Source organism: Streptomyces sp. AB3(2024) (assembly GCF_041862025.1).
Classification (GTDB): Bacteria; Actinomycetota; Actinomycetes; order Streptomycetales; family Streptomycetaceae; genus Streptomyces.
The window spans coordinates 1-57,227 of record NZ_JBGWAB010000036.1; the positions used below are offsets into that span (position 1 = coordinate 1).

Annotated in this window: 52 protein-coding genes, 1 tRNA gene and 1 pseudogene (1 of these 54 running past the window's edge); 39 read left to right on the forward strand and 15 right to left on the reverse strand. The window is 71.7% G+C overall.

Annotation, left to right across the window (positions count from 1 at the left end):
- Window positions 1–480 (reverse strand): annotated as a pseudogene (locus ACEPPI_RS16760) (hypothetical protein); the annotation flags it as partial.
- A gap of 129 nt (window positions 481–609) precedes the next feature.
- On the opposite strand from ACEPPI_RS16760, the gene ACEPPI_RS16765 reads away from it, so the two are divergent.
- Together ACEPPI_RS16765 and ACEPPI_RS16770 are read left to right on the forward strand one after the other, a co-directional pair.
- Window positions 610–1,080 (forward strand): SRPBCC family protein, encoded by a 471-nt coding sequence (locus tag ACEPPI_RS16765; RefSeq protein WP_373916022.1) that lies wholly within the window; start codon window positions 610–612, stop codon window positions 1,078–1,080.
- A gap of 38 nt (window positions 1,081–1,118) precedes the next feature.
- Window positions 1,119–1,190 (forward strand) — tRNA-Val (locus ACEPPI_RS16770).
- Window positions 1,191–1,251: 61 nt separating this feature from the next.
- On the opposite strand, the gene ACEPPI_RS16775 is transcribed toward ACEPPI_RS16770, so the two are convergent.
- The gene (locus ACEPPI_RS16775) at window positions 1,252–1,977 is read right to left on the reverse strand and encodes a 3'-5' exonuclease (RefSeq protein ID WP_030233855.1); all 726 of its coding nucleotides are present in this window, start codon (window positions 1,975–1,977) and stop codon (window positions 1,252–1,254) included.
- Window positions 1,978–2,196: 219 nt separating this feature from the next.
- On the opposite strand from ACEPPI_RS16775, the gene ACEPPI_RS16780 reads away from it, so the two are divergent.
- Both ACEPPI_RS16780 and ACEPPI_RS16785 read left to right on the forward strand, forming a co-directional pair.
- Window positions 2,197–2,763 (forward strand): DUF4365 domain-containing protein, encoded by a 567-nt coding sequence (locus ACEPPI_RS16780; RefSeq protein ID WP_373916023.1) that lies wholly within the window; start codon window positions 2,197–2,199, stop codon window positions 2,761–2,763.
- Window positions 2,763–3,968: a hypothetical protein gene (locus ACEPPI_RS16785; RefSeq protein ID WP_373916024.1), complete on the forward strand. Its 1,206-nt coding sequence runs from the start codon at window positions 2,763–2,765 to the stop codon at window positions 3,966–3,968. The genes ACEPPI_RS16780 and ACEPPI_RS16785 overlap by 1 nt, the downstream gene beginning before the upstream one ends.
- Before the next feature lie 6 nt (window positions 3,969–3,974).
- Here ACEPPI_RS16785 and ACEPPI_RS16790 read toward each other — a convergent pair whose 3' ends face one another.
- Complete coding sequence (locus ACEPPI_RS16790; RefSeq protein WP_373916025.1) at window positions 3,975–4,472, reverse strand: GNAT family N-acetyltransferase; 498 nt, start codon at window positions 4,470–4,472, stop codon at window positions 3,975–3,977.
- Window positions 4,473–4,626: 154 nt separating this feature from the next.
- On the opposite strand from ACEPPI_RS16790, the gene thrS reads away from it, so the two are divergent.
- Window positions 4,627–6,603: a threonine--tRNA ligase gene (thrS, locus tag ACEPPI_RS16795; RefSeq protein ID WP_373916026.1), complete on the forward strand. Its 1,977-nt coding sequence runs from the start codon at window positions 4,627–4,629 to the stop codon at window positions 6,601–6,603.
- Between the two features lie 82 nt (window positions 6,604–6,685).
- Entirely contained in the window at window positions 6,686–7,246 is a 561-nt protein-coding gene (locus ACEPPI_RS16800; RefSeq protein ID WP_373916027.1) for an HIT domain-containing protein, read from the forward strand.
- 31 nt (window positions 7,247–7,277) lie between these two features.
- On the opposite strand, the gene ACEPPI_RS16805 is transcribed toward ACEPPI_RS16800, so the two are convergent.
- From ACEPPI_RS16805 to ACEPPI_RS16815, 3 genes are all read right to left on the reverse strand, one after another.
- On the reverse strand, window positions 7,278–7,679 hold the full coding sequence (locus ACEPPI_RS16805) for a DUF1992 domain-containing protein (RefSeq protein WP_373916028.1): 402 nt from the start codon (window positions 7,677–7,679) through the stop codon (window positions 7,278–7,280).
- Window positions 7,680–7,720: 41 nt separating this feature from the next.
- Window positions 7,721–9,412, reverse strand: a complete 1,692-nt coding sequence (locus ACEPPI_RS16810) for a hypothetical protein (protein WP_373916029.1) — start codon at window positions 9,410–9,412, stop codon at window positions 7,721–7,723.
- 158 nt (window positions 9,413–9,570) lie between these two features.
- Window positions 9,571–11,775 carry an elongation factor G-like protein EF-G2 gene (locus ACEPPI_RS16815; RefSeq protein ID WP_373916030.1) on the reverse strand — a complete coding sequence of 735 codons (2,205 nt, stop codon included), beginning with the start codon at window positions 11,773–11,775 and terminating at the stop codon, window positions 9,571–9,573.
- 242 nt (window positions 11,776–12,017) lie between these two features.
- Here ACEPPI_RS16815 and pgsA point away from each other — a divergent pair, with 242 nt between their 5' ends.
- The 18 genes from pgsA (at window position 12,018) to ACEPPI_RS16905 (ending at window position 31,678) form a co-directional block, all read left to right on the forward strand.
- Window positions 12,018–12,686, forward strand: coding sequence for a phosphatidylinositol phosphate synthase (gene pgsA, locus ACEPPI_RS16820; protein WP_373916031.1), 669 nt, complete (start codon window positions 12,018–12,020; stop codon window positions 12,684–12,686).
- A complete protein-coding gene (locus ACEPPI_RS16825) occupies window positions 12,686–13,588 on the forward strand; it encodes a phosphatidylinositol mannoside acyltransferase (RefSeq protein WP_373916032.1) in 903 nt (300 codons plus the stop codon). The genes pgsA and ACEPPI_RS16825 overlap by 1 nt, the downstream gene beginning before the upstream one ends.
- Window positions 13,588–14,748: a glycosyltransferase family 4 protein gene (locus ACEPPI_RS16830; protein WP_373916033.1), complete on the forward strand. Its 1,161-nt coding sequence runs from the start codon at window positions 13,588–13,590 to the stop codon at window positions 14,746–14,748. The genes ACEPPI_RS16825 and ACEPPI_RS16830 overlap by 1 nt, the downstream gene beginning before the upstream one ends.
- An 80-nt stretch (window positions 14,749–14,828) precedes the next feature.
- Window positions 14,829–17,327 carry a hypothetical protein gene (locus tag ACEPPI_RS16835; RefSeq protein ID WP_373916034.1) on the forward strand — a complete coding sequence of 833 codons (2,499 nt, stop codon included), beginning with the start codon at window positions 14,829–14,831 and terminating at the stop codon, window positions 17,325–17,327.
- Window positions 17,327–18,319 carry a phosphotransferase family protein gene (locus ACEPPI_RS16840; protein WP_373916035.1) on the forward strand — a complete coding sequence of 331 codons (993 nt, stop codon included), beginning with the start codon at window positions 17,327–17,329 and terminating at the stop codon, window positions 18,317–18,319. Before ACEPPI_RS16835 ends, ACEPPI_RS16840 begins: the two co-directional genes overlap by 1 nt.
- Before the next feature lie 2 nt (window positions 18,320–18,321).
- Window positions 18,322–19,323, forward strand: a complete 1,002-nt coding sequence (locus ACEPPI_RS16845) for an aminoglycoside phosphotransferase family protein (RefSeq protein ID WP_373916036.1) — start codon at window positions 18,322–18,324, stop codon at window positions 19,321–19,323.
- A 48-nt stretch (window positions 19,324–19,371) separates the two neighbouring features.
- A complete protein-coding gene (locus tag ACEPPI_RS16850; RefSeq protein WP_373916037.1) occupies window positions 19,372–19,914 on the forward strand; it encodes a hypothetical protein in 543 nt (180 codons plus the stop codon).
- 136 nt (window positions 19,915–20,050) lie between these two features.
- Entirely contained in the window at window positions 20,051–20,968 is a 918-nt protein-coding gene (gene pdxS, locus ACEPPI_RS16855; protein ID WP_373916038.1) for a pyridoxal 5'-phosphate synthase lyase subunit PdxS, read from the forward strand.
- Window positions 20,969–20,974: 6 nt separating this feature from the next.
- Window positions 20,975–21,565 (forward strand): pyridoxal 5'-phosphate synthase glutaminase subunit PdxT, encoded by a 591-nt coding sequence (gene pdxT, locus ACEPPI_RS16860; RefSeq protein WP_373916040.1) that lies wholly within the window; start codon window positions 20,975–20,977, stop codon window positions 21,563–21,565.
- 57 nt (window positions 21,566–21,622) lie between these two features.
- Window positions 21,623–22,375, forward strand: a complete 753-nt coding sequence (locus ACEPPI_RS16865) for a YebC/PmpR family DNA-binding transcriptional regulator (RefSeq protein ID WP_373916041.1) — start codon at window positions 21,623–21,625, stop codon at window positions 22,373–22,375.
- A gap of 114 nt (window positions 22,376–22,489) precedes the next feature.
- Complete coding sequence (gene ruvC / locus ACEPPI_RS16870) at window positions 22,490–23,023, forward strand: crossover junction endodeoxyribonuclease RuvC (protein ID WP_373916042.1); 534 nt, start codon at window positions 22,490–22,492, stop codon at window positions 23,021–23,023.
- Complete coding sequence (ruvA, locus tag ACEPPI_RS16875) at window positions 23,020–23,652, forward strand: Holliday junction branch migration protein RuvA (protein ID WP_373916043.1); 633 nt, start codon at window positions 23,020–23,022, stop codon at window positions 23,650–23,652. The genes ruvC and ruvA overlap by 4 nt, the downstream gene beginning before the upstream one ends.
- A gap of 71 nt (window positions 23,653–23,723) precedes the next feature.
- The gene (ruvB, locus tag ACEPPI_RS16880; protein WP_373916044.1) at window positions 23,724–24,797 is read left to right on the forward strand and encodes a Holliday junction branch migration DNA helicase RuvB; all 1,074 of its coding nucleotides are present in this window, start codon (window positions 23,724–23,726) and stop codon (window positions 24,795–24,797) included.
- Window positions 24,798–24,961: 164 nt separating this feature from the next.
- The gene (gene yajC / locus ACEPPI_RS16885) at window positions 24,962–25,456 is read left to right on the forward strand and encodes a preprotein translocase subunit YajC (protein WP_373916045.1); all 495 of its coding nucleotides are present in this window, start codon (window positions 24,962–24,964) and stop codon (window positions 25,454–25,456) included.
- A 149-nt stretch (window positions 25,457–25,605) separates the two neighbouring features.
- Window positions 25,606–27,402: a protein translocase subunit SecD gene (secD, locus tag ACEPPI_RS16890; RefSeq protein WP_373916046.1), complete on the forward strand. Its 1,797-nt coding sequence runs from the start codon at window positions 25,606–25,608 to the stop codon at window positions 27,400–27,402.
- A gap of 3 nt (window positions 27,403–27,405) precedes the next feature.
- Window positions 27,406–28,467: a protein translocase subunit SecF gene (secF, locus tag ACEPPI_RS16895; RefSeq protein ID WP_373916047.1), complete on the forward strand. Its 1,062-nt coding sequence runs from the start codon at window positions 27,406–27,408 to the stop codon at window positions 28,465–28,467.
- Window positions 28,464–29,021, forward strand: coding sequence for an adenine phosphoribosyltransferase (locus tag ACEPPI_RS16900; protein WP_373916048.1), 558 nt, complete (start codon window positions 28,464–28,466; stop codon window positions 29,019–29,021). The genes secF and ACEPPI_RS16900 overlap by 4 nt, the downstream gene beginning before the upstream one ends.
- 218 nt (window positions 29,022–29,239) lie before the next feature.
- Window positions 29,240–31,678 (forward strand): bifunctional (p)ppGpp synthetase/guanosine-3',5'-bis(diphosphate) 3'-pyrophosphohydrolase, encoded by a 2,439-nt coding sequence (locus tag ACEPPI_RS16905; protein ID WP_280914928.1) that lies wholly within the window; start codon window positions 29,240–29,242, stop codon window positions 31,676–31,678.
- A gap of 96 nt (window positions 31,679–31,774) precedes the next feature.
- Here the strand turns inward: ACEPPI_RS16905 and ACEPPI_RS16910 are convergent, their stop codons facing one another.
- From ACEPPI_RS16910 to ACEPPI_RS16920, 3 genes are all read right to left on the reverse strand, one after another.
- Window positions 31,775–33,025, reverse strand: coding sequence for a hypothetical protein (locus ACEPPI_RS16910; protein ID WP_373916049.1), 1,251 nt, complete (start codon window positions 33,023–33,025; stop codon window positions 31,775–31,777).
- Window positions 33,026–33,206: 181 nt separating this feature from the next.
- Complete coding sequence (locus ACEPPI_RS16915) at window positions 33,207–34,436, reverse strand: DUF349 domain-containing protein (RefSeq protein ID WP_373916050.1); 1,230 nt, start codon at window positions 34,434–34,436, stop codon at window positions 33,207–33,209.
- Window positions 34,437–34,625: 189 nt separating this feature from the next.
- Window positions 34,626–35,408 carry a peptidylprolyl isomerase gene (locus ACEPPI_RS16920; RefSeq protein ID WP_373916051.1) on the reverse strand — a complete coding sequence of 261 codons (783 nt, stop codon included), beginning with the start codon at window positions 35,406–35,408 and terminating at the stop codon, window positions 34,626–34,628.
- A gap of 153 nt (window positions 35,409–35,561) precedes the next feature.
- Between ACEPPI_RS16920 and ACEPPI_RS16925 the strand changes: the two genes are divergently transcribed.
- A complete protein-coding gene (locus ACEPPI_RS16925; RefSeq protein WP_266837951.1) occupies window positions 35,562–36,272 on the forward strand; it encodes an MBL fold metallo-hydrolase in 711 nt (236 codons plus the stop codon).
- Window positions 36,273–36,282: 10 nt separating this feature from the next.
- Complete coding sequence (hisS, locus tag ACEPPI_RS16930; protein WP_373916052.1) at window positions 36,283–37,542, forward strand: histidine--tRNA ligase; 1,260 nt, start codon at window positions 36,283–36,285, stop codon at window positions 37,540–37,542.
- 69 nt (window positions 37,543–37,611) lie between these two features.
- Here hisS and ACEPPI_RS16935 read toward each other — a convergent pair whose 3' ends face one another.
- From ACEPPI_RS16935 to ACEPPI_RS16950, 4 genes are read right to left on the reverse strand one after another with little or no spacing between them, the layout of a single operon-like run.
- Window positions 37,612–38,238, reverse strand: a complete 627-nt coding sequence (locus ACEPPI_RS16935; RefSeq protein WP_373916053.1) for a response regulator — start codon at window positions 38,236–38,238, stop codon at window positions 37,612–37,614.
- 13 nt (window positions 38,239–38,251) lie between these two features.
- A complete protein-coding gene (locus ACEPPI_RS16940) occupies window positions 38,252–39,490 on the reverse strand; it encodes a sensor histidine kinase (protein WP_373916054.1) in 1,239 nt (412 codons plus the stop codon).
- Window positions 39,448–40,302: an ABC transporter permease gene (locus ACEPPI_RS16945; protein WP_373916055.1), complete on the reverse strand. Its 855-nt coding sequence runs from the start codon at window positions 40,300–40,302 to the stop codon at window positions 39,448–39,450. Before ACEPPI_RS16945 ends, ACEPPI_RS16940 begins: the two co-directional genes overlap by 43 nt.
- Window positions 40,299–41,180 (reverse strand): ABC transporter ATP-binding protein, encoded by an 882-nt coding sequence (locus tag ACEPPI_RS16950; protein ID WP_373916056.1) that lies wholly within the window; start codon window positions 41,178–41,180, stop codon window positions 40,299–40,301. The genes ACEPPI_RS16945 and ACEPPI_RS16950 overlap by 4 nt, the downstream gene beginning before the upstream one ends.
- 137 nt (window positions 41,181–41,317) lie before the next feature.
- Here ACEPPI_RS16950 and ACEPPI_RS16955 point away from each other — a divergent pair, with 137 nt between their 5' ends.
- A complete protein-coding gene (locus ACEPPI_RS16955) occupies window positions 41,318–41,935 on the forward strand; it encodes a vitamin K epoxide reductase family protein (RefSeq protein WP_356221283.1) in 618 nt (205 codons plus the stop codon).
- Between the two features lie 43 nt (window positions 41,936–41,978).
- A complete protein-coding gene (locus ACEPPI_RS16960; RefSeq protein WP_373916057.1) occupies window positions 41,979–43,331 on the forward strand; it encodes a replication-associated recombination protein A in 1,353 nt (450 codons plus the stop codon).
- Window positions 43,332–43,352: 21 nt separating this feature from the next.
- Here ACEPPI_RS16960 and ACEPPI_RS16965 read toward each other — a convergent pair whose 3' ends face one another.
- Window positions 43,353–44,282, reverse strand: a complete 930-nt coding sequence (locus ACEPPI_RS16965) for a DUF2470 domain-containing protein (protein WP_373916058.1) — start codon at window positions 44,280–44,282, stop codon at window positions 43,353–43,355.
- Window positions 44,283–44,337: 55 nt separating this feature from the next.
- Between ACEPPI_RS16965 and rpsD the strand changes: the two genes are divergently transcribed.
- Complete coding sequence (rpsD, locus tag ACEPPI_RS16970) at window positions 44,338–44,949, forward strand: 30S ribosomal protein S4 (RefSeq protein WP_266837932.1); 612 nt, start codon at window positions 44,338–44,340, stop codon at window positions 44,947–44,949.
- Between the two features lie 27 nt (window positions 44,950–44,976).
- On the opposite strand, the gene ACEPPI_RS16975 is transcribed toward rpsD, so the two are convergent.
- Window positions 44,977–47,238, reverse strand: coding sequence for an AAA family ATPase (locus ACEPPI_RS16975; RefSeq protein WP_373916059.1), 2,262 nt, complete (start codon window positions 47,236–47,238; stop codon window positions 44,977–44,979).
- Window positions 47,239–47,386: 148 nt separating this feature from the next.
- Here ACEPPI_RS16975 and ACEPPI_RS16980 point away from each other — a divergent pair, with 148 nt between their 5' ends.
- The 10 genes from ACEPPI_RS16980 to aroB form a co-directional block, all read left to right on the forward strand.
- On the forward strand, window positions 47,387–47,839 hold the full coding sequence (locus tag ACEPPI_RS16980) for a DUF948 domain-containing protein (protein WP_373916060.1): 453 nt from the start codon (window positions 47,387–47,389) through the stop codon (window positions 47,837–47,839).
- Window positions 47,840–47,847: 8 nt separating this feature from the next.
- Entirely contained in the window at window positions 47,848–48,210 is a 363-nt protein-coding gene (locus tag ACEPPI_RS16985) for a DUF6167 family protein (protein WP_373916061.1), read from the forward strand.
- Complete coding sequence (alaS, locus tag ACEPPI_RS16990) at window positions 48,210–50,879, forward strand: alanine--tRNA ligase (protein WP_373916062.1); 2,670 nt, start codon at window positions 48,210–48,212, stop codon at window positions 50,877–50,879. Before ACEPPI_RS16985 ends, alaS begins: the two co-directional genes overlap by 1 nt.
- A gap of 2 nt (window positions 50,880–50,881) precedes the next feature.
- Window positions 50,882–51,352 (forward strand): Holliday junction resolvase RuvX, encoded by a 471-nt coding sequence (ruvX, locus tag ACEPPI_RS16995; RefSeq protein WP_030028999.1) that lies wholly within the window; start codon window positions 50,882–50,884, stop codon window positions 51,350–51,352.
- A 126-nt stretch (window positions 51,353–51,478) separates the two neighbouring features.
- Window positions 51,479–53,257 carry an endolytic transglycosylase MltG gene (gene mltG / locus ACEPPI_RS17000; RefSeq protein ID WP_373916063.1) on the forward strand — a complete coding sequence of 593 codons (1,779 nt, stop codon included), beginning with the start codon at window positions 51,479–51,481 and terminating at the stop codon, window positions 53,255–53,257.
- A gap of 6 nt (window positions 53,258–53,263) precedes the next feature.
- The gene (locus ACEPPI_RS17005) at window positions 53,264–54,088 is read left to right on the forward strand and encodes a shikimate dehydrogenase (protein ID WP_373916064.1); all 825 of its coding nucleotides are present in this window, start codon (window positions 53,264–53,266) and stop codon (window positions 54,086–54,088) included.
- Window positions 54,089–54,124: 36 nt separating this feature from the next.
- Window positions 54,125–54,322, forward strand: coding sequence for a hypothetical protein (locus ACEPPI_RS17010; RefSeq protein WP_373916065.1), 198 nt, complete (start codon window positions 54,125–54,127; stop codon window positions 54,320–54,322).
- A gap of 155 nt (window positions 54,323–54,477) precedes the next feature.
- Window positions 54,478–55,662, forward strand: coding sequence for a chorismate synthase (gene aroC, locus ACEPPI_RS17015; RefSeq protein WP_373916066.1), 1,185 nt, complete (start codon window positions 54,478–54,480; stop codon window positions 55,660–55,662).
- 35 nt (window positions 55,663–55,697) lie between these two features.
- Window positions 55,698–56,180 carry a shikimate kinase gene (locus ACEPPI_RS17020; protein ID WP_373916071.1) on the forward strand — a complete coding sequence of 161 codons (483 nt, stop codon included), beginning with the start codon at window positions 55,698–55,700 and terminating at the stop codon, window positions 56,178–56,180.
- A protein-coding gene (aroB, locus tag ACEPPI_RS17025; RefSeq protein WP_266837917.1) for a 3-dehydroquinate synthase crosses the window boundary here: on the forward strand, window positions 56,177–57,227 show its 5' portion. It continues 41 nt past the right edge of the window; the window shows 1,051 of its 1,092 coding nt (coding positions 1–1,051); its start codon is at window positions 56,177–56,179; its stop codon lies beyond the right edge, outside the window. The genes ACEPPI_RS17020 and aroB overlap by 4 nt, the downstream gene beginning before the upstream one ends.

Genomic DNA, 57,227 nt, shown 5'->3' on the forward strand with positions numbered 1-57,227 from the left:
GGCCGCCCCCGCCGCGTACGCCCCGCCGTCGGTGCCCGCAAGCCCCGCGGCGTGCAGGGCGTAGGCGTCCAGCACCGTCAGCGGCAGCGCGACGCCCGCCACCGACTCGGCCGTCGAGCGCAGCCCGCGCCGCAGCAGCGCGGCGGGCGCGGCGAGCGCCGCCGCCGTCAGCAGGGCCAGCACCGCGCAGCGGCCCCCGATGCCCAGCGAGCCCCAGCTGACCAGGGTGAAGGCGAGCGCGGCCACGGCGAGCAGCACCGCGCCCAGGGTCAGCAGCACGTTCTGCGCGCTCGGGCCGGCCGGTGGCGGCGCACCGTGGACCACCGGAGGGAAGGGCGGCGCCGCGGCCGGTGCCTGCTGCCACAGCAGACGCACCAGCCACTCCCGACGGGTCAACAAATACAGCCGCCGGGCGTCCAGTCGGGCCAGCTCGTGGTCGATCAGCGCCAGCTCCTCGGCGGGCGGCAGGGGCGTGTCCATAGCCGGAGTGTGGTGCCCGTCACTCCCTCAGGACATGGGCGTGCGTACTCAGATCGGCGCTGAGTACCCCCGGGCACCAAAACCCGCGACGGCCGGACGCGGACCCCGCCACCGGGCCAGACTGGGGCCATGCCGCGCTGGACGCACTACCGCTTCCGCGACGTGTGGGACCTCGACGCCCCGCCCGCCCTCGTGTTCGCGCGGCTGGAGGACCCCGCGCACTACCCCCGGTGGTGGCCCCAGGTCCGCCGGGTCCGGGCGGTCGACGAGCACACCGGCACCGCCGTGATCCGCTCCGTCCTCCCGTACGCGATCCACGTCACCCTCACCGGCCTGCTCCGCGATCCCGAGCGGGGCGTCCTGGAGGTGGCCGTGCGCGGGGACCTCGAAGGCTGGGCGCGGTGGACCGTACGCCCGCGCGCCGCCGGCCCCGCGACCACACGGGCCGTCTACGAGCAGGAGGTCGAGCTGCGGGCGGCCCCGCTGCGGCCGTTCGCGCTCGCCGGGCGTCCGGTCCTGCGGCTCAACCACACCCTGATGATGCGGGCCGGGCGGCGCGGTCTCGCGGCCCTGCTGGACGCCGAGCGGGAAGCGGTTTGAACAGACCCCGAGGCTCTTGTATTGTTCAGTCCGTTCCCGGGCGATTAGCTCAGCGGTAGAGCACTTCGTTCACACCGAAGGGGTCACTGGTTCGAACCCAGTATCGCCCACCGGGACAGGCCGGTCCGTCACTGACGGACCGGCCTTCCGCATGTAGGGGACGTGCGGGCCCTACGCGGCCTGTGACACCTCCGGACGCAGCGGCCAGTGCGGATCCACCGACTCCGGGGTGCCCTGCCGGGTGAACCACGCCTGGAGCCCGCGCGCCTGTGCCGCGTGCCACACGGCCTGCAGTGCGTGCAGTTCCGCCGGCGTCAGCCGCTCCAGCCGCCCCGCGAAGCGCCGCCCGACCGCCCGGACCAGCTCCAGCGAGGCCATCGCGTCCGCCGTCGCGTCGTGCGCGCCCTCCAGCTCTATCCCGTAGTGCGCGCACAGGTCCGTCAGCGTCCGGCGGCCCTTGCGGTAGCGGTCCAGGTGCTTGTCCAGCACCCGCGGGTCCAGCACCGTCAGTGGCCGGTCGTCCAGGTACCGGGCCAGCGTCGAGGCCCGGTGCCGGCGCAACTCCCGGTCCAGCAGGGTCAGGTCGAACGGCGCGTTCATCACCACCACCGGGCGGCCCGCCACCTGCTGCTCACCGAGCGCGCGGGCTATCTCCTCCACCACCGGCGCCGGCCAACGGCCGTGACGCTGGAGGTGCTCGTCGGTCAGGCCGTGCACTTCCGTGGCACCCGGCGGCACCGGGATGCCGGGATTGACCAGCCACCGGGTGGAGCGGACCCGGCCGCCCGCACACTCCTGCACGACGAGCGCGGCGGACACGATCCGGTCCTGCTCGACGTCCACCCCGGTGGTCTCCGTGTCGAATGCGGCCAGCGGGCCCTCGTACCAGCGTGTCATGGCGAACTCCTCGTCCCCGATCGGCAGATGGGGTGCCCCCGGGCGCAACCGCCACGGAACGTGCCACCTTGCCGAAGCGGTGATACCCGGGCCGTTTGCCCCGTACGCCGTTTGCGGGCACCCGGGTGCGGAGACAACTTCCCCGGGGGGTCGTACGCATGACCGGTCGTCACCCCGTTCCCGCTCACGGCAGAGCCCGGAAGGCATGGGGGGCCGGCCATGGCGCTCGCACAGCCCGAACCGGGCGGGCTGCCGCACGGACCGACGGGACCGCTGCGCGGCACGCTCGCCACCACCGCCTGCATGGAGACCCTCCAGGTGGGATACCTGCACGCCGTCGCGGCCGCGGCCGGCTGCTCGCTCTCCCAGCCCTTCCCCGACAACGGCATCGACTGGCACGTCAGCCACGGCGCCCCCGAGCACGTCGTCGACGACGAGGTGACCATCAAGGTGCAGCTCAAGGCGACGTACCAGATACCGCCCCGGCCGGCCGGGGCCACCTTCGGCTTCACCCTCGACAACGAGCACCTGGTGAAGCTGGCGCGGTCGCCGGTCGCCGTCCACAAGATCCTCGTCGTGATGCTCGTACCGCGGGAGCGGGACCAGTGGATCGGCGCCGGGCACGACCGGCTCGACCTGCGGCACTGCTGCTACTGGACCAACCTCGCCGGGCACCCCGTGACCGGCCGGCGCCGGACCACCGTACGGATCCCGACCACGCGGATCTTCGACGACCGGGCGCTGTGCGAGATCATGACCCGGGTCGGGTCGGGAGGGACACCCTGATGCACCGGCACCCGCCGCACCTCGAACCGCTGCCGCCCCCGGAGCTCTCCCCGGGCACCCCCGATCCCGCCCAGGTCGACCCGCAGGTGCTCGGCGCGCTGCTGCACCGGCACGGATGGCTGCGGCGCGGCGGCGCGGCGGGCCGGTACGGGCGCTGGACCCCGCCCGGCCGTGCCGGGACCAGCCTGCTCGTCCCCGAGAGCCGTACCTTCCCCGACTGCGCGGACCTGCTGGAGGAGGCGCTCACCGCGCTCTCGCGCAGCGGGCTCGCCTCGGCGCGGGAGGTGCTGTTCGGGCTGAGCGTGCCCAGCGACGAGATCCGCTGGGAGCGCGAGATACCCGTCGGGCCCTACGGCTACCAGGGCGAGGCAGCCTGGACCGTCCAGGAACAGCTGCGCTCGGCGGCCCGCCGGCTGCTGGTGGCCGGCGCCCTCGCCGACCGCGCCCGAGCCGGGTACTACGGCGCCCGCCACCGCGCCCAGGCCGAACGCGTCCTGGACGGGGTGCTGGTCGGGCCCTCGCCGGGCGGGCGCCGGCTCACCGCGTACGTGCCCGTCGACGGGGGCCGGGGCGTGGTGGCCCGGCTGCACCAGGCCCTCCACGCGGCCCGGGAGGCGGTGGACTACCGGCGGGCCACCGGCGGGATGGACGCCTTCGACGCCGCCGTGGCCGCGGGGGTCAGCCGGGAACTCGCCGACGCCCTGATCGCCCTCGTACGGGGTTCCGAAGGAGCCCGGATCGCGCTGGCCTGGGCGCCGGCGGCCGGGGTCCCCGCCGGCTGCGCGGCACGGCCCGAGCCGGTGGAGTTCTCGCCCGGTGACCTGCCGGTGCTGCGGGAGGCCGCCGCCCGCTACACCCGCGAGGAACCCGCGGTCCCCGTACGGCTCGCGGGGGCGGTGGTCCGGATGCGGCGGGCCGCGGCGGGCGGCGGCGGGACCGTCCGGCTGCGGGTGCTGGCGGGCGCGGAGGTCCCGTACGTACGGGCCGCGCTCGACGAGGAGGCGTACCGGATCGCGGGCCACGCCCACCTGGTGGGCCTGCCGGTCCGGGTGAGCGGCCGGCTCCAGCGCCGGGGCGGCTTCCGCCGGCTGACGGACGCCACGGACGTGACACCCGTTCCCCTGGACGAGGTCGAACGGGACCGCCTGATGAAGTCGCTGGACGACGGCTTCGAGCCCGCGGACGTCCTGCCGTCGGACGACTGACCGGCACTAGCGGGCCTGCGGAGCCCCCGCCGCCGCGCCCGCGCGGGTGAAGGAGGCCATGGTCAGCCCCGGGACCGGGGAGAAGTCCGCGCCGCGGGCGAAGCCCAGGCGTTCGTACAGGGTCACCGCGGGGGTGTTGTCCGCGCCCGTGGTGACCTCGACGGTCCGGTCCGGGAAGAGTTCCGTCAGGGCGTGCCGCAGCAGCAGCGAGGCGATGCCGCGGCGGAACCACGCCGGGTCCACGCACAGCCGGTCCAGCGCGACGGCCCCCTCGGGCGCCGCCTCCCAGGCCAGGAACCCGGCGACCGCGCCGTCCCCGGACACGGCCCCCAGCCAGCAGAGCGGCCGCGCCCGCAGCTGCGCGAGGCTCTCGCCGAGGGCGGGGATGCCGTCGAAGCCGATCAGCTCCGCCTCCACCGCGTAGGCGGCACGGCCGATCCGGTGCACGGCCCCGGCGGTCCGGTCGTCGGTCAGGTCCAGCGGGCGCAGGAGCGGGCTCGGCACGGGGCGGATTCCTCCGGTCGGCGGCGGGCGGACGCGGCCCAGGGTAGCCAGCGCCCGCGGGCGGGCCGTAACCGTTTAGCGGCGCGGCCTCTCGGCTCGGTACGATTCAGGCGCGCAGTGTTCGCTCGCGCATCCCTTGAGTCAGGAGTGACCGGTGTCAGACGTCCGTGTGATCATCCAACGCGATTCCGAGCGGGACGAGCGCGTGGTGGCCACGGGCACTACGGCGGCGGAGCTCTTCGCCGGCGAGCGCACCATCGTGGCCGCCCGCGTCGCCGGTGAGCTGAAGGACCTCTCCTACGAGGTGCGCGACGGCGAGACCGTCGAGCCGGTGGAGATCTCCTCCGAGGACGGCCTTAACATCCTGCGCCACTCGACCGCGCACGTCATGGCGCAGGCCGTGCAGGAGCTCTTCCCCGAGGCCAAGCTGGGCATCGGCCCGCCGGTCCGGGACGGCTTCTACTACGACTTCGACGTCGCCAAGCCCTTCACCCCCGATGACCTCAAGGCCATCGAGAAGAAGATGCAGGAGATCCAGAAGCGCGGCCAGCGCTTCGCCCGCCGCGTGGTCACCGACGAGGCCGCCCGCGAGGAGCTCGCCGACGAGCCGTACAAGCTGGAGCTCATCGGGATCAAGGGTTCGGCCTCGACCGACGACGGCGCGAACGTCGAGGTGGGCGGCGGCGAGCTCACCATCTACGACAACCTCGACGCGAAGACCGGCGAGCTGTGCTGGAAGGACCTCTGCCGCGGTCCCCACCTGCCCACCACCCGCAACATCCCGGCCTTCAAGCTGATGCGCAACGCGGCCGCCTACTGGCGGGGCAGTGAGAAGAACCCGATGCTGCAGCGCATCTACGGCACCGCCTGGCCGTCGAAGGACGAGCTGAAGGCGCACCTCGACTTCCTCGCCGAGGCCGAGAAGCGCGACCACCGGCGCCTGGGCACCGAGCTCGACCTGTTCTCCGTACAGGACGAGATCGGCTCCGGCCTGGCCGTCTTCCACCCGCGCGGCGGCGTGATCCGCCGCACCATGGAGGACTACTCGCGCAAGCGGCACGAGGAAGAGGGCTACGAGTTCGTCTACACCCCGCACGCCACCAAGGGCGCCCTCTTCGAGAAGAGCGGCCACCTGGACTGGTACGCGGAGGGCATGTACCCCCCCATGCAGCTCGACGGTGGTACCGACTACTACCTCAAGCCCATGAACTGCCCGATGCACAACCTGATCTTCGACGCCCGCGGGCGCTCCTACCGCGAGCTGCCGCTGCGCCTCTTCGAGTTCGGCACCGTGTACCGGTACGAGAAGTCCGGCGTCGTGCACGGCCTGACCCGCTCGCGCGGCTTCACCCAGGACGACGCGCACATCTACTGCACCAAGGAGCAGATGGCGGAGGAGCTCGACCGCACGCTGACCTTCGTGCTGAACCTGCTCCGCGACTACGGTCTGACCGACTTCTACCTGGAGCTGTCGACCAAGGACCCGGAGAAGTTCGTCGGCTCCGACGAGGCCTGGGAGGAGGCCACCGCGGTCCTCCAGTCGGTCGCCGAGAAGCAGGGCCTCCCGCTGGTCCCGGACCCGGGCGGCGCCGCGTTCTACGGCCCGAAGATCTCGGTCCAGTGCCGTGACGCCATCGGCCGCACCTGGCAGATGTCGACCGTGCAGCTCGACTTCAACCTGCCGGAGCGCTTCAACCTGGAGTACACCGGCCCGGACGGATCGCGCCAGCGCCCCGTCATGATCCACCGCGCGCTGTTCGGCTCGATCGAGCGCTTCTTCGCGGTGCTGCTGGAGCACTACGCGGGCGCCATGCCGCCGTGGCTGGCCCCGGTCCAGGCCGTCGGCATCCCGATCGGCGACGGGCACGTGGAGTACCTCCAGGAGTTCGCCGCCGAGGCGAAGAAGCAGGGGCTGCGGGTCGAGGTGGACGCCTCCTCCGACCGCATGCAGAAGAAGATCCGCAACCACCAGAAGCTCAAGGTCCCCTTCATGATCATCGTCGGTGACGAGGACATGGCCGCGGGCACCGTCTCCTTCCGCTACCGCGACGGTTCGCAGGAGAACGGCATCGCCAAGGACGAGGCCCTGGCCAAGCTGGCGAAGGTCGTCGCCGACCGCGTCCAGGTCTGATCCACGGCCGCACGGCAGTCGGCGGGCCCCCGGAAAGCGATCACTTTCCGGGGGCCTTCCTCGTCCGCCGGGACGAGGTCATATGCTGCGTCCTATGACGATTGAGCCGGAGCAGCAGATCGGTGTGGGCACGCAGGACGCGTTCCAGCGTCTGTGGACGCCCCACCGGATGGCCTACATCCAGGGGGAGAACAAGCCGACCGGCCCGGAGGCCGGGGACGGCTGTCCCTTCTGCGGGATTCCGGAGATGTCCGACCAGGACGGCCTGATCGTGGCGCGGGGCGAGCACGTCTACGCCGTGCTGAACCTCTACCCGTACAACGGCGGCCACCTGATGGTCGTCCCGTACCGGCACGTCGCCGACTACACCGAGCTCGACGGCCCCGAGACCGCCGAGCTCGCGGACCTCACCAAGCGGGCCATGGTCGCGCTGCGCAAGGCGTCCGGTGCGCACGGGTTCAACATCGGCATGAACCAGGGCGCGGCCGCGGGCGCCGGCATCGCCGCGCACCTGCACCAGCACATCGTGCCGCGCTGGGGCGGGGACACGAACTTCATGCCGGTGGTCGGCCACACCAAGGTCCTGCCGCAGCTCCTGGCCGACACCCGCCAGATGCTCGCGGACGCCTGGCCCGTCGACTAGTCGACCGGCTCGGGGACCCCCCGCACCGGGACTACGCCCCGCGGTCCGCGCGCCAGTCGGCGACCACGGCCTCGACGTCGAACTCGGTGAGGTTCAGGAGGGGGCCCGGCGGGGGCCTGAGCAGGGCCGCGCGGATCTTCTCGTTGACCTCCGTGAGGACGTCCCGTACCCGGCGTTCGGTACGGGCCTCCCGGACCTTCTCCAGGGCGTCCTCGGCCTCCTTGCGCAGCGCGAGGGACGGGGGCAGCGGGGAGAAGCCCTCACGGTGCAGCTTCCCCTTGACCCACCAGAGTTCGTCGTAGGGCGCGTCCAGCGAGGCCATCGGCTTGCCCCAGCCCGGCAGCTTCTCGAACTCGCCGCGGTCGGCCGCTTCCCGGATCTGCCGGTCCACGAAGGACTCGAAGCTGACACCGGGCGGCTTGCGCTCGGTCATGGTGGTTCCTCCCCGGGTCGGATCCGTCCTCTTCAGCGTACCTAGGCGTCGTAGACATCGGCCCTGCGCGGGGCGGGCTCCTGGATCAGGCCGCTCATGATCGAGGAACGGTTCGTGAAGCGGTCCGTGTCGACGCCGTTCTCCTCCAGCACCTTGAACGCCGCGGCGTGCACGGAGCGCAGGACCGGGGCCACCGTGCGCAGCGCGTCGTCCGCCATGAAGCGGTGGCGCCACATGGTGCCGGCCCAGACGTGCCGCAGGCCGAAGGGCTCGGGCAGGACCAGCTTGCCGCCGAAGTACTCCAGGAGCGGCGGGTACCAGGTCAGCGGGGCCCGCACGGCCAGCCGTACGACCTCGCTCGCGTCCACCAGCGGCAGCGGGCGTTCCACCGTCTCCCAGAAGCGCACGGACTTGGGGACCTCTATGACCGGGGCCTTGGACTTGGTGGTGAACAGGCCGTGCACCGGTCCGAGGGCGTGGGCGGTGACGTCCACGCGCAGGGTCTTGTAGAGCACGGTCACGGTGACCAGCATGGTGATCACGAGCTGGCCGTCCCAGAGCGGGTACTGGATGCCGAGGTAGTGCCGGTTGCCCGCGCTGAACTGCTGCTCGTTGCAGATCCGGGTGATCTCGTGCGGCTTGACCAGGAAGGTGTCCACGTCCTCGCCGCCCGGCCGGGCGACCTCCGCGGCGCCCTCGCCGACGGGGGTGACGATCCAGTGCTGGATGGAGGAGGCCGGGAAGCCGCCGGTGTGCAGCGGGCCCCGCTCCAGCTTGCGCAGCTGGGCGTCCATCGCGCGTATGACGTCCCAGCTGCGGAAGGGGTGGATCTCCGCGCCCTCGTTCTTCGGGGTCAGCTCCTCGGCCATCTGCCAGCTGCCCCAGCGGGTTCCCATGCCGAGGATGCCCTTGGGGCCGGCGTAGAAGACGGAGTTGCTGCGGTCTTCGGCGGTCAGCTTCGCCAGCTGGCGGCGCAGGTCCTCGCGGGCCTTCTCGTCGGGGTTGCCGGGGACCGCGTCCGGGATCTTGGCGGCGACCCCGCCGCCCCCGAGCAGGCCGTCCCAGCGCGAGCGCAGGTCGGCGGCGGTGCTCTCGCAGATCCGGCGCGCCAGGAACCAGCCCAGCGCGGGGGCGGCCAGCGAGCCGAAGAGATAGAGCTCCAGCACACCGCTGCCCGGCGCCCGGTAGACCACCCGGTAGAGCAGCACCGCGGCCACGACGACGACGCCGACCAGCAGGGCGGTCCCGATCCAGGTGCTCTTCTTGCCCTCGCCCTTGGCGAGGGTCTTGCGCAGCTGGAAGAGGCCGAGCCACAGCAGCAGTCCCGGCAGGAACGCCACACCGCAGACCAGCATGATCAGGCGCAGCCTGCGGTCGCGCGCCCGGCGGATGTGGGAGGCCGCCAGGCAGTGCTCGACGACGGTCTGCGGGTCGGCGCCGAAGGACTGGATGAGCGGCTTGCGGCCGGGGGCGAGGGTGCGGGCCTCCACGGCCCGGCAGAAGGCCTCGCCGAGGTTGGGCTCGAACAGGGAGATCTTCGGGGGCTTCACCGAAGCCGGGTGGTTCTCGCTGTTGGCCCCGAGGATCGAGGACAGCGCGGTGTCCTTGCCGCCGTCGCGGTACGCGGCGGACGCGAGCGCGTTGGTCGCGGCGGTCTGGCCGCCGCCCCCCTGGAGCGGAATCTGTGCCCCGGGCCTGAAGTCGAAACCGTCGTCCGCCACCGCTGCCCCCATCGCCGTGCCACTGTGCTCTTTGTCGTGCCGCTGCAGCCGTTGTGCCCTGTCGTTCCGTCCGCCGCGCCGAAAAGCCTATCGGCGGACACCGCCCCTTGGTCATGGGACAGGGAAATGCCGCCCACCGCAAGCGGGTCGGGTGGGCGGCAGGCGTGACGTTATGTCAATTGGTTTCCCTTCTCTGCCTGTTCGCGCACTTTGTCCGCGAGGTGGGGCGGCATCGGCTCGTGGCGGGCGTAGGCGCGGCTGAACCGGCCCGTGCCGTGCGACACGGAGCGCAGCTCCACGGCGTACCGGCCGATCTCGATCTCCGGGATCTCGGCGCGCACCCGGGTGCGGCCGGCCCCGGCCTGCTCGGTGCCGACGACGCGGCCCCGGCGGCCCGCGAGGTCGCTCATGACCGCGCCGACGTAGGCGTCGGGCACCTGTACGTCGAGTTCCGCGACGGGTTCCAGGAGGTGGATGGGGGTGTCGGCGGCGGCCTCCCGCAGGGCGAGGGCGCCGGCGGTCTGGAAGGCGGCGTCGGAGGAGTCCACCGAGTGCGCCTTGCCGTCGCGCAGGATGATCCGTACGTCGACCAGCGGATAGCCGGCCGCGATGCCCCGGGCGGCCTGGGCCCGTACGCCCTTCTCCACGGACGGGATGAACTGGCGGGGCACGGAGCCGCCGACCACCTTGTCGACGAACTCGATGCCGCTGCCCGGCGGGAGGGGTTCGACCTCGATCTCGCAGATGGCGAACTGGCCGTGGCCGCCGGACTGCTTGACGTGCCGGCCGCGGCCGGTGGCCTTCGCGCCGAAGGTCTCGCGCAGGCTGACCTTGTGCGGGACGGGGTCGACCTGGACCCCGTAGCGGGTCCTCAGCCGCTCCAGGGCGACGTCCTGGTGGGCCTCGCCCAGCGACCACAGGACCAGCTGGTGGGTGTGCGGGTTCTGCTCCAGCCGCATCGTGGGGTCCTCGGCGACGAGCCGGGCCAGGCCCTGGGAGAGCTTGTCGTCGTCGGCCTTGCTGTGGGCCTCGATCGCGAGGGGGAGCAGCGGGTCCGGCATCGCCCAGGGCTCCATCAGGAGGGGGGCGTCCTTGGCGGAGAGGGTGTCGCCGGTCTCGGCGCGGGTGAGTTTGGCCACGCAGGCGAGGTCGCCCGCGATGCAGGTGCCGAGGGTGCGCTGCTGTTTGCCGAAGGGGGAGGTGAGGGCGCCGACGCGTTCGTCGACGTCGTGGTCCTCGTGCCCGCGGTCGGCCAGCCCGTGGCCGCTGACGTGCACCGTCTCCTCGGGGCGCAGGGTGCCGGAGAAGACGCGGACCAGGGAGACGCGGCCCACGTAGGGGTCGGAGGAGGTCTTGACGACCTCGGCGAGGAGCGGTCCGGCCGGATCGCAGGTGACGGCGGGGCGCGGGGAGCCGTCGGGGGCGGTGACGGTGACGGGGGCGCGCTCCTCGGGGGTGGGGAAGCCGCCGGTGATCAGTTCGAGGAGTTCGACCGTGCCCAGGCCCTGACGGGCGCCGTCGGCGGCGGGGGCGGCCATCAGGACGGGGTGGAAGGTGCCCCGGGCGACGGCCCGCTCCAGGTCGTCGATCAGGGTCTTGACGTCGATGTCCTCGCCGCCGAGGTAGCGGTCCATGAGGCTCTCGTCCTCGCTCTCGGCGATGATCCCCTCGATCAGCCGGGAGCGGGCGCCGTCGATCAGGGCGAGCTCGGCGGGGTCCGGGTCGCGCTCGGCGCGTTCGCCCGAGGAGTAGTCGTACACGCTCCGGGAGAGCAGGCCGATCAGGCCGGTGACCGGGGCGTGGCCGTCGGGTCCGCGGGCTCCGTACAGCGGCAGGTAGAGCGGGACGACGGCGTCGGGGTCCTCCGCTCCGAAGGCCTCGCCGCAGGCGGCGGCCGTCTCGGAGTAATCGGAGCGGGCTGCCTCCACATGGGTGACGACGATGGCGCGGGGCATGCCGACCGCCTGGCATTCCTCCCAGACCATGCGGGTGGCCCCGTCGATCCCGTCGGCGGCCGAGACGATGAAGAGGGCCGCGTCCGCCGCGCGCAGACCGGCCCGCAGTTCCCCGACGAAATCGGCGTATCCGGGGGTGTCCAGGACGTTGATCTTGATGCCGGCCCATTCGACGGGGACGAGGGAGAGCTGGACGGAGCGCTGGCGGCGGTGCTCGATCTCGTCGTAGTCCGAGACCGTGCCCCCGTCCTCGACCCGTCCGGCCCGGTTCACGGCCCCCGCCGTCAGGGCCAGGGCCTCGACGAGGGTGGTCTTGCCGGCACCGCTGTGGCCGACCAGCACGACGTTCCGTACGGAAGAGGGGCGGTCGGCCGTCAGTGCCCTGCCGGCGGCTCCGGCTTGGTGTGATGTGGCTCCCATGCTGCTCGTGCCTCCTGGTGTCGCGGTGAGGAGGGTGATCGGGGTCCTTCGAGCTTTGCACCGGTGTCACACTGCGTCCATACGTCGTACCGGCGACTGTCCGGAGCATGACGGTGGCACGGCGGCCGGATTGCGCGGCGCGAACCGGTGGGTGCGCGGCGTGACGGGCCCTGGGCGCTGGCTACGATGGGCCAGCCGGTGGCCGTGGTGGCCGCGCGGCCCAGCGACCCTCCGGGAAGGCCATGCTGAACAAGTACGCGCGTGCATTCTTCACGCGTGTTCTCACGCCGTTCGCCGCGTTTCTCCTCCGTCGGGGGGTGAGCCCGGACGCGGTCACCCTCATCGGCACCGCCGGAGTGGTGGCCGGAGCGCTGGTCTTCTTCCCACGGGGCGAGTTCTTCTGGGGCACGATCACCATCACCCTCTTCGTGTTCTCCGACCTGGTGGACGGGAACATGGCCCGCCAGGCCGGGGTCTCCAGCCGGTGGGGCGCCTTCCTCGACTCCACCCTCGACCGGGTGGCCGACGCGGCGATCTTCGGCGGCCTCGCGCTCTGGTACGCGGGCGACGGGAACGACAACGCGCTGTGCGCCGTGGCGATCTTCTGCCTGGCCAGCGGCCAGGTGGTCTCGTACACGAAGGCCCGCGGCGAGTCGATCGGCCTGCCGGTCGCCGTCAACGGGCTCATCGAACGCGCCGAGCGACTGGTGATCTCCCTGGTGGCGGCCGGCCTGTCCGGGCTCCAGACCTTCGGCGTCCCCTCCTGGATCGGCGTGCTGCTGCCGATCGCCCTGTGGGTCGTGGCGGCGGGCTCGCTCGTCACCCTGATCCAGCGGGTGGTCACCGTACGCCGCGAGGCCGCCGAGGCCGACGCCGCGGCCACGGCCGGCTCCGAGGGCGGTACCGCCTGATGGGCAAGGCACAGGACAAGCTGGTCGACGGCCTGTACGGGCTCGGCTGGGCCGGCGTCAAGAAGCTCCCCGAACCGGCCGCGGTGGCCCTCGGCCGCAAGATCGCCGACGTGGCCTGGAAGCGGCGCGGCAAGAGCGTGCTGCGGCTGGAGTCGAACCTGGCGAGGGTCGTGCCGGACGCGGGCCCCGAGCGGCTGCGCGAGCTCTCGCACGCCGGCATGCGCTCGTACATGCGCTACTGGATGGAATCCTTCCGGCTGCCGACGATGGACCCGCGGCGGTTCAGCACCGACGTCCGCTTCCAGGACGAGAACCTCCTGCGCGAGGCCCTCGCCACCGGGCGCGGGGTGATCGTGGCCCTGCCGCACCTGGCCAACTGGGACCTCGCGGGGGCCTGGGCCATCGGCCACATCGGGACCCCGTTCACCACGGTCGCCGAGCGGCTCAAGCCCGAGTCGCTCTACGACCGCTTCGTGGCCTACCGCGAGAGCCTGGGCATGGAGGTCCTGCCGCACAGCGGCGGCGCCGCCTTCGGCACCCTGGCCCGGCGGCTGCGCTCCGGCGGCATGGTCTGCCTGGTCGCGGACCGGGACCTGTCGGCCTCGGGGGTCGAGGTGGACTTCTTCGGCGCCAAGACGCGGATGCCGGCGGGGCCGGCCCTGCTGGCCCAGCAGACCGGCGCCGTACTGCTCCCGGCGACCCTGCACTACGGCGAGACGCCGGTGATGCACGGCCGGATGCACCCCGAGGTGGAGGTGCCCGCCACGGGGACGCGCACCGAGAAGACCGCGGCCATGACCCAGGCGCTCGCGGACGCCTTCGCCTGGGGCATCGCCGCCCACCCGGAGGACTGGCACATGCTGCAGCGCCTGTGGCTCGACGACCTGGAGGAGCGCCCGTAGTGAAGATCGGCATCGTGTGCCCGTACTCGTGGGACGTGCCGGGCGGCGTCCAGTTCCACATCCGTGACCTGGCGGAGCACCTGATCCGCCTCGGCCACGAGGTGTCGGTCCTGGCGCCGGCGGACGACGAGACCCCGCTGCCCCCCTACGTGGTCTCGGCGGGACGGGCGGTGCCGGTGCCCTACAACGGGTCGGTCGCCCGGCTGAACTTCGGCTTCCTGTCGGCCGCCCGCGTACGCCGCTGGCTGCACGACGGCGTCTTCGACGTGATCCACATCCACGAGCCCGCCTCGCCCTCCCTCGGACTCCTGTCCTGCTGGGCGGCCCAGGGCCCGATCGTGGCGACCTTCCACACCTCCAACCCCCGCTCGCGGGCGATGATCGCCGCGTACCCGATCCTCCAGCCGGCGCTGGAGAAGATCAGCGCCCGGATCGCGGTGAGCGAGTACGCCCGGCGCACGCTGGTGGAACACCTCGGCGGCGACGCCGTGGTCATCCCCAACGGCGTCGACGTGGACTTCTTCGCCAAGGCCGACCCGAATCCCGACTGGTCCGGCCGGACCCTGGGCTTCATCGGCCGCATCGACGAACCCCGCAAGGGCCTGCCGGTGCTGATGGCCGCCTTCCCGGCCATCGCCGAGCAGTGCCCGGACGTACGGCTGCTCGTCGCGGGCCGGGGCGACGAGGAGGAGGCCGTGGCCTCCCTCCCCGCGGAACTGCGCTCCCGGGTGGAGTTCCTCGGCATGGTCTCCGACGAGGACAAGGCGCGCCTGCTGCGCAGCGTGGACGTCTACGTCGCCCCCAACACCGGCGGCGAGAGCTTCGGGATCATCCTGGTCGAGGCCCTCTCCGCCGGAGCGGCCGTCCTGGCCTCGGACCTCGAGGCCTTCGCCCAGGTCCTGGACCAGGGCGCCGCGGGGGAGCTCTTCGCCAACGAGGACGCGGGCTCGCTGGCGACGGCCGCCGTCGCCCTGCTGCGCGACCCGGACCGGCGCGCGGAGCTCAGCGCGCGCGGCTCGGCCCACGTACGGCGTTTCGACTGGTCGACGGTCGGCGCGGACATCCTGGCCGTCTACGAGACGGTGACCGACGGCGCGGCCGCGGTGGCCGCCGACGAACGCGTCCCCCTCCGCACTCGCCTCGGCTTCTCGCGGGACTGACACCCGGCCCGTCACGCGTAGAAGGTGCTCCCACGTGGGTAGCCTCGCTCCACAAGGGCTGGGTGATCAGGGGGAGCATCGTGTCCATCAGGCCGCGCTATCGGCGTGTCTCCGCGTTACAGAGGCAGTTCTTCAACCGCGAGGGACTGCTCGCCATGTACGACGAGGAACTGGCGGGTGTCGCCGAGGGCCCCCGCATCCTGAACCTGGTGGGGGTCGGCGGGATCGGGAAGTCGCGCCTCCTTCAGCAACTGCGGGCCCGGACGCCGGACACCTGCCGCACGGCGCGGCTGGACCTCCAGTTGCCGACGCTGCGCCAACAGGAGGACGCCCTGGCCGTGCTGCGGACGGAGTACGGCTCGCAGGGGGTGAAGTTCGACCGCTTCGACATCGCCTATGCGGTCCTGTGGCAGCGGGTCCACCCCCAACTGCAGATGGACCGGAGGAACACCCCGTTCGCCGAGGAGAGCGAGGTGTTGTCCAAGATCCTGGACGACGCCATGGGCCTGCCGGTCTTCGGGACCGCCGCAGGACTGGTGAGGCTCACCAAACGGTCGATCTCCAACCGCCAGCGACGGCACCGCATCGAGGCGGACCAGACGCTGCGGGAACTGGACGGCCTGTCGAACGCCGAACTGGGTCACGCCGTGACCTACCTGTTCGCCGAGGAACTGCGGGAGTCGGCAGCGGACCGTCCGTACGTCCTCTTCGTGGACGCCTACGAGGCCATGGTTCCCACCCCGCTGCCCGGCGGGCGCAGCTTCGCCTCCGACGCCTGGGTTCGCGACCTGCTGGGCCAGCTGCACGGCGGGCTGACCACGCTGGCCAGTCGTGAGCCCTTGCCCTGGGCGGCGTACGACCGGGAGTGGGAGAGCGTGATCCGCAGGGCCCCGCTCGGCGGGCTGCCCATGGATGCCCGGCTGGCGCTCCTGGCCGAGGCGGGCATCGCGGAGATTCCGCGGCAGCGGTCGATCGCCGAAGCCAGCGAAGGAGTTCCCTTCTACCTCCACCTGGCCGTGGACACCCACGTGCAGAACTCCGAGCCGATCGAAGACGCGGGAACCTCGGAGGAGATCGTCCAGCGCTTCCTCCAGCACGTGGCTCCGGACGAGGTCAGGATCCTTGAGCTGCTCAGCGTCGCGAGGACTTTCGACCTGGAGGTGTTCCGCGCCGTCGGCCGCGCCTTCGACCTTCCCGCGAACCTGCTGACCTGGGAGTCGCTGACCGCCTACTCCTTCGCGTACCCGCTGTCGCAGGGGTGGTACCGGCTGCACCAGCTGATGATCGCGGCCCTCCAGCGCCACCTGTCCGACGCCGTCAACCGGCACGTGCACGCCGTGCTCCGACAGCATTGGGAAGGGGTCGCCGACCGGGTGGACACCGGAACGGAGAACTCCGGCGTCACCCGCTCCTCTCCGCTGCGTGAGGCGGTCCACCACGGGGTCCACGCGGGGGACCTGGCTCCGGAGCAGATCCTCGGGCACGCCGACCGGGCCCTGGGCATGAGCAGTCGCCACGCGGTCGACGGCATGGTCGAAGACCTCAGGGACTTTCTCGCCCGGTCCGCCAGGACGGGCCGTGCGGACTCCGCGCTCGATGGGATCCGGGACGCCGCCGACTGCCTCGACGCCGAGTCCAGGCTCGAACTGGGTGATGCGGCGCGCGCGATGGCGCTGACGCCCGTAAGGGAGGGCCCGGTCCGCTCGCTGGTGTCGGCCCGCCTTGCCCTGGCCGGCGCGAACGCCCGCAGGATCGCAGGGGAGAGCGGCCTGGCCGCGCAGATCTTCGAGAGGGTCTGGGACGGCCACGAAGGGGAGGCCCGGGCCTTCGCGGGCTTCTGTCTGGCGGACATCCGGATGTGGCAGGGCGACTTCGCGGCGGCGTTCGCCCTCGCCGAGCAGGTCGAGGGGGTCTGCGCACCCGGACCAGGGGTGATCCGGGGCGATTTGAAGCGGCTCATGCACCTCGGGCACCGGTTCCTGATGGACTTCGGCCGGGCCGAGACGCTGCTGGTACAGGCCGAGGCCGAATACCGGGCCGCCGGAGCGGCGATCGGGCTCGCCAACGTCCGGACCAACCGCGCCGAACTCCTGGCGTTCACCGATCCCGAGGCGGCGGTCGTCGAAGCGGGCGCGGCTCTCGGTATCCAGCGGGAACTCGGCGCCCAGCACGAGATCGGCAAGGTGTACACCGCGATGGCCGTCGCACAGACCAGGCTCGGTCGGCTCGACCGGGCCGAACAGTCCTTCCACAACGCCAACACGGCCCTCGACCTGGCCGGCTACCGGTCGGGCCGGGCGCGTGCGGACATGTTCAGGGCCTTCATGTACCTGCGGCGGGGCGAGCCCGCCAGGACCGGTGACCTGCTGGTGCACGCTGCCCGCGAATTCGAGATCTGCCAGGTCTATCCGTCGCTGATCGTGGCCATCCACCGGGCCGCCGAGCGCGCTGGTCTGAACGACCCGGAACTCACCGCGATGGCCGACCGCGCCAGGCCGGTCGTCAGACCGCTCGGGGACCCGGCAGCCGCGCAGCGGCGCATGGAGGACGTCCTGTCGATGTTCGTCGAGGTGGCCTGATGACGTGGCTCGAACTGTACGAGCGAGCAACGGACTCAGGCGAGGCGGCGGTCGGGTACTACAACCGCAACGTGGGGCTGCCGACGCCGGAAGGCAAGGTCAACGTAAGGATCCCGATCGCGGCGGCGGACACCATGGACGTCCGGCTGTGGCGGGAGGAGGACGTACTCGCCTCCATCCGCCCGTACGCCGGCCGGGTGCCGGAACTGCGGCACGTCAGTGACGCGCCCCGGTTCCAGGTCCACCACTTCATCGCCGGACGGGTGCTCGACGGCTTCTCACCGCGTGGTGCCGCCGTTCCCGCGCACGTCCTGACCGACGTCGTCGCCCTGATGGACCAGCTCACGCGGATCCCCCGCGAGAAGGCCCCCGCGCTGCCCGCGCACTGGCCGGCCTCGGGAGACGGCCCGGCCTTCGGACGCCTGCTGGCCGACCTCACCCGACAGGTCCATTCCACCCACGTGGGCGAGTACCGGGAGGCGTTCGACCGCCTGGGCATCCCGGAGGACCCCCTGGCAGTGGTGCGACCCCTGTGGGACGGTCTCACCCCCAGGCCGTTCTCCGTTCTGCACGCCGACCTGCACCGCAAGAACATGATCGTCACTGATGGCGCGACCTGGTTCCTCGACTGGGAACTGGCCCTGTGGGGAGACCCGATGTACGAGACCGGGATCCACTTCCACAAGATGGATTACCCCGAGGAACAGCGCGCCGAAGTCTTCCGCATGTGGCGCGAGCGTCTGCGCGGAGAGTGCACAGCCGGCCCTGTGGCAGATCTCGATCTGTACATGGCACACGAGAAGATCAAGTCGGCCGTCGTCGACACCGTGCGCTACTCCAAGCAGCTCGCGGCGGCCCCTCCGCCGGAACGCGAGTTCCTCGTCGGGCGGCTGGTGAAGAAGATCAACGCCGCCCGGCTGGTCTGGGGGTTACCGCCGGAGCTGACTTTCGAGCGGGTCGAAGAAGCCCTTGCTCCCTGGTGGAAAGGCTAGGAGTGGACGCCGTAGCTCTGTACGAGGAAGCCCGTACCCGGGACACCGGCCAGTCGGGTCACTACAACCGGAACGTCCGGGTGGAGAGCGCGAACGGGCCGGTGGTCGTCCGGATGCGCAACCACGACGCCGAGGCCATGGACCTGACGCTGTGGCCGGAACCCGAGGTGCTCGCGGCCATCGCCGACCGCGTTCCCTCCGCGCCGCGCCTCCTCCACGCCGGTACGGACCCGGACTTCCAGATCCACGGCTTCGTCCGGGGCCGACGGGTCGACACACTGGCCCCGGAAGGATCCGAGCTGCCCGGCGCGGTGCTGAAAGGGGTGGAAGGCCTCTTCCGGGACCTGCTGCGCGTGCCGCCGTCCGCCCTGCCCCGGGTGCCCCGGGACTGGCCGGACGAGGGAGACACGACGGGCTTCGCCGACCGCCTCACGGCCTTGGTCCAGGCGATCCGGCACAGGGGCGACGAGGAGGCCGAAGGGCTGTACGAGGCACTGGGCGTCCCCAAGGATCCCTGCGGGGTCCTGAGGGAACGCTTCCGCGGCCTGGCCGCGCGCCGCTTCGGGCTGCTGCACGCCGACATCCACCGACAGAACATGATCCTCACCGACGGCGGTCGGGTGGCCTTCCTCGACTGGGAGCTCGCCCTCTGGGGGGACCCGGTCTACGACCTGGCAGATCACCTGCACAAGACGGCCTACCGCGCGGACCAGGCCCGTGAGGTGACCGACGGCTGGGAGCGGTCCGCGCCGCAGGAATGCCGCAGGGGATGGCGTGCCGACCTCGGCCACTACCTCGCCTTCGAGGCGGTGAAGTCCGCGGTGGTAGACACCGTCCGCTGGGGGCGGAGGATCGCCCATGCCGAAGAGGCCGGTGAAAGGACCCGGCTCGCACGGGAACTCGCCGTCAAACTCGCCGCAGCCCGACCCCACTGGGAGGCGGGAACACGGCCCGCGCCGGAGCCGCGTGAGATCGAGGAGGCCGTGGCCCGGCACCGGGTCTGAGCCCGCCCCTTCGTGCCGTCGGGCTCCCAGCCGGTAGTGTCGCGGCCCGTGATCGAAAACCTTGTCTGGATCGCGGTGGCGCTCGGTGTCGTCGGGGTCTACCTCAGCTGGACCGCCGGGCGGCTGGACCGGCTGCATGCGCGCATGGACGCCGCCCGGGCCGCCCTCGACGCGCAGCTCGTGCGGCGCGCCTCCGTGGTGTTGGAGGTGGCCACCTCCGGTGCGCTGGATCCCGCCTCCTCGCTCGTGCTGTACGAGGCCGCCCACGCGGCCCGGCAGGCCGAGGAGGAGCAGCGGGAGGTCGCCGAGAGCGAGCTCAGCCAGGCGCTGCGCGCGGTGTTCGCTGACGCCGACCAGGTGGAGGTGCTCAAGGCGGCTCCCGGGGGAGAGGCGGCGGCCGAGGACCTGGCGGCGGCCGTGCGCCGGGTGCCGATGGCGCGGCGGTTCCTCAACGACGCCGTACGGGCCGCCCGCGCGCTGCGCACCCACCGCAAGGTGCGGTGGTTCAGACTGGCGGGACACGCCCCGTTCCCGCTCGCCTTCGAAATGGACGATGAGCCTCCGGTGGACCTGGCGGACCGTCCCGCATAGGCGCGGGCGGGTCCGGCCAGTGCCGCGGGGGACAAGTCGAGGGGCCACCGGCTCCACATTGGCCCTTGCAGTGGACTGGTCCGTGGGGTTTTCTCAGCCCAGTAGTACCCGTCTTCCTTTCGAGTGAGGTCAACCCGTGAGCACGCTTCCCACCTCTTCCCAGTCCGCTGAGTCGGCCGTCGGCACCTCCCGCGTCAAGCGCGGCATGGCCGAGCAGCTCAAGGGCGGCGTGATCATGGACGTGGTCAACGCCGAGCAGGCGAAGATCGCCGAGGACGCCGGCGCCGTGGCCGTCATGGCCCTGGAGCGGGTCCCCGCCGACATCCGCAAGGACGGCGGCGTCGCGCGCATGTCGGACCCGAACATGATCGAAGAGATCATCGAGGCCGTCTCCATCCCGGTCATGGCCAAGTCCCGCATCGGCCACTTCGTCGAGGCCCAGGTCCTGCAGTCCCTCGGCGTCGACTACATCGACGAGTCCGAGGTCCTGACCCCGGCCGACGAGGTCAACCACTCCGACAAGTGGGCGTTCACCACCCCCTTCGTCTGTGGCGCCACCAACCTGGGCGAGGCCCTGCGCCGCATCGCCGAGGGCGCGGCCATGATCCGTTCCAAGGGCGAGGCCGGCACCGGAAACGTCGTCGAGGCCGTCCGCCACCTGCGCCAGATCAAGAACGAGATCGCCCGCCTGCGCGGCTACGACAACAACGAGCTGTTCGCCGCCGCCAAGGAGCTGCGTGCCCCGTACGAGCTCGTCAAGGAAGTTGCCGAGCTCGGCAAGCTCCCGGTCGTGCTGTTCTCCGCCGGTGGCGTCGCCACCCCGGCCGACGCCGCGCTGATGCGCCAGCTCGGTGCCGAGGGCGTCTTCGTCGGCTCCGGCATCTTCAAGTCGGGCGACCCGGCCAAGCGTGCCGCCGCCATCGTGAAGGCCACCACCTTCTACGACGACCCGAAGGTCATCGCGGACGCCTCCCGCAACCTGGGCGAGGCCATGGTCGGCATCAACTGCGACACCCTCCCCGAGGCCGAGCGCTACGCCAACCGCGGCTGGTAGTCGGACATGACCACCCCCGTGATCGGTGTCCTGGCCCTCCAGGGCGACGTACGGGAGCACCTGATCGCCCTGGCCGCGGCGGACGCCGTGGCCAGGCCGGTCCGGCGCCCCGAGGAGCTCGCCGAGGTCGACGCCCTGGTGATCCCCGGCGGCGAGTCGACGACCATGTCGAAGCTCGCCGTGCTGTTCGGCATGCTGGAGCCGCTGCGCGAGCGCGTCCGGGCGGGCATGCCCGTCTACGGCACCTGCGCCGGCATGATCATGCTCGCCGACAAGCTGCTCGACGGCCGTGACGACCAGGAGACGCTCGGCGGCATCGACATGATCGTGCGCCGCAACGCCTTCGGCCGCCAGAACGAGTCCTTCGAGGCGAAGATCGACTTCGCGGGCATAGCGGGCGGCCCCGTCGAGGGCGTCTTCATCCGCGCCCCGTGGGTGGAGTCGGTCGGCGCCGCCGCCGAGGTGCTCGCCACGTACGAGGGCCACACGGTCGCCGTGCGTCAGGGTAGTGTCCTGGCGACCTCGTTCCACCCCGAACTGACCGGGGACGACCGGGTGCACGCGTACTTCGTCGACATGGTGCGCGCCGGGCTCTGACCGGCTCCCGGTAGGATCGGAGACGAACACTGTTGGTTACGCGAAGGAGACAGGCGGATGTCCGGCCACTCTAAATGGGCTACGACGAAGCACAAGAAGGCCGTGATCGATGCCAAGCGCGGCAAGCTCTTCGCGAAGCTGATCAAGAACATCGAGGTCGCGGCCCGTATGGGCGGTGCCGACATCGACGGCAACCCGACGCTCTACGACGCCGTTCAGAAGGCCAAGAAGAGCTCGGTCCCGAACAAGAACATCGACTCCGCGGTCAAGCGCGGCGGCGGCCTTGAGGCCGGCGGCGCCGACTACGAGACGATCATGTACGAAGGCTACGGCCCGAACGGTGTCGCGGTGCTCATCGAGTGCCTCACGGACAACCGCAACCGCGCCGCCTCCGACGTCCGCGTCGCCATGACCCGCAACGGCGGCTCCATGGCGGACCCGGGCTCGGTCTCGTACCTGTTCAACCGCAAGGGTGTCGTTCTCCTGCCCAAGGGCGAGCTCTCCGAGGACGACGTCCTGGAGACCGTGCTGGAGGCCGGTGCCGAGGAGGTCAACGACCTCGGCGACCAGTTCGAGATCATCAGCGAGGCCACCGACATGGTCGCGGTCCGCACGTCGCTGCAGGAGGCCGGCATCGACTACGACTCGGCCGACTCCAGCTTCGTCCCGACCATGCAGGTCGAACTGGACGAAGAGGGCGCGCGCAAGATCTTCAAGCTGATCGACGCGCTGGAGGACAGCGACGACGTGCAGAACGTCTTCGCCAACTTCGACGTCTCGGACGAGGTCATGGAGAAGGTCGACGCCTGATCCGCGTGCACAGCGACGGGCCGACGGGACACACCCCGTCGGCCCGTCGCTTTGTCAGTGGCGGCCGATAGCCTGCACGGGCACGCACAGGCGATCGACGAGCGGGGGAGGGACATGCGCGTACTCGGGGTGGACCCCGGCCTGACGCGGTGCGGCGTCGGAGTGGTCGAGGGGATCGCCGGACGGCCGCTGACCATGATCGGCGTCGGTGTCGTGCGCACGCCCGCGGACGCCGAACTGGGGGACCGGCTCGTCGCCGTCGAGCGGGGCATCGAGGAATGGCTCGACACGTACCGCCCCGAGGTCGTCGCCGTGGAGCGGGTCTTCAGCCAGCACAACGTCAGCACCGTCATGGGCACCGCCCAGGCCAGCGCCGTCGCCATGCTCTGCGCGGCCCGCCGCGGGATACCGGTCGCCCTGCACACCCCCAGCGAGGTCAAGGCCGCCGTCACCGGCACCGGCCGGGCCGACAAGGCGCAGGTCGGAGCCATGGTGACCCGGTTGCTGAGGCTGGCCGCCCCGCCGAAACCGGCCGACGCCGCCGATGCCCTCGCCCTCGCCATCTGCCACATCTGGCGGGCCCCCGCCCAGAACCGACTCCAGCAGGCGGCCGCCCTGCACGCCGCCTCGAAAGGCCGTACCCGATGATCGCCTTCGTCAGCGGCCAGGTCGCCGCACTCGCCCCCACCCTCGCCGTGATCGAGGTGGGCGGGGTCGGCATGGCCGTGCAGTGCACGCCGAACACGATCGCGGGCCTGCGGATCGGTGATCCGGCCCGGCTGGCGACCTCCCTGGTCGTGCGCGAGGACTCGCTGACCCTCTACGGCTTCGCCGACGACGACGAACGCCAGGTCTTCGAGCTCCTCCAGACCGCCAGCGGCGTCGGGCCCCGGCTGGCCCAGGCCATGCTCGGCGTACACAACCCCGACGCGCTGCGCCTCGCCGTCTCCACGGGCGACGAGAAGGCCCTGACGGCGGTGCCCGGCATCGGCAAGAAGGGCGCCCAGAAGCTCCTCCTGGAGCTCAAGGACAAGCTCGGGGCCCCGCTGGGAGCCAGCGGCCTCGTCGGCGCCCAGAGGGCCGTCGCCACAGGTCCGGCGGCCTGGACCGAGCAGCTCCAGGCCGCCCTGATCGGCCTCGGGTACGCCGCCCGGGACGCGGAGGAGGCGGTCTCGGCCGTGACCCCGCAGGCCGAGGAGGCCATCGCCGCCGGCGGTTCCGCGCCCGTACCGCAGCTGCTGCGCGCCGCCCTCCAGTCCCTGAACCGCGCCCGCTGACGGCCGCCCCGGGCCCCGTCGGGCCACGCACACCGCACCGACCGTGAAGACCGAGAAGGCAGACTGACACCGTGAACGGGTACGACGAGACCGACACCCCCGAGCCGGACCGCCTCGTCGCGGCCGCCGCCGACGGCGAGGACACCGCCGTCGAGGCGGCCCTGCGCCCGAAGGACCTCGGTGAGTTCGTCGGCCAGGAGAAGGTCCGCCAGCAGCTCGACCTCGTCCTCAAGGCGGCGAAGCAGCGCGGCGCCACCGCCGACCACGTCCTGCTCTCCGGTGCGCCCGGCCTCGGCAAGACCACCCTCTCCATGATCATCGCCGCGGAGATGGGGGCGCCGATCCGGATCACCTCGGGCCCGGCCATCCAGCACGCCGGCGACCTCGCCGCGATCCTCTCCTCCCTCCAGGAGGGCGAGGTCCTCTTCCTCGACGAGATCCACCGCATGTCCCGGCCCGCCGAGGAGATGCTGTACATGGCCATGGAGGACTTCCGCGTCGACGTGATCGTTGGCAAGGGCCCCGGAGCGACCGCCATCCCGCTGGAGCTGCCGCCGTTCACCCTCGTCGGGGCGACGACCCGGGCCGGCCTCCTGCCCCCGCCGCTGCGGGACCGTTTCGGCTTCACCGGCCACATGGAGTTCTACGCCCCCGAGGAGCTGGAGCGGGTCGTCCACCGCTCGGCCCGCCTCCTCGACGTGGAGATCGACACCGCCGGCGCCGCGGAGATCGCCGGCCGCTCCCGCGGCACGCCGCGCATCGCCAACCGCCTCCTGCGCCGCGTGCGCGACTACGCCCAGGTGCGGGCCGACGGAGTGATCACCCGCGACGTGGCCGGAACCGCCCTCCAGGTCTACGAGGTGGACGCGCGCGGGCTCGACCGGCTGGACCGGGCGGTGCTGGAGGCCCTGCTCAAGCTGTTCGGCGGCGGCCCCGTCGGCCTGTCCACCCTCGCGGTGGCGGTCGGCGAGGAGCGGGAGACCGTCGAGGAAGTGGCCGAACCCTTCCTCGTCCGGGAGGGCCTGCTGGCGCGTACCCCGCGCGGGCGGGTCGCCACCCCCGCCGCATGGGCTCACCTGGGGCTTGTCCCCCCGCAGCTGGCCGGCGGCGGACCAAGGGGACAACAGGGCTTGTTCGGGGCCTGACGGCGCGGGCGTTTCCCCGGTCAGGAACTGCGGTGCCATGCTGGGCGTTGTTCCATCGGTGCGGACTCGCCTAGACTCCGCCGATGCCGACCCTTCGGGTCGGCGTGCCCACCCCCGTAGAAATTGGCCGTCTCCCGTGCGGTCGTGCGAAGGATCTCCGTCCCGTGAATCTCGTGACACTCCTCCCGTTCATCGTGCTCATCGGGGCGATGTTCCTGATGACCCGCTCCGCCAAGAAGAAGCAGCAGGCGGCCGCGCAGATGCGCAACGACATGTCGCCCGGCACCGGCGTCCGCACCATCGGCGGCATGTACGCCACGGTGAAGGAGATCGGTGACGACACGGTCACCCTTGAGGTGGCTCCCGGCGTCCACGCCATCTACGCGAAGAACTCCATCGGCGCCGTGCTGGAGGACGAGGAGTACAACCGCATCGTCCACGGCGCCACCGAGGACCTGACCCTCGACACGCCGGTCGTCCCGGACGACGCCTCCTCGCTGACCGAGGCCGACGCCCCGAAGACGGACCTGTCGAAGGACGGCGACGCGGGCGAGGCCCCCAAGCTCGACCTGGGCAAGGGCGACGAGCCCAAGGGCGACGAGCCCAAGGGCGACGAGCCGAAGGACGGCAAGTCCGACGGCGAGGCCGGCACCAAGTAACGTCCGGCCGGTACCGCGGCGGCGCCCGACCGGCGACGCCGCGGTACCCGCAGTGAACTTCTGCGGGGGGCAGGGGTCCCCACCACACATTTCGTGGCCGTCCGCGCGCTGACCCGGCGCGGGACGGTTGGACAGGGAGAAACGACAAGGTGGCAGCACCGAAGAAGGGCCGGCGGCCCACGGGGGCTCAGGGGAGGCCGGGGCGCGCCCTGGCCATCATCCTGATCGCGATGGTGGCGCTCACCGCGGGGATGTTCCTCACGAAGCAGACGACCCCCCGCCTGGGCATCGACCTCGCGGGCGGTACGAGCATCACGCTCAAGGCCAAGAGCGAGCCCGGCAAGCCGGACGCGATCAACGAGACCAACATGAACACGGCGGTCGGCATCATCGACCGCCGCGTCAACGGTCTCGGCGTCTCGGAGGCCGAGGTCCAGACGCAGGGCCGCGACCACATCATCGTGAACATCCCCAAGGGCGTGAACGAGCAGCAGGCGCGCGAGCAGGTCGGTACCACCGCCCAGCTGTACTTCCGCCCCGTGCTGGCCGTCGCCGACGGCGCCCCGGCCGCCCCGGAGACCAAGCCGAGCGGGTCCCCGACCCCCTCCGCGAGCGGTTCCGGCGCCCCCAAGGCCGAAGGCAGCGGCAAGCCCTCCGCCCCGGCCACCCCGTCGTCCAGCGCCACTTCCCAGGGCCGTGCGCTCAGCGAGGCCCTCAAGGCCCCGGGCACCCCCACTCCCTCGCCCTCGGCGAGCGAGTCGAAGAAGGCAGACGACAAGGCCACGACCCCGCCCGCGACCCCTGCCCCGAGCGCCCCGCCCGTGGACCCCGCCGTCGCCGACCTGCAGGCCAAGTTCGCCGCGTTGGACTGCACCAAGGAGGACCAGCGCGCCGCCGCCGGCAAGGGCGCCAAGCCCGAGGACCCGGTGCTGGCCTGTGGCCAGCGCGGTACCACCTGGGGCAAGTGGGTCCTCGGCCCGGCCCAGGTCAACGGCCAGGACGTGAAGGACGCAAAGGGCGTCATCGACCAGCAGCGTGGCCAGTGGATCGTCACGATGCAGTTCACCGACAAGGGCGCCGACAAGTTCGCCAAGATCACCGGTGAGCTGGCCACCAAGCAGTCCCCGCAGAACCAGTTCGCGATCGTGCTCGACGGCAAGGTCATCTCCGACCCGTCCGTCAGCCAGGCCCTGACCGGCGGCAACGCCGAGATCTCCGGTGGCTTCACCCAGCAGAGCGCCCAGGACCTGGGCAACATGCTGTCCTACGGCGCCCTGCCGCTCTCCTTCAGCGAGGACAGCGTCACCACCGTCACCGCCGCCCTGGGTGGCGAGCAGCTGAAGGCCGGCCTCATCGCCGGCGCCATCGGCCTGCTGCTCGTGGTGATCTACCTGGTGGTCTACTACCGCGGTCTGGCCTTCATCGCGATCGTCAGCCTGATGGTCTCCGCGGTCCTCACCTACACGATCATGTCGCTGCTGGGCAAGGGCATCGGGTTCGCGCTGAACCTGCCGGCCGTCTGCGGCGCGATCGTCGCGATCGGCATCACGGCGGACTCGTTCATCGTCTACTTCGAACGCGTCCGGGACGAGATCCGGGAGGGCCGCACCCTGCGTCCGGCCGTCGAGCGTGCCTGGCCCCGTGCCCGGCGCACCATCCTGGTCTCCGACTTCGTGTCCTTCCTCGCCGCCGCGGTGCTCTTCATCGTCACCGTCGGCAAGGTCCAGGGCTTCGCCTTCACACTGGGTCTGACGACCCTGCTCGACGTGGTCGTGGTGTTCCTCTTCACCAAGCCGATCATGACCCTGATGGCGCGCACGAAGTTCTTCTCCAGCGGTCACCCGTGGTCCGGGCTGGACCCCAAGCGTCTGGGCGCCAAGCCGCCCCTGCGCCGGTCCCGCAGTACGGGTCCCGTCCCCGCCCCCGTCGACGCAAAGGAGGCGTGAGAGATGTCGAAGCTGGGAGATCTCGGCGCCAGGCTGTACCGCGGTGAGGTCGGCTACGACTTCGTCGGCAAGCGCTTTCTCTGGTACGGCGTTTCCATCCTGATCACCATCACGGCGATCGTGGCCCTGGCCGTTCAGGGCCTCAACATGGGCATCGAGTTCAAGGGCGGTGCCGTCTTCACCACCCCGAAGACGGCGGTTTCCGTCGCCAAGGCGACGGAGACCGCGCAGAAGGTCTCGGGGCACGACGCGACCGTCCAGCAGCTCGGCACCGGCGGCCTGCGCATCCAGATCTCCGGTCTGGACACCTCCGCCGCGGCCGACGTCAAGGCGAAGCTCGCCACCGACCTCAAGGTCACCGCGGGCGAGATCAACGCCGACCTGGTCGGCCCGAGCTGGGGCGAGCAGATCGCCAACAAGGCCTGGACCGGCCTGGCGATCTTCATGGTCCTCGTGGTGATCTACCTCGCCATCGCCTTCGAGTGGCGGATGGCGGTCGCGGCGCTGATCGCGCTGATCCACGACCTCACCATCACCGTCGGCGTGTACGCGCTGGTCGGCTTCGAGGTCACCCCGGGCACCGTGATCGGTCTGCTCACGATCCTCGGTTACTCCCTCTACGACACCGTCGTCGTCTTCGACGGTCTCAAGGAGGGCGCGAAGGACATCACGAAGCAGACCCGCTACACCTTCAGCGAGGTCGCCAACCGCAGCATCAACGGCACGCTGGTCCGCTCGATCAACACCACCGTCGTGGCGCTGCTCCCGGTCGCGGCCCTGCTCTTCATCGGCGGCGGCTTCCTGGGCGCGGGCATGCTCAACGACATCTCGCTGTCGCTGTTCGTCGGCCTCGCCGCCGGTGCGTACTCCTCGATCTTCATCGCGACCCCGCTGGTCGTGGACCTGAAGGAGCGGGAGCCGGCGATGAAGGCCCTGACGAAGCGGGTCCTCGCCAAGCGGGCGGCCGCCACCGCGAAGGGCGAGCCGGCCGACGACGGACAGGAGTCCGCCCAGGACGGCGCCCAGGTCGTCTCCCAGGGCGGCCAGGGGAGGCGTCGCCGGTGACCGCCGAAGCCTGTTCCCCCGAGGTCCGCGAGCTGCTGCTCAGCCGGATCAAGGACGTCCGGGACTACCCGAAGCCGGGCGTGGTGTTCAAGGACATCACCCCGCTGCTCGCCGACCCGCAGGCCTTCACGGCGCTGACGGACGTGCTGGTGGAGCTGGCCGGCCGGTACGGCGCGACGAAGATCGTCGGGCTGGAGGCGCGGGGCTTCATCCTCGCCGCCCCGGTCGCCGTCCGGGCGGGCATCGGGTTCATCCCCGTGCGCAAGGCCGGGAAGCTGCCGGGGGCCACGCTCGCGCAGTCCTACGAGCTGGAGTACGGCACCGCGGAGATCGAGGTCCACGCGGAGGACCTGTCGGCCGGTGACAGGGTCATGGTCATCGACGACGTCCTGGCCACCGGCGGCACCGCCGAGGCCTCGCTGGACCTGATCCGGCGGGCCGGGGCCGAGGTCGCCGGAGTGGCCGTCCTGATGGAGCTGTCGTTCCTGCCGGGGCGCGCCAAGCTCGTCCCCGCGCTCGACGGGGCGCCGCTGGACGCGCTGATCCTGGTCTGAGCTCCTTCGTACGCCGAGCGGCGGGTGTCCGGTTCCTCCCGGACACCCGCCGCTTTCGCGTGCGGCGCCGCGGCGGGGGACCACGGCCCTCCGCCCGGCTGGAAACGGCCTCGGGGCCGCGTCTCGCGGGACGACCACGGAGAACGGGGTGGCGGAACCCTCGCTACCATGGTTTATCCGGACCTGACCGGGGCTCCGGATCCTCATGAGGAGCGCTCTTGCCAGACGAGGTCCAGCCACTCTCCGCCGCGCAGCCCGACCCGCAGGCCGACCCGGCCGCGGCGGCCGCGGCCACGCCCCCGCCGGCCCCGCCGGTCAAGCCCGCCCCGGCCAAGCCCGCCCCTGCCAGGCCGGCCGGGTCGTCCAACCGGGTGCGGGCCCGGCTGGCGCGCCTGGGCGTGCAGCGTTCGAACCCGTACAACCCGGTACTGGAACCCCTGCTCCGCATAGTCCGCAGCAACGACCCGAAGATCGAGACGGCGACGCTGCGCCAGATCGAGCAGGCGTACCAGGTGGCCGAGCGGTGGCACCGCGGCCAGAAGCGCAAGAGCGGCGACCCGTACATCACCCACCCGCTCGCGGTGACCACCATCCTCGCCGAGCTCGGGATGGACCCCGCCACCCTGATGGCGGGTCTGCTGCACGACACCGTCGAGGACACCGAGTACGGCCTCGAACAGCTCCGCCGCGACTTCGGCGACGCCGTGGCCCTGCTCGTCGACGGGGTCACCAAGCTCGACCGGGTCAAGTTCGGCGAGGCCGCGCAGGCCGAGACCGTGCGCAAGATGGTCGTGGCCATGGCAAAGGACCCCCGGGTCCTGGTCATCAAGCTCGCCGACCGCCTCCACAACATGCGCACCATGCGCTACCTCAAGCGGGAGAAGCAGGAGAAGAAGGCCCGCGAGACGCTGGAGATCTACGCCCCGCTGGCGCACCGGCTGGGCATGAACACCATCAAGTGGGAGCTGGAGGACCTCGCCTTCGCGATCCTCTACCCCAAGATGTACGACGAGATCGTGCGCCTGGTGGCCGAGCGCGCCCCCAAGCGCGACGAGTACCTGGCCGTCGTCACCGACGAGGTGATGGTCGACCTCAGAGCCGCCCGGATCAAGGCCACGGTCACCGGCCGCCCCAAGCACTACTACAGCGTCTACCAGAAGATGATCGTCCGCGGCCGTGACTTCGCGGAGATCTACGACCTGGTGGGCATCCGCGTCCTCGTGGACACCGTCCGGGACTGCTACGCGGCCCTCGGCACGGTGCACGCGCGCTGGAACCCGGTTCCCGGCCGGTTCAAGGACTACATCGCGATGCCCAAGTTCAACATGTACCAGTCGCTGCACACGACGGTCATCGGACCCAGCGGCAAGCCCGTCGAACTCCAGATCCGCACCTTCGACATGCACCGCCGGGCCGAGTACGGCATCGCCGCGCACTGGAAGTACAAGCAGCAGACCGTCGCCGGCGCCTCCAAGGTCCGCACCGACGTCCCGCAGGCCGCCAAGGGCAGCGCAGGCCAGGACACCGTCAACGACATGGCCTGGCTGCGGCAGTTGCTCGACTGGCAGAAGGAGACGGAGGACCCGGGCGAGTTCCTGGACTCGCTGCGCTTCGACCTCTCCCGCAACGAGGTCTTCGTCTTCACCCCCAAGGGCGACGTCATCGCGCTGCCCGCGGGCGCCACGTCGGTGGACTTCGCCTACGCGGTCCACACCGAGGTGGGCCACCGCACCATAGGGGCGCGGGTCAACGGGCGGCTGGTGCCGCTCGAATCGACCCTCGACAACGGCGACCTGGTCGAGGTCTTCACCTCCAAGGCCGAGGGCGCGGGCCCGTCCCGCGACTGGCTCGGCTTCGTCAAGTCCCCCCGTGCCCGCAACAAGATCCGTGGCTGGTTCTCCAAGGAGCGCCGCGACGAGGCCATCGAGCACGGCAAGGACGCCATCGCGCGGGCCATGCGCAAGCAGAACCTGCCGATCCAGCGGATCCTGACCGGCGACTCCCTCGTCACCCTCGCGCACGAGATGCGCTACCCCGACATCTCCTCGCTCTACGCGGCGATCGGCGAGGGCCACGTGGCCGCGCAGGGGGTCGTCCAGAAGCTGGTGCAGGCCCTCGGCGGCGAGGAGGCCGCCAATGAGGACATCGAGGAGAGCATCCCGCCGGCGCGCGGCCGGGCCAAGCGCCGCGGCAGCGCCGACCCGGGCGTGGTGGTCAAGGGCGTCGACGACGTCTGGGTCAAGCTGGCCCGCTGCTGCACCCCGGTGCCGGGCGACCCGATCATCGGCTTCGTGACGCGCGGCAGTGGCGTATCGGTTCACCGCGCCGACTGCGTGAACGTGGACTCCCTCTCCCAGCAGCCCGAGCGGATGCTGGAGGTCGAGTGGGCGCCCACCCAGTCCTCGGTCTTCCTCGTCGCCATCCAGGTGGAGGCGCTGGACCGGTCCCGGCTGCTGTCGGACGTCACCCGGGTCCTGTCGGACCAGCACGTGAACATCCTCTCGGCGGCCGTGCAGACCTCCCGGGACCGGGTGGCCACCTCCCGGTTCACCTTCGAGATGGGCGACCCGAAGCACCTGGGTCACGTCCTGAAGGCCGTACGGGGCGTCGAGGGCGTCTACGACGTCTACCGCGTCACCTCCGCCCGCAGGCCCTGAGGGGCGGCTGCCGGGCCCGCGCACATGACGGTGGGGCGCCCCCCCCCGGGGGGGGGGCCCCCGGGCTGTGGGGCCCCGGCGGGCAGCGCGGCCGGATCAGGGGCAGCCCCACCAGACGAAGTTGAGGTTGCCCCCGAAGAGCGCCGACACCACGGTCGCGGATCCGATGATCCACATCACCGTGCTCCGGCGGGCCCTGGCCAGGGCCAGCGCGAAGGGGAACAGCAGGGGGAAGGCGGGCATGATGAAGCGCATCTTCGAGAAGTAGAAGCCCGCCCCGCCCAGCGCCATCAGCATGATCATCGCCGCGAAGATCCACACGACCATCGGGGGCCGGCGCCGACGGGTCATCAGCACGAACAGCACCACGGCCACCACCACGGTCAGGCTGACCACCACGTGGTTGAGGGTGGTGTGCACCTCGGTGAAGGTCTTCTTCAGCTCGTTGAGCGTGTCGAAACCGCCGTCGTAGACCGACCCCCAGCGCCGCTGGAGTTCGAAGTAGCCGTCCCAGCGCCCGAAGTGCCAGCCGACGTAGCCCACGTACCCAAACCACCCCAGCGGGGCGATCAGCGAGGCCGCGACGATCCGGCCCACCGGAGGCCGCTGCGCACGACGCTTGCGGCGCCACTGGACGTACTCCCACACGCCCGCCAGCACCACGGCCGCGACGATGGCCGAACCGGAGGGCCGGGTCGCGCCGGCGAAGAAGGCCAGCACGCCCGCCGTCAGCCAGGACTTGGTCATCACCGCGTACATCGCCCACACCGACAGGGCGAGGAAGAGCGGCTCGGTGTACGCCATCGACTGCACCATCGCGGCCGGCACGATCGCGAACAGGGCACAGGTGAACAGCGCGACCCGACGGCCGTAGATCTTGTCCGTGACGGCGAAGATGCCCCACGCCGCGATCACCGAGGCCAAGAGCGCCAGGCCCATCGCCACCCAGTTCATGGGCAGACCCGTGACGTACGAGGTCCAGCGGATCATCATCGGGTAGACGGGGAAGAACGCCATCTGGCAGCTCGGCCCCGCGAACGCGCAGGGGGACGGCGTCGCCAGCGGGGTCGTCAGCCCGTTCTCGGCGATGTGCAGGTAGTAGATCGCGTCCCAGCGCCCGCCCAGGATCTCCAGCGGCTGCACACCCTTGCGCTCCGCCCAGATCGCCATGACGGCGAGACCGGTGGCACGCAGTGCGATGTGGATCAGCAGCGCCTTCCGCGCACGCTGCAGGTTGGAGAGTACGCGCCGTCCGACGCCTCGGAGCCCGGAGTCCTTCTTGCTGGTGAGCGGCTCGGCAACGAGTAGTGAGTCTGGGACATCAGCGCGTATCTGGGTATGCGTCACATTCAATCCTGGTCGTCGCCCGGCAGAAGGCCGCCGAGGCGGCACCGTACAACGGTACACAGGTGTCAGGTGCTCCCGGTGCGCGCCCTGTGTTGAAACCGCGTAACGAATCGGACGCGTACATGGCGAACGGGCACCACAGGAGGAACCGGTGGTGCCCGTCCGAAGCGGTCCGGGGCCGTCAGCCGCCGAACTCCTCCAGGCCCTTCAGCGCCTGGTCCAGCAGGGCCTGCCGGCCCTCCAGTTCCCGCGCCAGCTTGTCGGCCTTCGCGTTGTTGCCCGCCGCGCGCGCGGCGTCGATCTGCTCACGCAGCTTGTCGACCGCCGCCTGGAGCTGCCCCGTCAGACCGGCCGCACGGGCCCGCGCCTCCGGGTTCGTACGGCGCCACTCGCCCTCCTCGGCCTCCTGGATCGCCCGCTCCACGGTGTGCATCCGGCCCTCGACCTTGGGACGGGCGTCCCGCGGTACGTGGCCGATGGCCTCCCAGCGCTCGTTGAGGGAACGGAACGCGGCACGCGCCGCCTTCAGGTCCGTCACCGGGACGAGCTTCTCCGCCTCGACGGCCAGCTCCTCCTTCAGCTTCAGGTTCTCGGTCTGCTCGGCGTCCCGCTCGGCGAAGACCTCGCCGCGCGCCGCGAAGAACACGTCCTGCGCACCGCGGAAACGGTTCCACAGGTCGTCCTCGGCCTCGCGCTGCGCCCGGCCCGCCGCCTTCCAGCTGTCCATCAGCTCGCGGTAGCGGGCGGCGGTCGGACCCCAGTCGGTCGACTTCGACAGCGACTCGGCCTCCGCGACCAGCTTCTCCTTGGCCTTGCGGGCGTCCTCGCGCTGCGCGTCCAGCGCGGCGAAGTGCGCCTTGCGGCGCTTGGAGAACGCGGAGCGGGCGTGCGAGAAGCGGTGCCACAGCTCGTCGTCCGACTTGCGGTCCAGCCGCGGCAGGCCCTTCCAGATGTCCACCAGGGCCCGCAGCCGCTCACCGGCGCTGCGCCACTGGTCGCTCTGCGCCAGCTCCTCGGCCTCCGCCACCAGCGCGTCCTTGGCCGTACGCGCCTCGTCCGCCTGCTTGGCCTTCTGGACCTTGCGCTCCTCGCGCCGCGAGTCCACCGTCGCCACCAGCTTGTCGAGCCGGACGCGCAGCGCCGCGAGGTCTCCCACGGCGTGGTGCTCGTCCACCTGGGTCCGCAGGTGCTCGATGGCCGTCTGGGCGTCCTTGGCGGACAGATCGGTGGTCCGCACCCGCCGTTCGAGGAGGCCGATCTCGACCACCAGGCCCTCGTACTTGCGCTCGAAGTAGGCCAGGGCCTCCTCAGGGGTGCCCGCCTGCCACGAGCCGACGACCTGCTCGCCCTCGGAAGTACGCACGTACACGGTGCCGGTCTCGTCGACTCGGCCCCACGGGTCGCTGCTCACAGCGCCTCCTCCACCTGATGCCCGCGAGGGGGTTCGCCCCCCGGGCATCGTCCACAGTTTCCTGGGGCGGGCAGCGCCCGCCCTGCACAACGCCAACATAGGCGACCGCCGGGCCGGCTGTCCGCATCCCGCACGACGCAATATCGCCGTACGGGCGACGGACCGGCCGGACCGGGCCGCGCGGTCCCGTCAGTTCTTGGTGACGGAGCCCTTCTGGACGACCACGGGGGTCTTCGGGGCGCCGTCCTGGCCGCCGTCGGCCGTCCCGGCCTTGGCCACGTCCTCCAGGACCTTCAGCCCGGCCGCGTCGATCTTGCCGAAGGGGGTGTAGCTCGGGGCCAGCGGGCTGTCCTTGTACACGAGGAAGAACTGGCTGCCGCCGCTGCCCGGCTGCCCGGTGTTGGCCATCGCCACCGTGCCGGCGGGGTAGATCACCTGGCCCTGCTCGTTCGGCTTGCCCAGGGAGTCCAGGTTCTCGTCCGGGATGGTGTAGCCGGGGCCGCCCATGCCGGTGCCCTCCGGGTCGCCGCACTGCAGGACGTAGATCCCGCCGGTGGTCAGGCGGTGGCACTTGGTCTTGTCGAAGAAGCCCTTGTCGGCGAGCGACTTGAACGAGTTGACGGTCTGCGGGGTCTTCGCCGCGTCCATCTCGAACTTGATCGCGCCCGCGCTGGTCTGCAGGTCGAAGGTGTACTTCGCCTTGTCGTCGATCGCCATCGCCGGGGACGGCGACTTCTTCGGCGCCGGCGCCGACGGGGACGCCGAGGGCTCGGCCGCCGCGTCCTTCTTGTCCTTGCTGTCGAAGACACCCCCCACGACCAGCCCGACCAGCGTGGCGACCACCACGGCCGCCGCCGCGCCGATCACCGCCCAGCGCTGGCGGGACTTGCGGCGGGCCTCCGCCCGGCGCTTCTGCTGGCGCTCGTACTTCTCCCTGGCGAGCTGTCGCCGACGCTGATCGCTCGTGACCACCGGGTCGTCTCCTTGTGCGTCTCTGGTACCGCTGTCCGGGCTCGGTTAGGCCGTACCGTATATGGGTTCGCTGTGTAATGAGGGGCGCCGGTAGGCTCTGAGCAGCAGATTCCGAACCACTGCCTCCCACCGGACGACGAATGAGGGACGAACGTGCTGATTGCCGGATTCCCCGCCGGGGCCTGGGGGACCAACTGCTACCTGGTCGCCCCCGCCGCCGGTGAGGAGTGCGTCATCATCGACCCGGGCCACCAGGCCACCCAGGGTGTCGAGGAGACGCTGAGGAAGCACCGGCTCAAGCCCGTCGCGGTCGTCCTCACCCACGGCCACATCGACCACGTGGCCTCCGTGGTCCCGGTGTGCGGAGCACACGACGTACCGGCCTGGATCCACCCCGAGGACCGCTACATGATGAGCGACCCGGAGAAGGCCCTCGGCCGTTCCATCGGGATGCCGCTCATGGGGGAGCTGACCGTCGGCGAGCCGGACGACGTCCGCGAGCTGAGCGACGGCAGCACCCTGAAGCTGGCCGGGATGGAGTTCTCGGTGGCGCACGCGCCCGGTCATACCAAGGGGTCGGTGACCTTCCGGATGCCCGAGGCGGCCGACGTCCCGTCGGTCTTCTTCTCGGGCGACCTGCTGTTCGCCGGCTCCATCGGACGCACCGACCTGCCCGGCGGCTCCCACGCCGAGATGCTCCAGTCGCTGGCCCGCGTGTGCCTGCCGCTGGACGACTCGACGGTGGTGCTGTCCGGCCACGGTTCCCAGACCACCATCGGCCGCGAGCGCGCGACCAACCCGTACCTGCGGGAAGTCGCCGCCGGCCTGGGGGACGGCACCGCCGCCCCACGACGAGGAATGTGACGAGAGTTTCGTGAGCACCTTCAAGGCCCCCAAGGGCACGTACGACCTGATCCCGCCGGTCTCCGTGAAGTACCTGGCGGTGCGCGAGGCCATCTCCGCACCCCTGCGCAACTCCGGCTACGGCTACATCGAGACCCCCGGCTTCGAGGACGTCGGCCTCTTCGCCCGCGGCGTCGGCGAGTCCACCGACATCGTCTCCAAGGAGATGTACGCCTTCGAGACCAAGGGCGGCGACCAGCTGGCCCTGCGCCCCGAGGGCACCGCCTCCGTCCTGCGCGCCGCCCTGGAGGCCAGCCTCCACAAGCAGGGCAACCTGCCGGTGAAGCTCTGGTACTCCGGCTCGTACTACCGCTACGAGCGCCCGCAGAAGGGCCGCTACCGCCACTTCTCGCAGGTCGGCGCCGAGGCGATCGGTGCCGAGGACCCGGCGCTGGACGCCGAGCTGATCATCCTCGCCGACCAGGCGTACCGCTCGCTGGGCCTGCGCAACTTCCGGATCCTGCTGAACTCCCTCGGCGACAAGGAGTGCCGCCCGGTGTACCGGGAGGCGCTGCAGGACTTCCTGCGCGGCCTCGACCTGGACGCCGAGACCATCCGCCGGGCCGAGATCAACCCGCTGCGCGTCCTCGACGACAAGCGGGCCGACGTGCAGAAGCAGCTGGTCGGCGCCCCGATGCTGCGCGACTACCTGTGCGACGCCTGCAAGGCGTACCACGAGGAGGTCCGGGCGCTGGTCACGGCCGCCGGAGTGGCCTTCGAGGACGACGAGAAGCTCGTGCGCGGCCTCGACTACTACACCCGCACCACCTTCGAGTTCGTCCACGACGGCCTCGGCTCGCAGTCCGCGGTCGGCGGCGGCGGCCGCTACGACGGCCTGTCCGAGATGATCGGCGGCCCGGCCCTGCCGTCGGTCGGCTGGGCGCTCGGCGTGGACCGCACCGTCCTGGCCCTGGAGGCCGAGGGCGTCGAGCTGGACATCCCAGCCGCCACCTCCGTCTTCGCGGTGGCCCTGGGCGCGGCGAAGCCGGTGCTGTTCGGTCTGGTGACCGAGCTGAGGCGGGCCGGTGTGGCGGCGGACATCAGCTACGGGGGCAAGGGCCTCAAGGGCGCGATGAAGGACGCGAACCGCAGCGGAGCGCGGTTCGCGCTGGTCGCCGGGGACCGCGACCTCGAACAGGGCGTGGTCCAGATGAAGGACATGGAGGCCGGGGAGCAGGTTCCGGTCGCGCTCGCCGACGTGGTCGAGACGCTGAGGGCGAAGCTCGCCTGACGGCTGCCGCCCGGTGGGGCGGGGTGGGGGAGCCGCGGCCCTCCCGCCCCGCCCTTCGCCGTTCGCGTCCTACAGCAGGCCGTGGCGCATGGCCGTGGTGACGGCCGCCGTGCGGTCGGTGACCCCCAGCTTGCCGAAGACGCGCAGCAGGTGCGTCTTGACCGTGGACTCCGCCACGAACAGGCGGCGCCCGATCTCGGCGTTCGTCGCCCCCTCCGCGACCAGGCGCAGGACGGCCGCCTCCCGGTCGGAGAGGCGCGGCCGCTCCGGCCGGGTGCGCAGGCGGTCCAGCAGGCGGCCCGCCACCGAGGGGGCCAGGACCGTCTCGCCGCGGACCGCCGCCCGGACGGCCCAGGCCAGCTCCGCCCGTTCCATGTCCTTCAGCAGGTAGCCCGCGGCCCCCGCCTCCACGGCCCGCAGGATGTCCCGGTCGTCCTCGTACGTCGTCAGGACCACCACCCGCACCGGCAGCCCGGCCGCGCTGATCCGTGCGATCGACTCGACGCCGTCGCCGCCCGGCATCCGCAGGTCCATCAGGATCAGGTCCAGGTCCGGGAGCAGCCGTGCGGCCAGCGCCTCCGCCTGGGGGCCGTTCGAGGCCTCCGCGACGACCTCCAGGTCCGGTTCCGCGCTGAGCATGCCGCGCAGGCCCTCCCGTACCACCGGGTGGTCGTCGGCGAGCAGGATGCGGATCATCTCGTACGGCTCCTCAGCGGATCGGGAGGGTCACGGTGACGGTGGTCCCGGCGTGGACCGAGCTGTCGATCGCGGCCGCGCCGCCGACCCCCGCCGCGCGGGCGCGCAGGCCCGGCAGTCCGTGGCCCGGGGCGGGGGCCGCCGGGTCGAAGCCCCGCCCGGTGTCCTCGACCGTGACGGTCAGCGCGGTGTCGCCGTAGGCCAGGGACACCGAGCAGGGTGCCCCGGGACCGGCGTGTTTCGCGGCGTTCGCCAGGGATTCCTGGCAGGACCGCAGGGCCACCACCTCCAGCGCCGCGGCCAGCGGCCGGACCTCCCCGGTCACCGACACGGCCGCGGGCGGGTCCTGCCGGGCCGCGAGGCGGCGTACCGCGTCCGGCAGGGAGCCCGCGTCCAGGTCGGCGGGGGATCCGCCCGCGACCAGGGCCCGGGCCTCGGCCAGGTTCTGCCGGGCGGTGGCGGCCATCAGCTCCAGGTGCCGGTGGGCCTGTTCCGGGTCCGTCTCCAGCTCCGACTGCACGGCCTGGACCAGCATCAGCAGACTCGTGAAGCCCTGGGCGAGGGTGTCGTGGATCTCGCGGGACATGCGTTCCCTTTCGGCGTGGGCGCCCTGTGCGGCCGACAGTCGGGCCACCTCCTCCCGGCTGGCGTCGAGTTCGGTGATCAGCGAGGCCCGGTCCTGGCTCTGCTCGATGATCCGGATGATCCAGGCGCCGAAGAAGGTGGAGAATGCGAAGGTGACGAAGGAGCCGACCTCGTTCACGAAGACGATGTGGCCCGCCGGCCGCCACAGCAGCGCCCACCCGGCCACCGGCAGCAGCGACACCACCGCCATCGCGCCGATCGCCCGGCGCAGCGGCAGCAGCATGAAGCAGTGCGGGGCGAGCGCGAAGGTGATCAGCCGGATCTCGCCGACCAGGCAGGCCGCGGGCAGGAACAGGGCCAGCATCACGCCCAGGTAGCGCAGCGCCGGCGCCGGGTCGGCGCCCGCGTCCTTCAGCAGGAGCGGCCGCCCGGCCCACGCGTACCAGGGGATCAGCAGCGCGAGCAGGCCGGCGGCGGGGAGCCGGTACGACAGCGAGGGGAAGTCCGCGCCCAGCACGAAGGCGACGGTCGCGGCCCACACGACGCCGAAGTAGAGGTCCCACGGCCCGAACGCGCGGTCCCAGACGTGGGTCTCGCGCGCTCCGGCCGTCCCGGTGAAGCCGTTCAGCCGTCGCGGCCGTTCTTCCACCTGAAGGTCAGCAGACACAGGACCAAACCTCCGATGACCCAGGCCCCCAGGACCAGGGCGACCTTTCCGTACTCCCAGCTGCCCGCCTGCTCCAGGACGGCCGCGGACTCCGGCAGGAACACCCCGCGCAGACCTTGGCACATCCACTTGAGCGGGAACAGCGCACCGATGTTCAGCAGCCAGTCGGGGATCGCGTTGACCGGGATGAACACGCCCGAGATGAACTGGAGGATCAGGAAGGGCAGGACCACGACCGAGCTGGCGCTCTTGCCCGACCTGGGCAGGCTGCTGATGGCGATGCCGAGCAGGGCGCAGCCGGTCAGGCCCAGGGCGAAGATCCAGCCGAAGGTGAGCCACCTGACGGCCGAGGACGGCAGGTCCAGGTCGAACAGGGCGGAGCCGACGAACAGCAGGACCGCGGTCTCGGCGAGTCCGGTGGCCAGCACCATCCAGACCTTGCCGAGGAAGTACGCGGCCGGGGGCATCGGGGTCCCGCGCAGCCGGCGCAGCACCTTCTCGTCCCGTTCGACGGCGATCGAGATGCCGAGCGACTGGAAGCTGGTGGACATGATGCCCGCGGCGACCATGCCGGCCGCGTAGAGCTGGGAGGCGGTGACCCCGGTGTTCTCCACGCTGCCGCTGAAGATCGAGGCGAAGAGGGCGAGGAAGACGACGGGGAAGGCGAAGGTGAAGATCATCGCGTCGCGCTGGCGGACGAACTGCTTGATCTCCAGGGCCCCGCGCCCCAGCCCCAGGGTCCAGGCGCCCGGCAGCGCCCGCGCGGCCTCCGCGGTCCCGTCGGCCGTGCCGGTCGTTGCGGTCGTGGTCATCGTGCCTCCTCCGGCGTCCGCGCGGGCGTGGGTACGAGCTGTCCCGTGAGGCGCAGGTACACGTCCTCCAGGGTGGGCCGACCGATCTTCAGTCCCGGGATCTCGCCCTCGAAGCGGGTCATCAGCTCGGCGACCGCACGGGTGGGGGTCTCGGTGGCGGTGCTGCGCGGGGTGCCGTCGGCCTCGGTCCACTCGACGGTGGCGCCGGTGCCGAACCGGGCGCGCAGTGCGGCCGGTTCGCCCTCGGCGACGACCTTCCCGCTCGCGATGACCGCGAGCCGGTCGGCGAGGGCCTCGGCCTCCTCCAGGTAGTGCGTGGTGAGCACGATGGTGGTGCCCTCGGCGGCGAGCAGCCGGATCAGGTCCCAGAACCGGCGGCGGGCCGCCGGGTCGAAGCCGGTGGTCGGCTCGTCGAGGAGCAGCAGCTCGGGGCCGCCGATCACGCCGAGCGCCACGTCGAGCCGCCGCCGCTGGCCGCCCGAGAGCCCCTTCACGCGCTGGTCGCGCTTCTGCTCCAGGCCGACCAGGGAGATGACCTCGGCCGGGTCGCGCGGCGCCGGATAGTAGCGGGCGAAGTGCTCGACCGTCTCCCGTACCGTCAGCTCGGCGGGCGCCGACTCGTCCTGCCAGACGATCCCGACGCGCGAGCGCCAGGCCCGTCCGGCGGTGGCCGGGTCCGCGCCGAGCACGCCGACCTCCCCGCCGTCCCGTTGGCGGTGGCCCTGCAGGATCTCCACCGTCGTGCTCTTGCCGGCGCCGTTGGGCCCGAGGAGTCCGAAGACCTCGCCCTGCCGGATCGTCAGATCAAGTCCGTCCACAGCGGTGACCGCGCCGTACCGCTTGCGAAGCCCCCGCACCCGCACCGCGTTCTGTGTCATGACTCGAATGGTGTGGCGGAATGTGTGCTACCGGTCCCCCCGTGCGTACGTCCTTATGTCCATCGAACGGTGGACACCTGGATCCTTACGGCACAATGGCCGGTGCTTGTTGACCTTGCAGATGTGGAGCGGGCGGGATGACGACGACTACGGCGGCCGGGGCGGACACCGCTCCGCGGACCTACGGCGGGAGCCGGGCGCTCGCCCTGCTGCTGGTGATCACCGGGGCCGCGGGGCTGCTCGCGGCGTGGGTGATCACGATCGACAAGTTCAAGTTGCTGGAGGACCCGAACTTCACACCGGGCTGCAGCCTGAACCCCATCGTCTCCTGCGGCAACATCATGAAGAGCGACCAGGCGTCGGCCTTCGGCTTCCCGAACCCCATGCTGGGGCTGGTCGCCTACGGGATCGTGATCTGCGTCGGCATGAGCATCCTGGCCGGGGCCCGGTTCCGCGGCTGGTACTGGCTCACCCTGAACGCCGGCACCCTCTTCGGCGTCGGGTTCTGCGCCTGGCTGATGTACCAGTCGCTGTACAACATCAACTCCCTGTGCCTGTGGTGCTGCCTGGCCTGGGTCGCCACGATCGTCATGTTCTGGTACGTGACCTCGCACAACGTGCGCGAGGGCCTGCTGCCCGCCCCCGCCTGGCTGCGCAGCTTCTTCGACGAGTTCACCTGGGTGCTGCCGGTCCTGCACGTCGGGATCATCGGGATGCTGATCCTGACCCGCTGGTGGGACTTCTGGACCTCCTGAGCCGCCGGGCCGCCCTGTCGGTGGCCTCGCATAGGCTTCCGGTGTGGAACCAGACCTCTTCACCGCAGCCGCCGAGGACCGCCAGGAGAAGGACCCCTCGGCCTCGCCGCTCGCCGTCCGGATGCGCCCGCGCAACCTGGACGAGGTGGTCGGCCAGCAGCACCTGCTGAAGCCGGGCTCGCCGCTGCGGCGGCTGGTGGGGGAGGGCGCCGGGGGACCGGCCGGGGCCTCGTCGGTGATCCTCTGGGGACCCCCGGGCATCGGCAAGACCACCCTCGCCTACGTGGTCAGCCAGGCGACGCAGAAGCGGTTCGTCGAGCTCTCGGCGATCACGGCGGGCGTCAAGGAGGTCCGGGCCGTCATCGAGGGCGCCAAACGGGCCGCCGGCGGGTACGGCAAGGAGACGGTCCTCTTCCTCGACGAGATCCACCGCTTCAGCAAGGCGCAGCAGGACTCGCTGCTCCCGGCGGTGGAGAACCGCTGGGTCACCCTGATCGCGGCGACCACCGAGAACCCGTACTTCTCCATCATCTCCCCGCTGCTGTCGCGCTCCCTGCTGCTCACGCTGGAACCGCTGACGGACGAGGACCTCACGGCCCTGATGCGGCGCGCGCTCACCGAGGAGCGGGGCCTCGGCGGTGTGGTCACCCTGCCCGCCGACGCCGAGGCGCACCTGCTGCGGATCGCCGGGGGCGACGCCCGCCGGGCGCTGACCGCGCTGGAGGCCGGGGCCGGTTCGGCCATCGCCAAGGGCGAGGAGGAGATCAGCCTCCGGACGCTGGAGGAGACCGTCGACCGGGCGGCCGTCAAGTACGACCGGGACGGCGACCAGCACTACGACGTGGCGAGCGCGCTGATCAAGTCGATCCGGGGCTCGGACGTGGACGCCGCCCTGCACTACCTGGCCCGGATGATCGAGGCGGGAGAGGACCCCCGGTTCATCGCACGGCGCCTGATGATCTCGGCGAGCGAGGACATCGGCCTCGCGGACCCCACGGCGCTGCCGCTGGCGGTGGCCGCCGCCCAGGCGGTGGCGATGATCGGCTTCCCCGAGGCCGCGCTGACCCTCTCCCACGCCACCATCGCCCTGGCCCTGGCCCCGAAGTCGAACACCGCGACGACCGCGATCGGCGCCGCGCTGGCCGACGTACGGGCCGGCCTCGCCGGGACCGTGCCCGCCCACCTGCGGGACGGGCACTACAAGGGCGCGGCGAAACTGGGGCACGCGGTGGGTTACGTCTACCCCCACGACGTGCCGGGAGCGATCGCCGCGCAGCAGTACGCGCCGGACGAGATCCACGGCAAGCGGTACTACGAGCCGACCCGGTACGGGGCGGAAGCGCGCTACGCGGACGTGGTGGAGAAGGTGCGGGAGCGGCTGCGCGGCGGATCCTGACCGCGGGCTCGCGGCCCGCCCTCAGTGAGCGGCGGCCGCGAAGAGGTGGTGCACCGCCCGGCGCAGGCCGCAGACGTCGGCCACCGGCTCCGGGAAGTCGAAGCGGGCGTCGAAGGAGGAGCGGGCGGCCCCGTCGCCCCCGTCCGTGAAGCGCACCCGCAGGCCGAGGCGGTCCAGGGCCAGCGGCACGGCCTTCAGGCCCGCCGTCGCCCGGGGGCCCAGCAGCCCGCAGAGGTCGGCCACCCGGTCGGCGTGCGCGGCGTGCAGGTGCTGCAGCAGCTCGGCCTCGTGGGCGGTCATCGGGTCGGGCCGGGCGGCGGCGAGCTCCTCCGGGTCCACGCGCTCGGCGCCCCAGAGGTCGTCCACCGAGATCTCGCCGACCTCCAGGCGGAGCATCATCCAGGCGGGGCGGGTGGAGCGGGCGTCCCCGGGCGGGTCCGGGAGGTCGGACAGGCCCAGCAGCTCGCCCACCGGCTGCCGTTCGGCGAGCAGCGCGGCGCAGGCCGCCCGCTCGTCCCCGCGGACCGGAGTCAGCCACCCGGCGAGCCAGGCGCGGCCGCGTATACGATGGGGCACGGACACCGGCGCCACGTCCGTGATCTCGATCACGGCGGTGAGGTCGTCGTCCTGGGCGTGAGCGGCAGCCCTGGCAGCCGCGGATTCCCCGGAAACAAGGAGAATCACGTCCCCGTCCGGGGTGACGGTCCGTGCGACCGGCGCCCCTTTCCCGAGCTCGTCGTGCTCGTGCGCGTCACGAGCACCCGGCAGGGTGAGGGATACTGAGGCGTTGGACTCTACGAGGGTTCGTACGCGTTCGGCTCCGGTGAGCTGCCGAACGCCTTCCCTGGGACGCGGCTGACCTTGCTTATCGTCGGCGCAAGCGGATTCTGTTTCGTCTGAATTCGAACTGCGCTGCGCACTGGGCAGGGGGATCCCATGTGGTCGAGACATTACGTCCTCCTCGATAAGGTAAGCCTCACCTAACTTACATGGAGGTAGGTTCCCCGTGAACCAGAAGCGACCCAAGGTCAAGAAGTCGCGTGCCCTCGGCATCGCCCTGACGCCGAAGGCCGTCAAGTACTTCGAGGCCCGCCCCTACCCGCCGGGCGAGCACGGCCGTGGCCGCAAGCAGAACTCGGACTACAAGGTCCGTCTGCTGGAGAAGCAGCGTCTGCGCGCGCAGTACGACATCTCCGAGCGCCAGATGGCCCGCGCGTACGACCGCGCCAAGAAGGCCGAAGGCAAGACGGGCGAGGCGCTGGTCGTCGAGCTCGAGCGTCGTCTCGACGCCCTGGTGCTGCGTTCGGGCATCGCCCGCACCATCTACCAGTCCCGCCAGATGGTCGTTCACGGCCACATCGAGGTCAACGGCGCCAAGGTCGACAAGCCGTCGTTCCGTGTCCGTCCGGACGACGTCATCACCGTTCGCGAGCGCAGCCGCGAGAAGGTTCCGTTCCAGGTTGCCCGTGAGGGTGGCTACGCAGGCGAGGGCGAGACCCCGCGCTACCTGCAGGTCAACCTGAAGGCCCTGGCCTTCCGCCTGGACCGTGACCCGAACCGCAAGGAAATCCCGGTCATCTGCGACGAGCAGCTCGTCGTCGAGTACTACGCCCGCTGATCCAGCGGCCGTAGCCTCACAGGCTGGTCAGCCCGCCGGTTCCCCCTTGGGGGAGCCGGCGGGCTTCCTGCTTTCCGGGCGACCGCCGGGACGGCCCGGCGCACGGTGCTCCGCCGCACCGGCCGTGCCGACCGCGCCCGGGACCTCCCCGCCGCGGGGCCCCGGCGGTCGCGGCGCGGCCGGCAGCGGCTCCGGCTCCGGCAGCGGCTCCGGAGCCCGCAGCGCCCGCTCGACGAGCTCGTCCAGGGACAGGCTCCGGCCGTGCCGCGCGCACGCCGCGTACCGCTCCGCACCCAGCAGCTCGCCCGCCCGCTCCCGGCACATCAGCCGCGGGGCGTTGAAGTACCCCGAGCCGAACAGCCGCAGGCCGACCCCGTCCCACATCGGCTCCGCCGCGCCCTGGAGCAACGCCGCCTCGGCCGCGTGGCCCTCGACCGCCGTGACCAGGGCCAGCAACTCCACCGCCAGCACCAGGCCGACCAGGTCGCGGAACGTGTGGTTGACGCCCACGCACTCGGTCAGCAGCCGCCGCGCCCCGGCCGTGTCCCCCGCGTCCAGGGCCGCGTACGCCAGCACGTAGAGGGCGTACGCCTTCGTCCAGAGCTCCCCGCGCTCCCCGCAGATGTCCCGGACCTCCTCGCACAGCGCGACCGCCCCCGCCAGGTCCCCCTGGAAGGCCAGCGTCATCGCCAGCTCCACCTGGCACATCAGCACGTTGCTGTTCAGCTCGCCCGTCTCCCGGTACCGCTCCAGGGCCTCGCCCAGCAGCTCCCCCGCACGGGCCATGTCGTCCGAGACCAGGGCCAGGCAGCCCATCCGGTGCACCGCGTAGGCCGCCGCCACCCGGTTGCCGGACCGTTCGGCGCCGTCCCGGCACGCGTGGAGCGCGCCCATGGAGGGCACCGCGTCCCCCTGGAGCGCGGCGACGTAGCCCAGTACCCACAGCGCCTTGAGCCGCGAGCCCTCGTACTCCTCGTCCGCCGGGCCGCCCTCCAGGGAGCGGTCCAGCCAGTGCCGGCCCTCGGTGAGCCGCCCGCAGCCCGCCCAGTAGAACCACAGGGTGCCCGCCAGGTACCGGCCCAGGTGCCGCTCCCGCGGCTCGTCCAGGCAGCACTCCAGCGCGAGCCGCAGGTTCGCCAGCTCGGCCTCCACCAGCGAGGCCACCTCCCGCTGGCGCGGACCGAACCAGTCCAGCTCGCACCAGGTGGCCAGCCCCAGGTACCAGTCCCGGTGCCGCCGGCGCAGCCGCCCGGCGTCCCCGAGCGACTCCAGCCAGCCCGCCCCGTAGAGGCGTACGGTCTCCAGCATCCGGTAGCGCACCCCGGCCGGCGTCTCCTCCCGGGCGAGCAGGGACTGGGCCAGGAGCTCCCCGATCAGGTCGAGCACATCGTCCACCGGCAGCTCGGGGCCCCCGCACACGTACTCGGCGGCGTCCAGGTCGAACCGCCCGGCGAACACCGACAGCCGGGCCCACAGCAGCCGCTCCGCCGGGGTGCACAGCTCGTGGCTCCAGCCGATCGCCGTCCGCAGCGCCCGGTGCCGGGGCAGCGCCCCGCGCGTCCCGCCGGTCAGCAGCGCGAAGCGGTCCTCCAGCCGGGCCAGCACCTGCTCCGCGGAGAGCGCCCGCAGCCGGCCGGCCGCCAGCTCCAGGGCCAGCGGGATCCCGTCGAGCCGGACGCACAGCTCCGTCAGCACCGGCCGGTCCGCCGCCGTCACCGTGAACCCCGGGTCCGCGGCCGTCGCCCGCGCGGTCAGCAGGGCCAGCGCCTGCGGGGGCTCCAGGGGGGCCAGCGGGAAGGCCGCCTCGCCGTCCACGCCGAGCGGGCGCCGGCCGGCCGCGAGCACCCGCAGACCGGGGGAGCCGCGCAGCAGCTCCCGTACCAGCCCGGCCGTCTCCTCCACCAGCTGCTCGAAGCCGTCCAGGACCAGCAGCAGCCTGCGCCCGGCCAGGTGTCCGGCCAGTACGGAGCGGGGCGGCCGGGTGGTGTGGTCGGTCAGCCCGAGCGCCTCGGCCAGCGTGAACTCCAGCAGCGCGGGGTCGCGCACCGAGGACAGCTCGGCCAGCCACACCCCGTCGAAGCAGCCTTCCCGCGCTTCCTCGGCGGCGGTCCGGGCCGCGGCGAGGGCCAGCCGGGACTTCCCCACCCCACCGACCCCGGTCACCGTCACCAGCCGGGAGGACTCCAGCAGGCGCCCCACCCCGGCGAGCTCCTCACCCCGCCCGACGAAGGTGCTCAGCTCCGAGGGAAGATTGCCGGGCGTCCCGTGCCCAGGGGGTCTCTGTCGCATGGGACACGGAGGGTACTGCTCCGGCTGCGCTGCGTACAAGGCGGGGGCGGCGGGCCGGGAATTGCGGTACTGCGGCCGATCTCCGGCGCGATAGGGTCGGAGGACGACTTTTCTCCGTAGGTTTCGCAGATTCAGGGAGCGGTGCAACGTGTCCGGTGGAGAGGTGGCCGGGATCCTCGTGGCCGTCTTCTGGGCCATCCTGGTCTCCTTCCTCGCCGTGGTGCTGGTGAGGCTCGCCCAGGTGCTCAGGGCGACGACCAAACTGGTCGCCGACGTGACCGAGCAGGCCGTTCCGCTGCTGGCGGACGCCTCGACCACCGTCCGCTCCGCGCGGACCCAGCTCGACCGCGTCGACGCCATCGCGAGCGACGTCCAGGAGGTCACCTCCAACGCCTCCGCCCTCTCCTCCACCGTGGCCTCCACCTTCGGCGGGCCGCTGGTCAAGGTCGCGGCCTTCGGCTACGGCGTCCGCAAGGCCCTGGGCAGGACGGACGAAGCGCCGCAGAAGACATCCCGGCGCGCCCGGAGTGACGGCGGCAGCCGTACCGTGATCGTCGGCCGCACGGTGCCTTCGGCCCGGCGCCGGAAACAGAAGGGCTGAGACCACCGATGTTCCGCCGAGCCTTCTGGTTCACCGCAGGCGCCGCCGCCGGCGTGTGGGCCACCACCAAGGTCAACCGGCAGCTGAAGAAGCTGACGCCGGAGAGCCTCGCGGCCCAGGCCGCCGACAAGGCCGTGGAGGCGGGTCACCGCCTCAAGGACTTCGCCCTCGACGTCAAGGCGGGAATGACGCAGCGCGAGGGCGAGCTGAACGACGTACTGGGCCTGACCCAGGACCCCGATCGCCCCGACAACGTCACCGCCCTCCCCGGGCCGCGGCGGCTGCGGGCCATCGCGCAGGACCCGCACGACCAGACCACCCACCGTCCGAACCACTCGGCGGTTACGTACAACCGGAATGAGGACCACTGATGGAGTCGGCTGAGATCCGCCGCCGCTGGCTGAGCTTCTTCGAGGAGCGCGGTCACACCGTTGTCCCTTCGGCGTCGCTCATCGCGGACGACCCGACTCTGCTGCTGGTCAACGCCGGCATGGTCCCCTTCAAGCCGTACTTCCTCGGCGAGACCAAGCCCCCGGCCCCCCGTGCCACCAGTGTGCAGAAGTGCGTCCGCACCCCGGACATCGAAGAGGTCGGCAAGACCACCCGCCACGGCACGTTCTTCCAGATGTGCGGCAACTTCTCCTTCGGGGACTACTTCAAGGAAGGCGCCATCAAGTACGCCTGGGAGCTGCTCACGAGCTCCGTGGCGGACGGCGGCTACGGCCTTGAGCCGGAGAAGCTCTGGATCACCGTCTACCTCGACGACGACGAGGCCGAGACGATCTGGCGCGAGGTCATCGGCGTTCCCGCCGAGCGCATCCAGCGCCTGGGCAAGAAGGACAACTTCTGGTCCATGGGCGTCCCCGGCCCCTGCGGCCCGTGCTCCGAGATCAACTACGACCGCGGCCCCGAGTTCGGCGTCGAGGGCGGCCCGGCCGTCAACGACGAGCGCTACGTGGAGATCTGGAACCTGGTCTTCATGCAGTACGAGCGCGGCGCGGGCGACGGGAAGGAAGACTTCCCGATCCTCGGCGACCTGCCCTCGAAGAACATCGACACCGGTCTCGGCCTCGAACGCCTCGCGATGATCCTGCAGGGCGTGCAGAACATGTACGAGACCGACACCCTGCGCGTGGTCATGGACAAGGCCACCGAGCTGACCGGCGTGCAGTACGGCGCCGCCCAGGGCACCGACGTCTCGATGCGCGTGGTCGCCGACCACATCCGCACCTCCGTCATGCTCATCGGCGACGGCGTCACCCCCGGCAACGAGGGCCGCGGCTACGTGCTGCGCCGCATCATGCGCCGCGCCATCCGCAACATGCGCCTCATGGGCGCCACCGGACCGGTCGTCCAGGACCTCGTCGACGTGGTGATCGACACGATGGGGCAGCAGTACCCGGAGCTGGTCACCGACCGGAAGCGCATCGAGACCGTCGCGCTCGCCGAAGAGGCCGCCTTCCTCAAGGCCGTCAAGGGCGGCACGAACATCCTCGACACCGCCGTGAGCGAGACCAAGGCCTCCGGTGGCACGGTCCTCTCCGGCGACAAGGCGTTCCTGCTCCACGACACCTGGGGCTTCCCGATCGACCTCACCCTGGAGATGGCCGCCGAGCAGGGCCTCTCCGTGGACGAGCCCGGCTTCCGCCGCCTGATGCAGGAGCAGCGCGACCGGGCCAAGGCCGACGCCAAGGCCAAGAAGACCGGCCACGCGGACATGTCCGCCTACCGGGAGATCGCCGACGGCTCCGGTGCCACCGAGTTCACCGGCTATGCCACCACCCAGGGCGAGTCCACCGTCGTCGGCCTCCTGGTCAACGGCGTCTCCGCGCCCGCCGCCTCCGAGGGCGACGAGGTCGAGGTCGTCCTCGACCGCACCCCCTTCTACGCCGAGGGCGGCGGCCAGCTCGCCGACCAGGGCCGCATCAAGCTCGACTCCGGCGCCGTCATCGTCGTCCGCGACGTCCAGCAGCCGGTGCCCGGCGTCTCCGTGCACAAGGGTTCCGTCCAGGTCGGCGAGGTGACGGTGGGCGCCTCCGCGTACGCCGCCATCGACATCACCCGCCGCCGGGCCATCGCCCGCGCCCACTCGGCCACGCACCTGACCCACCAGGCGCTGCGCGACGCCCTGGGCCCCACGGCCGCCCAGGCCGGTTCCGAGAACAGCCCCGGCCGCTTCCGCTTCGACTTCGGCTCCCCGAACGCCGTCCCGGGCTCGGTCCTCACCGACGTCGAGCAGAAGATCAACGACGTGCTCTCGCGCGAGCTCGACGTCACCGCCGAGATCATGAGCATCGACGAGGCGAAGAAGCAGGGCGCCATCGCCGAGTTCGGCGAGAAGTACGGCGAGCGCGTGCGCGTCGTGACCATCGGCGACTTCTCCAAGGAGCTGTGCGGCGGCACGCACGTCGGCAACACCGCCCAGCTGGGCCTGGTGAAGCTCCTCGGCGAGTCCTCCATCGGTTCCGGCGTGCGCCGCGTCGAGGCCCTGGTGGGCGTGGACGCGTACAACTTCCTCGCCAAGGAGCACACGGTCGTCGCCCAGCTCCAGGAGCTGGTCAAGGGCCGTCCGGAGGAGCTGCCGGAGAAGATCGCCTCCATGCTCGGCAAGCTGAAGGACGCCGAGAAGGAGATCGAGAAGTTCCGCGCGGAGAAGGTCCTCCAGGCCGCCGCCGGTCTCGCCGCGGGCGCCCAGGACATCCGCGGCGTGGCCCTCGTCGTCGGCCAGGTGGCCGACGGCGTCGGCGCCGACGACCTGCGCAAGCTGGTTCTCGACGTGCGCGGCCGCATCCAGGGCGACCGCCCGGCAGTCGTGGCCCTCTTCACCACGGCGAACGACCGTCCGCTGACCGTCATCGCCACCAACGAGGCCGCCCGCGAGCGCGGTCTCAAGGCCGGTGACCTGGTCCGCACCGCCGCCAAGACCCTCGGCGGCGGCGGTGGCGGCAAGCCGGACGTGGCCCAGGGCGGCGGCCAGAACCCGGCCGCCATCCCCGAGGCCATCAGCGCCGTCGAGCGCCTCGTCGTCGAGACGGTCTGACGATGACGCTGCGCCGCGGCCGCAGGCTGGCCATCGACGTCGGAGACGCCCGGATCGGGGTCGCCTCGTGCGACCCCGATGGGGTGTTGGCCACACCGGTGGAAACCGTCCCGGGCCGGGACATCCCGTTCGCCCACCGGCGGCTGCGGCAGCTCGTCGAGGAGTACGAGCCCCTCGAAGTCGTGGTCGGCCTCCCCCGCTCGCTCAGCGGGCGGGAGGGGCCCGCCGCGGCCAAGGTGCGTGCCTTTGCGAACGAACTTGCGAAGGGCATCAAGCCGGTGACGGTCCGTCTGGTGGACGAGCGGATGACCACGGTCACCGCCGCCCAGGGCCTGCGGGCCTCCGGGAGGAACGCGAAGAAAGGCCGTTCGGTCATCGACCAGGCAGCCGCTGTGGTCATCCTGCAGAACGCTCTTGAGACCGAACGGGTATCAGGTAATCCGCCCGGCGAGTGCGTCGAAGTGGTTGTCTGATCGCGATACGGTAACGTTCCGCGCGATGTGGCGGCATTCGAACAGCCGTCGCCCACCACTTCAGAGGCGGAACCGGGTGCCGCGGCAAAGAAGCCGCTGCCTCCGTCTCGCGGCTCTAGGGGACCGATGACTGAGTATGGCCGGGGCCGCGCCCCCGAACCCTGGCACCCGGAGGACCCGCTCTACGGTGAGCAGGGTTGGACCGGACAGGCGACCCAGCAGGGTCAGGTGCCCTACGCAGGCGGCCAGCAGCAGTATCCGCAGGAGCCGCAGTTCCAGGACCCGCAGTTCCAGGAGCCGCAGTACCAGCAGTACCCCCAGCAGTTCCAGGAGCCGCAGTTCCAGGAGCAGCAGTACCCGCAGCAGCAGTACGTGCCGCAGGACCCGCAGCTCCAGCAGCAGTTCCACCCGCAACAACAGCAGCTCCACCCGCAGCCCCAGCCCCAGCCGGTCTACGACGGCCAGGGCTGGGACACCGGGCAGGGGCAGCAGCTCCAGCAGCAGCAGCTCCAGGAGCAGGTCCAGTACCAGGGCGGGCCCGCGCCCGTGGACCCGTACGCGGGCGCGGACCCGTACGCCCAGCAGGTCGCCACGGGCTACCCCGGGGAGGCCCCGGACCTGTACACCACCCCCGAGGCCTTCCCGCCGCCCCAGCCCCCGGGCCGGCGGCGCGTGGACCCGGACCCGGTCGACGAGCCGGAGACGGAGGAGGCGCAGGAGTCCCTCCTCGCCGCCGACGCCGACGAGGAGCCCCCGGGCCGCGGCGGCCGGCGCGCGGGCCGGGGCAAGGGCGGCAAGGGCAAGGGCGGCAAACCCAAGCGCAGCGGCGCGGCCTGCCTGGTCGCGGCCCTCGTCATCGTCGCCGTCGTCGGCGGTGGCGGCTACTACGGCTACTCGTACATCAAGGACCGTTTCGGCGCGGCCGAGGACTTCGCGGGCTCCGGCTCGGAGGAGTCCGTGGACATCGAGATCCCCAAGCTGGCAGGTCTGGGCCAGATGGGCCGCATCCTCAAGGAGGCCGGGGTCGTAGCGAGCGCCCAGGCCTTCGTGGACGCCGCCAACGCCAACCCCAAGGGCAAGTCCATCCAGCCCGGCGTCTACACGCTGAAGAAGAAGATGTCGGCCGCGGCGGCCGTCGCCGTGATGATCGACCCCACCAAGCTCAACGTCATCACCGTCACCGAGGGCATGCGCAACACCAAGGTGTACGACGCGATCGACAAGAAGCTGGGCAAGCCGGCCGGCACCACCAAGGACATCGCCCAGCGCGAGGCCAAGAACCTCGGCCTGCCCGCCTGGGCCGGCACCGACCCGAAGCTGATCGACCCGCTGGAGGGCTTCCTCTACCCGACGCGTTACGACCTCGGCAAGGACAGCACCCCCGAGTCCCTGCTCAAGGAAATGGTCAAGAACGCGACGGCCAAGTACACCGAGCTGGGCATCGAGGGCAAGGCCAAGGAACTGGGCCTGGAGAACCCGCTCCAGGTGGTCACCGTCGCCAGCCTCGTCAACGCCGAGGGCAAGAACCACGACGACTTCCGGAAGATGGCCGAGGTGGTCTACAACCGCCTCAAGAAGTCCAACGACGTCACGAACCAGAAGCTCCAGTTCGACTCGACGTACAACTACGTCAAGAACCAGAGCGAGATCAACTTCAACCTGAAGGAAGCCCAGGCCTTCGACAACCCGTACAACACCCACTTCGTCAAGGGACTGCCCCCCGGCCCGATCGGGAACCCGGGTCTGGAGGCGCTGACCGCTACGCTCAGCCCGGACCACGGTGGCTGGATGTTCTTCGTGTCGGTCGACGGTCACACGACGACCTTCACCAAGACCTACGACGAGCACCTCAAGCTCGTCAACGAGTTCCAGGAACGGCAGAAGCAGCAGAAGAACGGCGGGTAGCAGGACATGTCACGGATACGGGCCGCGGTGCTGGGTTCGCCCATCGAGCACTCCCTCTCACCGGTGCTGCACCGCGCCGCCTACCGGGAGCTCGGCCTCGACGACTGGTCCTACGACCGGTTCGAGATCGACGAGGCCGCCCTCCCCGGGTTCGTGGCCGGCCTCGGCCCCGAGTGGGCGGGGCTGTCGCTGACCATGCCGCTCAAGCGGGCCGTCATCCCGCTGCTGGACGGCATCAGCGACACCGCCGCCTCCGTGGAGGCGGTCAACACGGTGGTCCTCACCGAGGACGGCCGCAGGCTCGGCGACAACACCGACATCCCCGGGATCGTCGCCGCGCTGAACGAGCGCGGAGTCGAGAAGGTGCCCGCCGCCGCGGTCCTCGGGGCGGGGGCCACCGCCTCCTCGGCGCTGGCCGCCCTCTCGCGGATCTGCACCGGCGAGGTCACCGCGTACGTCCGCTCCTCCGCCCGCGCCGCCGAGATGCGCGAGTGGGGCGAGCGGCTCGGCGTCGCCGTCCGTACGGCCGACTGGTCGCGGGCGGCCGAGGCCCTGACCGCCCCGCTGGTCATCGCCACCACCCCGGCCGGAGCCACCGACGCCCTCGCAGACGCCGTGCCGGACGCCCCGGGGACCCTCTTCGACGTGCTCTACGACCCCTGGCCGACGGCGCTGGCCGCCGCCTGGACCGGCCGTGGGGGCACCCTCCTCGGCGGCCTGGACCTCCTGGTCCACCAGGCGGTCCTCCAGGTCGAGCAGATGACCGGCCTTCCCGAAGCACCGCTGGCCGCCATGCGCGCGGCCGGCGAGGCGGCGCTGCGCGCCCGATAGGCTTCCCGCCTGCGCGTTCGAATCGTGGGGGGCTTCGTGGGGACAGGGGAACCGGACCAGTTGCTGGCCGGGAAGTGGGCGTTCGCGGGCGGGGTGTTCCGTTTCGTCGCGGCGCTGCTCGGCGACGCCCTGCCCGGCTGGGCGAAGTGGACCCTCTGCGCGATCGTGGCCGCCGGGGCGCTCTGGCAGGGCGCCACGTGGCTGCTGCGGCGCCGGCGCGTAGGGATCCGATAGCTCCACCGGCCAGAGTGCGGCGCGTACCCGTCGTCCGACAGTTGGACCGGGACCGGCGCACCCGCCCGGACGTGGGAGGATCGGGGGTACGGCGGGTCAGGGCCGCGCACCCGACCGCGCCGTCGCAGTGCCAGGCGCGAGCATGAGGAGCATCGTTGAGCAGGTTGCGTTGGCTGACCGCGGGAGAGTCGCACGGACCGGCACTGGTCGCGACGCTGGAGGGCCTTCCCGCCGGCGTCCCGGTCACCACCGAGCTGGTGGCGGACCACCTGGCCCGGCGCCGGCTCGGCTATGGCCGCGGTGCCCGGATGAAGTTCGAGCAGGACGAGATCACCTTCCTCGGCGGCGTCCGCCACGGACTGTCGCAGGGCTCGCCGGTCGCGGTCATGATCGGCAACACCGAATGGCCCAAGTGGGAGACCGTCATGTCGGCCGACCCGGTCGACCCCGCCCTGCTCAAGGAGACCGGCCGCAACGCGGCGCTGACCCGTCCCCGCCCCGGCCACGCCGACCTCGCGGGCATGCAGAAGTACGGCTTCTCCGAGGCCCGTCCGATCCTGGAGCGCGCCAGCGCCCGTGAGACGGCCGCCCGCGTGGCCCTCGGCGCCGTCGCCCGGTCCTTCATCAAGGAGGCCGCCGGCATCGAGATCGTCTCCCACGTGGTGGAGCTGGCCGCGGCCAAGGCCCCCCGCGGCGTCTACCCGACCCCCGCCGACGTCGAGAAGCTCGACGCCGACCCGGTGCGCTGCCTCGACGCCGACGCGTCGAAGGCGATGGTCGCGGAGATCGACCAGGCCCACAAGGACGGCGACACCCTCGGCGGCGTCGTCGAGGTCCTCGCGTACGGGGTCCCCGTCGGCCTCGGCTCCCACGTCCACTGGGACCGCCGGCTCGACGCCCGCCTCGCGGCCGCGCTCATGGGCATCCAGGCCATCAAGGGCGTCGAGGTCGGCGACGGCTTCGAACTGGCCCGGGTGCCCGGCTCCCAGGCCCACGACGAGATCGTCTCCACCCCCGAGGGCCTCAAGCGGACCTCCGGCCGCTCCGGCGGCACCGAGGGCGGTCTGACCACCGGCGAGCTGCTGCGCGTCCGCGCCGCCATGAAGCCCATCGCGACCGTCCCGCGCGCCCTGGCGACCGTCGACGTCGCCACCGGCGAGGCGACCGTGGCGCACCACCAGCGCTCCGACGTGTGCGCGGTGCCCGCCGCGGGCATCGTCGCCGAGGCGATGGTGGCGCTGGTCCTGGCCGACGCCCTCGTCGAGAAGTTCGGCGGCGACTCCGTCCCCGAGACCCGCCGCAACGTGCAGTCCTACCTCGACAACCTGCAGATCCGGTGACGGCCACCGGACCACTGGTCGTCCTCGTCGGACCCATGGGGTCCGGCAAGTCCACGGTGGGGGGTCTGCTCGCCGAACGGCTCGGCGTCCCCTACCGGGACACCGATGCCGACATCGTCGCCGCCACGGGCCGGGAGATTTCCGACCTGTTCGTCGACGAGGGCGAGCCGTACTTCCGCGAGCTGGAGCGGCGTGCCGTCGCGGACGCCCTCGCCGGGCACACCGGGGTCCTCGCCCTCGGCGGCGGCGCCGTCCTCGACGAGGGCACCCGCGCCCTGCTCGCGGGGCTGCCCGTCGCCTACCTGTCGATGGACGTCGAAGAGGCCGTGCGCCGCGTCGGCCTCGGCGCCGCGCGCCCGCTGCTCGCCGTCAACCCGCGCCGCCAGTGGCGCGAGCTGATGGAGGCCCGGCGCCACCTGTACACCGAAGTCGCGCGCGTCGTGGTGGCCACCGACGACCGCACCCCCGAAGAGGTCGCCCAGGCGGTCCTCGACGCTCTGGAGTTGAAGGACGTATGACAGACCAGGTGACGCGGATCAACGTCGGCGCCAGCGCCGGACACGACGCGTACGACGTGCTGGTCGGCCGGCAGCTGCTCGGCGAGCTGGGCGGCCTGATCGGTACGAAGGCCCAGCGGGTCGCGGTGATCCACCCCGAGGCGCTCGCCTCGACCGGTGAGGCGCTGCGGGACGACCTGGCGGCGCAGGGCTACGAGGCCGTCGCCATCCAGGTGCCCAACGCCGAGGAGGCCAAGACCGTCGAGGTGGCGGCGTACTGCTGGAAGGCGCTCGGCCAGTCCGGCTTCACCCGCACCGACGTGATCGTCGGCGTGGGCGGCGGCGCCACCACCGACCTCGCGGGCTTCGTCGCCGCCACCTGGCTGCGCGGCGTGCGCTGGATCGCCGTACCCACCACCGTCCTCGCGATGGTGGACGCGGCGGTCGGCGGCAAGACCGGCATCAACACCGCCGAGGGCAAGAACCTGGTGGGCTCCTTCCACCCGCCGGCCGGAGTCCTGTGCGACCTGGCCGCGCTGGACTCGCTGCCGGTCAACGACTACGTCAGCGGCCTCGCCGAGATCATCAAGGCCGGGTTCATCTCCGACCCGGTGATCCTCGACCTGATCGAGGCGGACCCGGCGGCCGCCCGCACCCCGGACGGCCCGCACACGGCCGAACTGATCTGCCGCTCGATCCAGGTCAAGGCCGACGTGGTCTCCAGCGACCTCAAGGAGTCCGGACTCCGCGAGATCCTCAACTACGGCCACACCCTCGCGCACGCCATCGAGAAGAACGAGCGCTACAAGTGGCGCCACGGCGCCGCCGTGTCCGTCGGCATGGTCTTCGCCGCCGAGCTCGGCCGCCTCGCGGGCCGCCTCGACGACGCGACGGCCGACCGGCACCGGGAGATCCTCGCCGCGGTCGGCCTGCCGCTGACCTACCGCGGGGACCAGTGGCCCAAGCTGCTCCAGACCATGCAGGTCGACAAGAAGTCCCGCGGCAACCTGCTGCGCTTCATCGTCCTGGACGGCCTGGGCAAGCCCACCGTCCTGGAGGGCCCCGACC

Bases quoted from the DNA above. Each gene is read 5' to 3' on its own strand.
- ACEPPI_RS16825 (WP_373916032.1), top strand. From the start codon at position 12,686: ATGGGCAAGGCACAGGACAAGCTGGTCGACGGCCTGTACGGGCTCGGC.
- ACEPPI_RS16775 (WP_030233855.1), bottom strand. From the start codon at position 1,977: ATGACACGCTGGTACGAGGGCCCGCTGGCCGCATTCGACACGGAGACC.
- ACEPPI_RS16815 (WP_373916030.1), bottom strand. From the start codon at position 11,775: ATGGGAGCCACATCACACCAAGCCGGAGCCGCCGGCAGGGCACTGACG.
- alaS (WP_373916062.1), top strand. From the start codon at position 48,210: ATGGAGTCGGCTGAGATCCGCCGCCGCTGGCTGAGCTTCTTCGAGGAG.
- ACEPPI_RS16955 (WP_356221283.1), top strand. From the start codon at position 41,318: ATGACGACGACTACGGCGGCCGGGGCGGACACCGCTCCGCGGACCTAC.
- secF (WP_373916047.1), top strand. From the start codon at position 27,406: ATGTCGAAGCTGGGAGATCTCGGCGCCAGGCTGTACCGCGGTGAGGTC.
- pdxT (WP_373916040.1), top strand. From the start codon at position 20,975: ATGACCACCCCCGTGATCGGTGTCCTGGCCCTCCAGGGCGACGTACGG.
- ACEPPI_RS16965 (WP_373916058.1), bottom strand. From the start codon at position 44,282: ATGTCTCGACCACATGGGATCCCCCTGCCCAGTGCGCAGCGCAGTTCG.
- ACEPPI_RS16765 (WP_373916022.1), top strand. From the start codon at position 610: ATGCCGCGCTGGACGCACTACCGCTTCCGCGACGTGTGGGACCTCGAC.
- mltG (WP_373916063.1), top strand. From the start codon at position 51,479: ATGACTGAGTATGGCCGGGGCCGCGCCCCCGAACCCTGGCACCCGGAG.
- ACEPPI_RS16785 (WP_373916024.1), top strand. From the start codon at position 2,763: ATGCACCGGCACCCGCCGCACCTCGAACCGCTGCCGCCCCCGGAGCTC.
- ACEPPI_RS16865 (WP_373916041.1), top strand. From the start codon at position 21,623: ATGTCCGGCCACTCTAAATGGGCTACGACGAAGCACAAGAAGGCCGTG.
- ruvA (WP_373916043.1), top strand. From the start codon at position 23,020: ATGATCGCCTTCGTCAGCGGCCAGGTCGCCGCACTCGCCCCCACCCTC.
- ACEPPI_RS16780 (WP_373916023.1), top strand. From the start codon at position 2,197: ATGGCGCTCGCACAGCCCGAACCGGGCGGGCTGCCGCACGGACCGACG.
- ACEPPI_RS16935 (WP_373916053.1), bottom strand. From the start codon at position 38,238: ATGATCCGCATCCTGCTCGCCGACGACCACCCGGTGGTACGGGAGGGC.
- ACEPPI_RS16985 (WP_373916061.1), top strand. From the start codon at position 47,848: ATGTTCCGCCGAGCCTTCTGGTTCACCGCAGGCGCCGCCGCCGGCGTG.
- ACEPPI_RS16810 (WP_373916029.1), bottom strand. From the start codon at position 9,412: ATGGGGGCAGCGGTGGCGGACGACGGTTTCGACTTCAGGCCCGGGGCA.
- ACEPPI_RS16975 (WP_373916059.1), bottom strand. From the start codon at position 47,238: ATGCGACAGAGACCCCCTGGGCACGGGACGCCCGGCAATCTTCCCTCG.
- ruvX (WP_030028999.1), top strand. From the start codon at position 50,882: ATGACGCTGCGCCGCGGCCGCAGGCTGGCCATCGACGTCGGAGACGCC.
- ruvC (WP_373916042.1), top strand. From the start codon at position 22,490: ATGCGCGTACTCGGGGTGGACCCCGGCCTGACGCGGTGCGGCGTCGGA.
- ACEPPI_RS17020 (WP_373916071.1), top strand. From the start codon at position 55,698: ATGGGGTCCGGCAAGTCCACGGTGGGGGGTCTGCTCGCCGAACGGCTC.
- ACEPPI_RS16840 (WP_373916035.1), top strand. From the start codon at position 17,327: ATGACGTGGCTCGAACTGTACGAGCGAGCAACGGACTCAGGCGAGGCG.
- ACEPPI_RS16800 (WP_373916027.1), top strand. From the start codon at position 6,686: ATGCTGCGTCCTATGACGATTGAGCCGGAGCAGCAGATCGGTGTGGGC.
- ACEPPI_RS16950 (WP_373916056.1), bottom strand. From the start codon at position 41,180: ATGACACAGAACGCGGTGCGGGTGCGGGGGCTTCGCAAGCGGTACGGC.
- ACEPPI_RS16805 (WP_373916028.1), bottom strand. From the start codon at position 7,679: ATGACCGAGCGCAAGCCGCCCGGTGTCAGCTTCGAGTCCTTCGTGGAC.
- ACEPPI_RS17005 (WP_373916064.1), top strand. From the start codon at position 53,264: ATGTCACGGATACGGGCCGCGGTGCTGGGTTCGCCCATCGAGCACTCC.
- pgsA (WP_373916031.1), top strand. From the start codon at position 12,018: ATGCTGAACAAGTACGCGCGTGCATTCTTCACGCGTGTTCTCACGCCG.
- ACEPPI_RS16945 (WP_373916055.1), bottom strand. From the start codon at position 40,302: ATGACCACGACCGCAACGACCGGCACGGCCGACGGGACCGCGGAGGCC.